Source organism: Shouchella oshimensis (genome assembly GCF_004375095.1).
Taxonomy (GTDB): Bacteria; Bacillota; Bacilli; order Bacillales; family Bacillaceae_D; genus Shouchella; species Shouchella oshimensis.
Map to the genome: position 1 here is coordinate 56,876 of NZ_SNUX01000004.1, position 57,671 is coordinate 114,546.

General features: G+C 40.0%; 53 protein-coding genes and 3 riboswitches (2 of these 56 running past the window's edge). Of the genes, 27 read left to right on the forward strand and 26 right to left on the reverse strand.

The genetic code is table 11. The annotated features are described in order from the left end of the window. Nucleotides 1-756, reverse strand: the 5' portion of a protein-coding gene (gene dppA / locus E2L03_RS15905; protein WP_038483149.1) for a D-aminopeptidase DppA. 63 nt of this gene lie to the left of the window's left edge; only the first 756 of its 819 coding nucleotides appear in the window; the start codon lies at nucleotides 754-756; its stop codon lies off the left edge, out of view. 279 nt (nucleotides 757-1,035) lie between these two features. Between dppA and rarD the strand changes: the two genes are divergently transcribed. Together rarD and E2L03_RS15915 are read left to right on the forward strand one after the other, a co-directional pair. Next, nucleotides 1,036-1,947 (forward strand): EamA family transporter RarD, encoded by a 912-nt coding sequence (rarD, locus tag E2L03_RS15910; protein ID WP_134259627.1) that lies wholly within the window; start codon nucleotides 1,036-1,038, stop codon nucleotides 1,945-1,947. A gap of 54 nt (nucleotides 1,948-2,001) precedes the next feature. Next, a complete protein-coding gene (locus tag E2L03_RS15915; protein WP_134259628.1) occupies nucleotides 2,002-3,057 on the forward strand; it encodes a lactonase family protein in 1,056 nt (351 codons plus the stop codon). A 105-nt stretch (nucleotides 3,058-3,162) separates the two neighbouring features. Here the strand turns inward: E2L03_RS15915 and ald are convergent, their stop codons facing one another. The 5 genes from ald to E2L03_RS15940 all read right to left on the reverse strand — a co-directional run bounded on the left by ald (nucleotide 3,163) and on the right by E2L03_RS15940 (nucleotide 8,983). Then, nucleotides 3,163-4,287, reverse strand: a complete 1,125-nt coding sequence (gene ald / locus E2L03_RS15920) for an alanine dehydrogenase (protein ID WP_095150680.1) — start codon at nucleotides 4,285-4,287, stop codon at nucleotides 3,163-3,165. A gap of 131 nt (nucleotides 4,288-4,418) precedes the next feature. After that, complete coding sequence (locus E2L03_RS15925; protein WP_166740342.1) at nucleotides 4,419-5,597, reverse strand: PucR family transcriptional regulator; 1,179 nt, start codon at nucleotides 5,595-5,597, stop codon at nucleotides 4,419-4,421. Nucleotides 5,598-5,636: 39 nt separating this feature from the next. Continuing rightward, nucleotides 5,637-7,058, reverse strand: coding sequence for a cryptochrome/photolyase family protein (locus E2L03_RS15930; protein WP_134259630.1), 1,422 nt, complete (start codon nucleotides 7,056-7,058; stop codon nucleotides 5,637-5,639). Nucleotides 7,059-7,120: 62 nt separating this feature from the next. Continuing rightward, nucleotides 7,121-7,948: a sulfurtransferase gene (locus E2L03_RS15935; RefSeq protein WP_055736882.1), complete on the reverse strand. Its 828-nt coding sequence runs from the start codon at nucleotides 7,946-7,948 to the stop codon at nucleotides 7,121-7,123. A 99-nt stretch (nucleotides 7,949-8,047) separates the two neighbouring features. Continuing rightward, complete coding sequence (locus E2L03_RS15940) at nucleotides 8,048-8,983, reverse strand: ABC transporter substrate-binding protein (protein WP_038483167.1); 936 nt, start codon at nucleotides 8,981-8,983, stop codon at nucleotides 8,048-8,050. A gap of 167 nt (nucleotides 8,984-9,150) precedes the next feature. Between E2L03_RS15940 and E2L03_RS15945 the strand changes: the two genes are divergently transcribed. From E2L03_RS15945 to E2L03_RS15955, 3 genes are all read left to right on the forward strand, one after another. Next, nucleotides 9,151-10,482 carry an APC family permease gene (locus E2L03_RS15945; RefSeq protein ID WP_038483170.1) on the forward strand — a complete coding sequence of 444 codons (1,332 nt, stop codon included), beginning with the start codon at nucleotides 9,151-9,153 and terminating at the stop codon, nucleotides 10,480-10,482. Between the two features lie 84 nt (nucleotides 10,483-10,566). Then, nucleotides 10,567-11,190: a M15 family metallopeptidase gene (locus E2L03_RS15950; RefSeq protein WP_038483173.1), complete on the forward strand. Its 624-nt coding sequence runs from the start codon at nucleotides 10,567-10,569 to the stop codon at nucleotides 11,188-11,190. 135 nt (nucleotides 11,191-11,325) lie between these two features. Then, nucleotides 11,326-12,585, forward strand: coding sequence for a helix-turn-helix domain-containing protein (locus E2L03_RS15955; RefSeq protein ID WP_038483177.1), 1,260 nt, complete (start codon nucleotides 11,326-11,328; stop codon nucleotides 12,583-12,585). 273 nt (nucleotides 12,586-12,858) lie between these two features. Here the strand turns inward: E2L03_RS15955 and E2L03_RS15960 are convergent, their stop codons facing one another. Further along, on the reverse strand, nucleotides 12,859-13,995 hold the full coding sequence (locus E2L03_RS15960; protein WP_078440037.1) for a S8 family peptidase: 1,137 nt from the start codon (nucleotides 13,993-13,995) through the stop codon (nucleotides 12,859-12,861). 194 nt (nucleotides 13,996-14,189) lie between these two features. Between E2L03_RS15960 and E2L03_RS20550 the strand changes: the two genes are divergently transcribed. Continuing rightward, nucleotides 14,190-14,339 (forward strand): hypothetical protein, encoded by a 150-nt coding sequence (locus E2L03_RS20550; protein WP_158318550.1) that lies wholly within the window; start codon nucleotides 14,190-14,192, stop codon nucleotides 14,337-14,339. A 109-nt stretch (nucleotides 14,340-14,448) separates the two neighbouring features. Here the strand turns inward: E2L03_RS20550 and hflX are convergent, their stop codons facing one another. Both hflX and E2L03_RS15970 read right to left on the reverse strand, forming a co-directional pair. Beyond that, entirely contained in the window at nucleotides 14,449-15,711 is a 1,263-nt protein-coding gene (gene hflX / locus E2L03_RS15965; protein WP_055736879.1) for a GTPase HflX, read from the reverse strand. Between the two features lie 226 nt (nucleotides 15,712-15,937). Further along, the gene (locus E2L03_RS15970; RefSeq protein ID WP_134259631.1) at nucleotides 15,938-16,831 is read right to left on the reverse strand and encodes an alpha/beta fold hydrolase; all 894 of its coding nucleotides are present in this window, start codon (nucleotides 16,829-16,831) and stop codon (nucleotides 15,938-15,940) included. Between the two features lie 133 nt (nucleotides 16,832-16,964). Beyond that, a riboswitch (yybP-ykoY riboswitch) is annotated at nucleotides 16,965-17,138 on the forward strand. 41 nt (nucleotides 17,139-17,179) lie between these two features. On the opposite strand from E2L03_RS15970, the gene E2L03_RS15975 reads away from it, so the two are divergent. The 3 genes from E2L03_RS15975 (at nucleotide 17,180) to E2L03_RS15985 (ending at nucleotide 19,548) form a co-directional block, all read left to right on the forward strand. After that, nucleotides 17,180-17,992: a MeeY/MeeF family manganese export membrane protein gene (locus tag E2L03_RS15975; protein WP_038483186.1), complete on the forward strand. Its 813-nt coding sequence runs from the start codon at nucleotides 17,180-17,182 to the stop codon at nucleotides 17,990-17,992. A gap of 120 nt (nucleotides 17,993-18,112) precedes the next feature. Then, nucleotides 18,113-18,212, forward strand: a riboswitch (TPP riboswitch). A 59-nt stretch (nucleotides 18,213-18,271) separates the two neighbouring features. Continuing rightward, the gene (gene tenA / locus E2L03_RS15980) at nucleotides 18,272-18,958 is read left to right on the forward strand and encodes a thiaminase II (RefSeq protein WP_134259632.1); all 687 of its coding nucleotides are present in this window, start codon (nucleotides 18,272-18,274) and stop codon (nucleotides 18,956-18,958) included. Continuing rightward, nucleotides 18,955-19,548, forward strand: coding sequence for a hypothetical protein (locus E2L03_RS15985; RefSeq protein ID WP_038483191.1), 594 nt, complete (start codon nucleotides 18,955-18,957; stop codon nucleotides 19,546-19,548). The genes tenA and E2L03_RS15985 overlap by 4 nt, the downstream gene beginning before the upstream one ends. Before the next feature lie 212 nt (nucleotides 19,549-19,760). Here E2L03_RS15985 and E2L03_RS15990 read toward each other — a convergent pair whose 3' ends face one another. Genes E2L03_RS15990 through E2L03_RS16000 form a run of 3 tightly spaced genes read right to left on the reverse strand, consistent with a single transcriptional unit; the run spans nucleotide 19,761 to nucleotide 23,457 of the window. Further along, complete coding sequence (locus E2L03_RS15990) at nucleotides 19,761-20,468, reverse strand: TasA family protein (protein WP_038483195.1); 708 nt, start codon at nucleotides 20,466-20,468, stop codon at nucleotides 19,761-19,763. Continuing rightward, entirely contained in the window at nucleotides 20,449-21,012 is a 564-nt protein-coding gene (locus E2L03_RS15995; RefSeq protein WP_124742574.1) for a signal peptidase I, read from the reverse strand. Before E2L03_RS15995 ends, E2L03_RS15990 begins: the two co-directional genes overlap by 20 nt. 54 nt (nucleotides 21,013-21,066) lie before the next feature. After that, nucleotides 21,067-23,457 carry a S8 family serine peptidase gene (locus E2L03_RS16000; RefSeq protein ID WP_051667629.1) on the reverse strand — a complete coding sequence of 797 codons (2,391 nt, stop codon included), beginning with the start codon at nucleotides 23,455-23,457 and terminating at the stop codon, nucleotides 21,067-21,069. Between the two features lie 418 nt (nucleotides 23,458-23,875). Between E2L03_RS16000 and E2L03_RS16005 the strand changes: the two genes are divergently transcribed. The 5 genes from E2L03_RS16005 (at nucleotide 23,876) to phnE (E2L03_RS16025) (ending at nucleotide 29,184) form a co-directional block, all read left to right on the forward strand. Then, a complete protein-coding gene (locus E2L03_RS16005) occupies nucleotides 23,876-25,387 on the forward strand; it encodes an AbgT family transporter (protein WP_051667765.1) in 1,512 nt (503 codons plus the stop codon). Nucleotides 25,388-25,819: 432 nt separating this feature from the next. Then, on the forward strand, nucleotides 25,820-26,716 hold the full coding sequence (locus E2L03_RS16010) for a phosphate/phosphite/phosphonate ABC transporter substrate-binding protein (protein WP_035394790.1): 897 nt from the start codon (nucleotides 25,820-25,822) through the stop codon (nucleotides 26,714-26,716). Nucleotides 26,717-26,826: 110 nt separating this feature from the next. Further along, the gene (gene phnC, locus E2L03_RS16015) at nucleotides 26,827-27,627 is read left to right on the forward strand and encodes a phosphonate ABC transporter ATP-binding protein (RefSeq protein ID WP_038483200.1); all 801 of its coding nucleotides are present in this window, start codon (nucleotides 26,827-26,829) and stop codon (nucleotides 27,625-27,627) included. Continuing rightward, entirely contained in the window at nucleotides 27,596-28,384 is a 789-nt protein-coding gene (gene phnE / locus E2L03_RS16020) for a phosphonate ABC transporter, permease protein PhnE (protein WP_035394744.1), read from the forward strand. The genes phnC and phnE (E2L03_RS16020) overlap by 32 nt, the downstream gene beginning before the upstream one ends. Beyond that, complete coding sequence (gene phnE, locus E2L03_RS16025; RefSeq protein ID WP_038483203.1) at nucleotides 28,381-29,184, forward strand: phosphonate ABC transporter, permease protein PhnE; 804 nt, start codon at nucleotides 28,381-28,383, stop codon at nucleotides 29,182-29,184. The genes phnE (E2L03_RS16020) and phnE (E2L03_RS16025) overlap by 4 nt, the downstream gene beginning before the upstream one ends. A gap of 52 nt (nucleotides 29,185-29,236) precedes the next feature. Here phnE (E2L03_RS16025) and E2L03_RS16030 read toward each other — a convergent pair whose 3' ends face one another. Further along, nucleotides 29,237-30,244, reverse strand: coding sequence for a zinc-binding alcohol dehydrogenase family protein (locus tag E2L03_RS16030; RefSeq protein ID WP_134259633.1), 1,008 nt, complete (start codon nucleotides 30,242-30,244; stop codon nucleotides 29,237-29,239). A gap of 130 nt (nucleotides 30,245-30,374) precedes the next feature. Between E2L03_RS16030 and E2L03_RS16035 the strand changes: the two genes are divergently transcribed. After that, on the forward strand, nucleotides 30,375-31,889 hold the full coding sequence (locus E2L03_RS16035) for a CocE/NonD family hydrolase (protein WP_134259634.1): 1,515 nt from the start codon (nucleotides 30,375-30,377) through the stop codon (nucleotides 31,887-31,889). Between the two features lie 32 nt (nucleotides 31,890-31,921). On the opposite strand, the gene E2L03_RS16040 is transcribed toward E2L03_RS16035, so the two are convergent. Together E2L03_RS16040 and E2L03_RS16045 are read right to left on the reverse strand one after the other, a co-directional pair. Next, on the reverse strand, nucleotides 31,922-32,569 hold the full coding sequence (locus tag E2L03_RS16040; protein WP_038483212.1) for a peptidylprolyl isomerase: 648 nt from the start codon (nucleotides 32,567-32,569) through the stop codon (nucleotides 31,922-31,924). Next, a complete protein-coding gene (locus tag E2L03_RS16045) occupies nucleotides 32,566-33,321 on the reverse strand; it encodes a hypothetical protein (protein ID WP_038483215.1) in 756 nt (251 codons plus the stop codon). Before E2L03_RS16045 ends, E2L03_RS16040 begins: the two co-directional genes overlap by 4 nt. A 168-nt stretch (nucleotides 33,322-33,489) precedes the next feature. Here E2L03_RS16045 and E2L03_RS16050 point away from each other — a divergent pair, with 168 nt between their 5' ends. Continuing rightward, nucleotides 33,490-34,548 carry a DUF3900 domain-containing protein gene (locus E2L03_RS16050; protein ID WP_055736867.1) on the forward strand — a complete coding sequence of 353 codons (1,059 nt, stop codon included), beginning with the start codon at nucleotides 33,490-33,492 and terminating at the stop codon, nucleotides 34,546-34,548. A gap of 140 nt (nucleotides 34,549-34,688) precedes the next feature. Here the strand turns inward: E2L03_RS16050 and E2L03_RS16055 are convergent, their stop codons facing one another. After that, nucleotides 34,689-35,141: a flavin reductase family protein gene (locus E2L03_RS16055; protein ID WP_038483221.1), complete on the reverse strand. Its 453-nt coding sequence runs from the start codon at nucleotides 35,139-35,141 to the stop codon at nucleotides 34,689-34,691. Between the two features lie 246 nt (nucleotides 35,142-35,387). Here E2L03_RS16055 and map point away from each other — a divergent pair, with 246 nt between their 5' ends. After that, a complete protein-coding gene (map, locus tag E2L03_RS16060; protein WP_095150688.1) occupies nucleotides 35,388-36,155 on the forward strand; it encodes a type I methionyl aminopeptidase in 768 nt (255 codons plus the stop codon). 354 nt (nucleotides 36,156-36,509) lie between these two features. After that, entirely contained in the window at nucleotides 36,510-37,607 is a 1,098-nt protein-coding gene (locus tag E2L03_RS16065; RefSeq protein ID WP_134259635.1) for a PstS family phosphate ABC transporter substrate-binding protein, read from the forward strand. A gap of 285 nt (nucleotides 37,608-37,892) precedes the next feature. On the opposite strand, the gene E2L03_RS16070 is transcribed toward E2L03_RS16065, so the two are convergent. Beyond that, nucleotides 37,893-39,182 (reverse strand): aspartate aminotransferase type Ic, encoded by a 1,290-nt coding sequence (locus E2L03_RS16070; RefSeq protein WP_243839541.1) that lies wholly within the window; start codon nucleotides 39,180-39,182, stop codon nucleotides 37,893-37,895. A 272-nt stretch (nucleotides 39,183-39,454) separates the two neighbouring features. Here E2L03_RS16070 and E2L03_RS16075 point away from each other — a divergent pair, with 272 nt between their 5' ends. Next, complete coding sequence (locus E2L03_RS16075; protein ID WP_124742581.1) at nucleotides 39,455-39,961, forward strand: GNAT family N-acetyltransferase; 507 nt, start codon at nucleotides 39,455-39,457, stop codon at nucleotides 39,959-39,961. 25 nt (nucleotides 39,962-39,986) lie between these two features. Here the strand turns inward: E2L03_RS16075 and E2L03_RS16080 are convergent, their stop codons facing one another. Next, nucleotides 39,987-40,343 carry a hypothetical protein gene (locus tag E2L03_RS16080; protein ID WP_038483232.1) on the reverse strand — a complete coding sequence of 119 codons (357 nt, stop codon included), beginning with the start codon at nucleotides 40,341-40,343 and terminating at the stop codon, nucleotides 39,987-39,989. A 254-nt stretch (nucleotides 40,344-40,597) separates the two neighbouring features. Here E2L03_RS16080 and E2L03_RS16085 point away from each other — a divergent pair, with 254 nt between their 5' ends. From E2L03_RS16085 to fni, 4 genes are all read left to right on the forward strand, one after another. Further along, nucleotides 40,598-40,987, forward strand: a complete 390-nt coding sequence (locus tag E2L03_RS16085; protein ID WP_051667766.1) for a MarR family winged helix-turn-helix transcriptional regulator — start codon at nucleotides 40,598-40,600, stop codon at nucleotides 40,985-40,987. Nucleotides 40,988-41,137: 150 nt separating this feature from the next. Beyond that, nucleotides 41,138-41,809 (forward strand): nitroreductase family protein, encoded by a 672-nt coding sequence (locus E2L03_RS16090; protein ID WP_166740344.1) that lies wholly within the window; start codon nucleotides 41,138-41,140, stop codon nucleotides 41,807-41,809. 83 nt (nucleotides 41,810-41,892) lie between these two features. Next, a riboswitch (M-box (ykoK) riboswitch) is annotated at nucleotides 41,893-42,060 on the forward strand. Nucleotides 42,061-42,255: 195 nt separating this feature from the next. Continuing rightward, nucleotides 42,256-43,626, forward strand: a complete 1,371-nt coding sequence (gene mgtE, locus E2L03_RS16095; protein ID WP_038483238.1) for a magnesium transporter — start codon at nucleotides 42,256-42,258, stop codon at nucleotides 43,624-43,626. Between the two features lie 146 nt (nucleotides 43,627-43,772). Further along, nucleotides 43,773-44,822, forward strand: a complete 1,050-nt coding sequence (fni, locus tag E2L03_RS16100) for a type 2 isopentenyl-diphosphate Delta-isomerase (RefSeq protein WP_095150691.1) — start codon at nucleotides 43,773-43,775, stop codon at nucleotides 44,820-44,822. Here the strand turns inward: fni and E2L03_RS16105 are convergent. Continuing rightward, on the reverse strand, nucleotides 44,819-46,444 hold the full coding sequence (locus E2L03_RS16105; protein WP_134259637.1) for a YndJ family protein: 1,626 nt from the start codon (nucleotides 46,442-46,444) through the stop codon (nucleotides 44,819-44,821). The genes fni and E2L03_RS16105 overlap by 4 nt on opposite strands. Beyond that, a complete protein-coding gene (locus E2L03_RS16110) occupies nucleotides 46,444-47,331 on the reverse strand; it encodes an AraC family transcriptional regulator (protein WP_038483245.1) in 888 nt (295 codons plus the stop codon). The genes E2L03_RS16105 and E2L03_RS16110 overlap by 1 nt, the downstream gene beginning before the upstream one ends. A 157-nt stretch (nucleotides 47,332-47,488) precedes the next feature. Between E2L03_RS16110 and E2L03_RS16115 the strand changes: the two genes are divergently transcribed. The 4 genes from E2L03_RS16115 to E2L03_RS16130 all read left to right on the forward strand — a co-directional run bounded on the left by E2L03_RS16115 (nucleotide 47,489) and on the right by E2L03_RS16130 (nucleotide 50,838). Next, nucleotides 47,489-48,790 (forward strand): alpha-glucosidase/alpha-galactosidase, encoded by a 1,302-nt coding sequence (locus E2L03_RS16115; protein ID WP_055736860.1) that lies wholly within the window; start codon nucleotides 47,489-47,491, stop codon nucleotides 48,788-48,790. Between the two features lie 201 nt (nucleotides 48,791-48,991). Further along, nucleotides 48,992-49,753, forward strand: coding sequence for an L-2-amino-thiazoline-4-carboxylic acid hydrolase (locus E2L03_RS16120; protein ID WP_241742031.1), 762 nt, complete (start codon nucleotides 48,992-48,994; stop codon nucleotides 49,751-49,753). A gap of 258 nt (nucleotides 49,754-50,011) precedes the next feature. Then, complete coding sequence (locus tag E2L03_RS16125; RefSeq protein ID WP_055736859.1) at nucleotides 50,012-50,590, forward strand: sigma-70 family RNA polymerase sigma factor; 579 nt, start codon at nucleotides 50,012-50,014, stop codon at nucleotides 50,588-50,590. After that, nucleotides 50,587-50,838: a hypothetical protein gene (locus tag E2L03_RS16130; protein ID WP_051667631.1), complete on the forward strand. Its 252-nt coding sequence runs from the start codon at nucleotides 50,587-50,589 to the stop codon at nucleotides 50,836-50,838. Before E2L03_RS16125 ends, E2L03_RS16130 begins: the two co-directional genes overlap by 4 nt. 40 nt (nucleotides 50,839-50,878) lie before the next feature. On the opposite strand, the gene E2L03_RS16135 is transcribed toward E2L03_RS16130, so the two are convergent. The 6 genes from E2L03_RS16135 to E2L03_RS16160 form a co-directional block, all read right to left on the reverse strand. Further along, nucleotides 50,879-51,760, reverse strand: a complete 882-nt coding sequence (locus E2L03_RS16135; RefSeq protein WP_035394770.1) for a carbohydrate ABC transporter permease — start codon at nucleotides 51,758-51,760, stop codon at nucleotides 50,879-50,881. 15 nt (nucleotides 51,761-51,775) lie between these two features. Then, entirely contained in the window at nucleotides 51,776-52,660 is an 885-nt protein-coding gene (locus tag E2L03_RS16140) for an ABC transporter permease (protein ID WP_095151181.1), read from the reverse strand. Between the two features lie 77 nt (nucleotides 52,661-52,737). Next, nucleotides 52,738-53,925 carry a response regulator gene (locus tag E2L03_RS16145; protein WP_134259638.1) on the reverse strand — a complete coding sequence of 396 codons (1,188 nt, stop codon included), beginning with the start codon at nucleotides 53,923-53,925 and terminating at the stop codon, nucleotides 52,738-52,740. Between the two features lie 4 nt (nucleotides 53,926-53,929). After that, nucleotides 53,930-55,651, reverse strand: a complete 1,722-nt coding sequence (locus tag E2L03_RS16150; protein WP_134259639.1) for a cache domain-containing sensor histidine kinase — start codon at nucleotides 55,649-55,651, stop codon at nucleotides 53,930-53,932. 100 nt (nucleotides 55,652-55,751) lie between these two features. Next, entirely contained in the window at nucleotides 55,752-57,422 is a 1,671-nt protein-coding gene (locus E2L03_RS16155; protein WP_243839542.1) for an extracellular solute-binding protein, read from the reverse strand. Nucleotides 57,423-57,596: 174 nt separating this feature from the next. After that, a protein-coding gene (locus tag E2L03_RS16160; protein WP_134259640.1) for a GNAT family N-acetyltransferase crosses the window boundary here: on the reverse strand, nucleotides 57,597-57,671 show its 3' portion. Its footprint extends 768 nt past the window's final position; 75 of the gene's 843 nt are visible here — the last part of the coding sequence; the start codon falls outside the window, past its right edge — the gene reads right to left on this strand; its stop codon occupies nucleotides 57,597-57,599.

Sequence of the window (57,671 nt, forward strand, 5' to 3'; positions counted from 1 at the left end):
GATGTCTTTTGCCTGAAATGCCACAGTCGTTCCTGATTCTATTGAAGCACCTGGCATCAATGCTGCCCATTCGGCTTGACCATAATTCGCAAATTCAATATGTAATAAAGGCGCACCTTTAAGCTTTAAAGGAGAATGATTTTTCTTCAAAAGAGCTTCTTCAGTCTTTAGTTGGAGTAGCTGTTTACTTTCTTCTAGCGATAAACATAAAGCTGAAGAACGGGATTGTGCGGTTTTTACAGGAGCGGTTACCACATTTGGAAGAAGCGCTTCTGCTTCTTTGCAAGCGCCTTCATCACCAGCTACAAGTGTAACGGGAACATCGTAGTAACCAGCAAGAAACGCATTAAGTCCTAATTCACCGATTAACTCGTTATTTAACCACATGTTTCGAACACCAAAAATCATCGTATGACTCATGACACCTGGCATTGAAGCTCTTGCATGGTACCCAATAAAGAATACCTGGTCAAACGATTCATCTACACCTTGCATCATTGAATAGGGCTTCACTTCACCAGAGATTAATTGCACACGATGATGAAGCTTTTCAATTAAAATATTATTCATTTTCCCATGTGAATCATTCGCAATGAAATTGGTACAGCCATGTGCAAAAGCAGCTTCTGCAACATGATTAACCTCATTCGTCATCAGCTCTTGACCACGTTGGTAAAATCGCTCTCCTGGAGTGACAAATTGTCGATCCACTAAGCCCGTTATCCCTTCCATATCTACTGAAGCAAACACGTTCATATGACTCAACACCTCTCTACAAACAGTTCTTGATGTATCCTTACTCTATTCGTAGTAAAAAGCTATTTTCCTGCTGATTTTGGAATTTATACTGAAAAAATTGTAAACTTTCCTTACATTCTGTCATTTTTTTTGAGACAAACACGATTGATGCCCGCCCGATTGATCAGCTTATACGTAATGGTCAGTCAACACTTCTTTTAGCAAAAGTCAAAATCATGTTATTTTTTCAAGAAATCAACTAGAATAAAGGGACTATTAAGAATGGGAGAATGATGTATGCAACAAGAACAAAATTTTCGAATGGGGGTAACCACGACCCTGTCCTCTTATTTCATTTGGGGGTTTTTACCACTTTACTGGGCATTGCTTTCTTTTATACCTGCTTTAGATGTGTTAATGTATCGGATTTCATTTGCGTTTTTTTTCATGGTTCTTTTGCTCTTTTTTGCGAGACGAAAAGCTCAATACATAAGTGAAATAAAAACCGTTTTTACCCAGTCTAAGCTACTTATGCAAATGATTTTTGCAGCCATCTTTATTAGCTTAAACTGGTTTTTATTTATTTTTGCGGTTAGCAGCAATATGGTATTAGAAGCGAGTTTAGCTTACTATATTAATCCTTTACTTAACGTAGTACTTGCAACTGTTATTATTAAAGAAACATTAAGTCGCGCCGAAATTTTTGCAGTCAGTGCAGCAGGGATTGGTGTCCTTATCTTAATTGTATTTAATGGAACGATTCCTTGGGCGGCATTTGGGATGGCGCTAAGCTTCTGCTTTTATGGCTTTATTAAACGTTCTGTTTCCATCTCTGCTACGGCTGGATTGTTTATCGAAACCGCATTAGTTACGCCTATAGCACTCCTATACTTACTCTTTTTCACAACGTATTCAGTCTTTTCTATGGATAACTCGACGATCTTATTACTTTCAGGTGCAGGTATCTTCACCGCCGTACCCCTTATCTTATTTTCGTTTGGGGCAAAGCACATTCCCTTTTCCCTTGTTGGGTTCTTTCAATATATTGCACCGACGACGATGCTTTTTCTAGGAATTTTCATTTTCAAAGAGCCTTTCTCTCTAGTGCAATTTATTGCGTTTTTCTTTATTTGGACTGGATTACTCACATTCACGTCATCAAAAATTTTAAACCGTAGGAAAGGAAAAGAACCTCTTACACATGAATGATCCATATTGTTCATGTATACTAGCAGTGATCGAAATGAAGAAAGGAAGGATACAATGACACAATACCGTGGCTATATTGGTACGTATTCAAAAGGAGATAGTAAAGGTGTATATACATTTACATTAGACACCGAAACAAATAAGATAAGCAATCAGCAGTTAGCTGCCGAACTAAAAGATCCTACTTATGTGACGATAACAAACGAGAACAAGTTATACGCTGTAATGAAAGAAGATACGAAAGGTGGCATTGCTGCATTTGAAATGAACCCTAAGAGCGGCTCATTGCAACCAATGAATCAGCAAATTACGGCAGATGGTGGTCCTTGTCATGTAACCGTCTCAAAAGACCAAACAAAAGGGTTATCTGCTAATTACCATAGTGGTACAATCCTTTCTTATGCTATTGAAGAAGATGGATCTATCGGCGACATTTTATCAAAAGTGACGCATGAAGGTAGTGGTCCTAATAAGGAAAGACAAGAAAAAGCTCATGCCCATTTCTCTGGCTTTACACCTGATGAGCACTACGCAGTGGCGGTTGACCTTGGGACAGATGAAGTAATTCTTTATAAAAACAATAACGGAGAGCTAGATAAACATTTCACCCTAAAGGTAACGCCAGGTGCAGGACCACGGCACATCGCCTTTCATCCACACGAGGCCTATGCTTACATTATGACCGAGCTCTCGAATGAAATTATTGTTTGCGCGTACAACGCAACAGTAGGTGAACTTCATGAAATCCAAACGATCTCTACATTGCCTGAAGGCTTTGTAGAAGAAAGCTTTGGCAGTGCTATTCACGTCTCTCAAGATGGTAAATTTGTATACGCAGCGAATCGAGGGCATAATTCAATCGCAAGCTTCGCCGTAAATGACCTCTCTGGAGAACTCACGCTTGTAGAAATTGTTTCTACAGAAGGCAATTGGCCTAGAGATTTTCACATTGACCCTTCAGGTGGATACCTACTCGCATCTAACCAAGAGTCGAGCAACTTGACTTTATACAGTCGTAATAAAGACACAGGCAAACTATCACTTCTTGAAAGTGAAATTCCAATGCCCTATCCAGTTTGTGTTGTGTTCGTTTCAGACTCCATTCAGTAAACAAAACCTGTTTATCTGTATACAAATAATAGAGGCTGTTTCGTTAGCATCAAGTCTGAACGAAACAGCCTCTTTCTTTTCTAAAAGCACTTTTCCATCGTACGATTAGTAGAGTAACGGAATGGCTTCATCTACTTTTTTATAATCAAATCCTAAATCTGTAGCCACTGCTTCATAGGTTACATATCCGGCAGCTGTATTTAACCCTTTTGCTAGCGATAGATTTGAACCCAATGCTTTAATAATGCCAAGGTCTGCAATCTGCTTTGCATATGGAATCGTAACATTGGTTAGAGCGATGGTTGACGTTCTCGGTACAGCGCCTGGCATATTGGCAACTGCATAGTGAATAATTCCATGTTTCACATATGTGGGCTGGTCGTGAGTTGTCACCCTATTTGCCGTTTCAACAATTCCGCCTTGATCTACCGCTACGTCTACTACTACACTCCCTTCCTTCATTGTTTTAATCATCTCTTCTGTAATCAGCCTTGGCGCTTTGGCCCCTGGTATTAGTACTGCACCAATAACCAAATCTGCTTCTTCCACCGCTACAGCAATGTTAAGAGGATTGGACATCATCGTTTGTATGTCATGTCCAAATAAGTCATCGAGCTGGCGTAGACGCTCTGCACTAACGTCAAGTAAAGTAACTTGAGCACCTAGTCCAATGGCCATTTTTGCAGCATTGGTTCCAACTACACCACCACCAACGATCGCTACCTTCGCTCGCTTAACCCCTGGTACACCTGATAATAATATACCTTTTCCTCCATTTGTCTTTTCAAGAAATCGTGCACCCATTTGGGTTGCCATTCGACCTGCGACTTCACTCATTGGTGTTAGAAGTGGTAAGGTTCGATTGTGTTCAACGGTTTCATATGCAACCGCAATAACTTCGTTCTTCACAAGGGCTTCTGTAAGCGCTGCTTCTGCTGCTAAGTGTAGGTAGGTAAATAGAATTAACCCCTTTCGGAAAAAGCTAAATTCGGATTCAAGAGGCTCTTTTACTTTTATAATCATATCTGCTTGAGCCCAAACGTCAGCTGCTTGCTGCATCATTTTCGCTCCGGCTTGCTTATACTCTTCATTCGTGAAGCCACTTCCATCCCCTGCTCCAGATTCAATCAGAACCGTATGCCCGCTTGTCGTTAGCGTGACGACACCGGCTGGCGTCATTGCTACGCGATTTTCAAAACTTTTCACTTCTTTAGGCACTCCAATAATCACAACAATCACCTTCCTTTGGCGCATCTTAATTGTAGTATATCCACGAAAGCAACTTTTCTCTTCATGAGTTGGGGCTAAAATTCTCCCTTCCCATTTGTGTGAAAAACACAAATGATCAGACTATTGAACAGTTAATGTTCACCTCGCAAATCTAAATATAAACCCGTCCGTTCATTTGGATCTTTTAAACGTATGTTAGTAATTTCCGTTATTCGTTTTATACGATACTGTAAAGAGTTAGTGTGAATATGCAACGCTTTTGCTGTGGTGACTAGGTGACTATCATTTTTTAAATACTCATCTAAGGTTTTCAATAAATTGGTTTGATTTTGCTGATCGTAACGCTTTAATTGTTCAATAGCCGGATGCTTACTACTTACATAGGCTTTTTCCTCGTAAGGTCCGACGTAGCGCATCGCTCCAGCCTGATAATAAAATAACAGACTGTTTAATTCTTCTTTAAAGCGATTTTTTAATGAAAGCATTTCTTTTGCTTGCTCATATGACTTTGCCATACCTTCTAGAGAACGATCAGGGTTTCCACAAGCTATTGAAAGGTTTGAAGGCATTGCGGTTTGAATGGTTTTAAGAGGATCGGCTATAGAAGCATGCGCTACCAAAGCAATAAAGTATCGTCCATCAAACATATAGAGTGGTGCAAGCGGTTGTAAAAGTTGCTCGACTTTCATTAGATGCTCCGTTTTACGATGTAAATCAATCATTAGCATACATTTTTCATTTGTTTGGTCCATTAGAGACGCTGGTAAGTCGGTAGGGCTGTACGTGTTCGTCATTACTTTCCAAAGCTTTTCTTCTTTAGTAGGGGCTAGCTGCTCACGATCGTACATAGAAAAATAAGTGCTTACTTTAACCGCTACTTTTTTTAACCATTGTTGTTCGAATACCGTTAGTGTTCGGGTTGTTTCTGATATCCAAATGTAGCCAATTACTCCATTTGAACCATCTCTAATTGAAAGAGCAACACGCTTTCCTAGTCCGAACTCTTCTATTCCAGCAATTAATAATGGCTCCGCTGATTGATTGAGTGCAGTCATCACACCATCTTTCCAAAATCGATGAATCAGATTATCAGGAACTTTTCGACCAATAATGGTTGAAATTCTTGCCGAATCTGTTCCCTCACCGTGTTCAGAATAAGCAAGCAAGTGATGGTGCTTGTTCTCAATGGTAATGGGGCAAGCAAGCAATTTACCTAAACTTTCGACGAACGCATCTAAATGTGTATAGGTTTTGGTTAAAAATAGTTTGTATGCATCTGTCACGACAAACCCTACTTTCTCTTCATTCACTCATCTAAGTATAGCAAATTCTTGCTTGCATTTCTGTATTTAATCGTTGTTGCCAAAGGCTTGAAGCGCTCGTTTTCTCGCCGACTGATGATCAACAATTGGCTTCTCGTAAGCAGTGCAACCATACTCTTCCCGTTCCTCTTCACTCAAATCATGAGGCATATGAATTGCTTTGGTCGGCACATCCCTTAATTCTTTGACATACGAACGAATAAAGCGTCCATACGGGTCAAACCGCTCTGACTGACGATACGGATTAAAGATTCTAAAGTATGGCACCGCATCGGTACCTGTTGATGCTGCCCATTGCCAACCGCCAATATTTGAAGCTGGATCATAATCTATCAGGCGTTCAGCAAAATAGCGCTCTCCTAAACGCCAGTCAATCAACAAATGCTTCGTTAGAAAAGAAGCAACCACCATTCGTAGTCGATTGTGCATCCAGCCGGTTTCGTTCAATTGCCGCATTGCTGCATCAACGAGAGGATAGCCGGTTTTACCCTCCTTCCAAGCCTGCAGTTGCTCTTCATCTGAGCGCCAGTCGAGCCCTTGATAGGCTGATTTAATTTCCAAGTTATCACTTTTCGGGTAATGGGCATAAATCATATTATAGAAATCGCGCCATGCTAATTCCTGGATGAACGTTTCAACACCTGAATCGTCTTTAAGTTGTGCTCTTTTTTCTTCCGCCATTTGATAAACTGTTCGAATAGATAAAGCACCTGTCCTTAAAAATTTTGATAAGCGACTTGTCCCTTCTATTTCTGGGTAGTCACGATCTCTCTTATAAGATTCGATAGTATCGTCAATAAAGGATTGGAGATATTCTCGCGCATATTGCTCTCCAGCCTCCTGCTTCCATTTGCCTGTTTTTTGCTGCATAATTTGTTTATACGCATCCTCACCAGCTTCATGCTTCGGCTTTTTAGAAAGACTTTTTTGCTGTAAAAGAGATTCGTCTATGCAGACTGGATCTGGTTTATGAAGCTGTCGCCATTTTTTATAATAAGGCGAGAATACTTTGTAGTGAGTATCATCTTCTTTTAAACTGTCATAGGCCCCATGCAAATGGTGATCTATAAAGGATTTTGTTTTTATTTGCGCAGACTTTGCCCATTTCTCAAAAGCTTGATCTCGCTTCTTGCCAAAGCCGACTTCATCTCGATTGTAATAAATGGTGTGGATGGGATCCGTTTTTGCCTTTAATTCATCAAAACTCGCTTCTAGTTCACCATACAAAAATAAAATAGGGAATGACAATTCGTTTGCATGATCATTAAATGCCTTTAACGTTTCATAGAAGTAATCGTGACGAACAGTAAAGGATTCTGTTAGTTTTGGGTGAATATGAAAGATACCCATTATTGAATCATCTTTTGAACAAGCTGCGAGCGCTGTGGCAAGTGCTTGATGGTCTTGTAATCGCAAATCTCTCCGAAACCAAACAATGTGGACAGCCATTTCGTTTTCTCCTTTTCATTCAATTGTAAAAAGACGCATTGCAAAAGCAACACGCCTTACTTCTATTCCCCTTTTTCAATTGGGTAATCATGTGTAATCCAGTCACTCCAAGATCCTGGATACAGTTTTACGTTTGTAAAGCCAGCTTGTTCCAATCCTAAATAAAGTGGACAAGCAGAAATGCCTGATCCGCAATAAACAATCACTTCTTTGTTTTTGTCTCCTAATAGCTGAAATTCTTGCTCAAGCTGTTCTTTATTCTTCCACGTACCATCTTCATTTAGCACTTGCTTCCAAAATAGGCTCGTAGCCCCTGGTATATGACCAGACTTTGCATCATGCTCTTCCTGTTCTCCAAGAAATCGTTCGTAGGCCCGTGCATCTAATAAATGCGTAGCTTTTGACCGCTTGGCAACATCATAATGGGCTACTTTTCTTTCTGTTCGAATCGTTGCAGAGAAAGACGATCGTGTAGGGATGCTTCGTTCATCTGTTGTTTGATACCCTCTTGATGTCCATTCATTAAAGCCACCATCTAAAATGTACACAGATGCATGCCCGATATACGACAGCATCCACCAAGCTCTCCCAGCAGCCATTCCACCACTACCTTCATCATAAATCACAACTGGAGTAGCCTCATCAATTCCTTTACGCTCAGCCATCTCAATCATTGCCTCATCAGAAGGCATTGGGTAACGTCCACCTTCTAGTAAGGTTCGATCTGCCATCTCCTCTACCATATCAATAAAAATTGCACCAGGGATATGAGCATTGTTGTACAGACGTTTCCCTTTTTGTTCATCTTTTAAGTCATGTCTTGCATCTAACAAACTAAACGTTTTGCCTTGTTTCATCCATTGCTGGAGTGTATCGACTGAAAGAATCATTTCTATACCTCCTGTTTCTTTTCAACTTTACCGAGCAACCAATTGAAAATCAATAAAAAAGCCTGTCAGCATAAAATATAGCCAACAAGCATTCATGAGTTACTGATTTAGTAAAAACTCGGTGATTTCATTTAGATGTTGTTCAACTGAGATAGGATCATTGAAATAATAACCAATTGGGTCCATTTCAAACACACGATCATTCTCTACAGCTTCAAGCCCTTCCCAAATAGAGCTTTCGTAGAGAAAGTTCCCGTCCATATTCACAGTCCATGGAGCCGTTAAAATATAATCACCTGCGTAATCAGGAACTACCTCTAAAGACAAGTTATTATAGCCATCGTTTTCTACAGCTTCAACAGCGGCTTCAGGCATCATTAAATCCAATTCCTCATACATAATTTCGCCTCCGCGACCCCAACCGCTTCCATACAGGTAAACATCGCTATCTGTCGGCTGTAAAATGGAAATGGTCCCATCACCTACTGCAGCTTGTACATCAGGCTTAAGCCCCTCTACTTGAGCGTCCCATTCGTCAATCCAGCTTTGAGCTGCTTCTTCCCGACCAAACATCTCTCCAAATTCCATCAGTTGATCTTTATAGCCTAATGAGGCGTAATCAACAGCAACTGTTGTTGTAATACTTTCAAGCTGATCTAAAATTTCGGATGAACCATAAGCAATAATTAAATCTGGATCTAACTCAAGGACTTGTTCAACTGATACAGTGTTTGCATCACCTAAATTCTCAACACCTTCTGTATAGTCTTCTAAAAATGGGCTTTCAAACACGTAATCAGTTGTGGCAGCAACGTCAATCCCTAGTTCTTGTAAGTAGCCAAAATAAACATCGGCTAAAAGTACGACTCTCTCGGGATTTGCAGGTATCTCTTGCATACCATTCATCGCTTCGTATGGAATCGTCTCTGTTGTTGACCCACTATCATTTTGCTCATCCGCTCCGTTTCCACAAGCTGCTAACACCAGTGCACTAAGGGCAAACGTTCCAAAAGACCATTTATGGATTTGTTTCATGTATATGTACCTCGATTCTATTGATAAAGATTTTCATTTTCAATTAAAAGTATAATATGAAACCAACTAACGTGCAAATATTATCTATAAATGAATATTTTTTTCATCTTTTTATACGTACATATTGCGACAGTCTTCGGAAGACATTAAAATAAACGGTAGATTTTATGGGGGTGGTTCACTTGGAGAAAGAACACGAAACAAAATTGAAACGTACGCTTACGCTGGTACCGCTTCTCGTTATTGGCTTAGCTTATATGGATCCGCTAGTCGTTTTTGATACGTACGGTATCGTTGCACAACTTACGGAAGGACACGTCGCAACGGCTTACTTGTTTACAATCGCAGCGCTTCTTTTAACGGCCTATAGCTACGGAAGGATGGTACAAGCTTTCCCTAAAGCGGGTTCAGCGTATACGTATGCGCAAAAAAGCATTCATCCAAATGTTGGGTTTGCAGCTGGATGGACGCTCCTACTCGACTATTTATTTCTTCCAATGGTCAACTTCGCCATTGGCATGGTGTATTTGCAAGCCGCTTTCCCACAAATACCTGCTTTTATTTGGGTTGTTCTATTAGCAACCGTCATAACGACAATTAATATTCTAGGCATTCGCCTTACCGCAAATGTTACTGGCTTATTTGTCACTTTTCAAATTCTTGTGGCAGCCATCTTTATCTTTTTTGTTATAAAGGGGTTAGCGAATGGGTTTGGAACTGGTGAGCTCTTGTCCATGATGCCTTTTTACAGTACATCACTTGAGATGACAACGGTTTTTACTGGGGCAGCCATACTCTGCTTTTCATTCTTAGGCTTTGATGCCATTTCAACCCTTTCAGAAGAAACAAAAAACCCAAAAAGAACCGTGCCCTTGGCCATTATGTTAGTTGTTCTTATCGGTGGTGGGTTGTTTGTTGGTGTATCCTATTTACTACAACTCGTATACCCACAGTACGATTCGTTTGTTTCAGCAGAAGCAGCTTCTTTAGAAATTGCTCAATATGTCGGTGGTGCTTTTCTTTACTCACTATTCTTAGGAGGCACAATGGTCGCAGTTGTATCGTCATCTATGTCTTCTCATGCCAGTGCCTCACGTCTTTTATTTGCAATGGGTAGGGATAGTACGTTGCCTAAACGCTACTTTGGGTATTTACATCCTAAATTCAAAACACCGGTTTTTAACATTGTCTTAATTGGCGTACTCTCACTGACCGCCATCTTTGGAGAACTTGAAATTATCTATTCCTTTATAAGTTTCGGCGCCTTAATCGGTTTCACAAGTGTAAATGCTTCTGTTATTGCGCACTATTATATACGACAAAAGCAACGCTCTTTGAAAGGAACTATACTCAATCTGATTATTCCTTTATTAGGAGCTACTTTCTGCTTATCTCTTTTGTATTCAATTGAAACAAACGCATTAATTATTGGTTTAAGCTGGATGTTCTTAGGGCTCTTGTACTTTATTTATCGTAGGAAAAAATTTGCATCTGAATAAAAATTGATTTATTGATTATGAGCAAGTAAGATTAAGGGTGATGCAAAAGGAGCATATATTGGTCCAACTGCTTAGGGGGTATATGTGCGACAGTTTAAACGATCACTTTTATTCATTTTTGCTTGCCTCATGACGATTTCTTTCCTCGTGTTTTACCTTTACACATCGGAAAATAGTCGTTTTTCCATCGACCATCTGGAAGAAACTCTTGGTACAATGATGCGAGGAGACCATCCAGATGTTCCTATAGAAGAAATTATTTATGCTGACGAGCTCCATCCGATTGTAGCAGAAAAAACCGAGCAATTAATTGAACAAGCGTCGCAAATCGGCATTGCCATTATCATTACTGATGGGTTTCGGACTATTGAAGAGCAGGACGCTCTTTACCAGCAAGGTCGTTCAACAAATGGTAGCATTGTTACACATGTTGCCGGTGGCGAATCCCTCCACAATTACGGTCTAGCTGTCGATTATGCATTACTAAATGAAAATGGACAACCTATTTGGGACTTAGAGTATGATGGAAATCACAACGGTGAAAGTGACTGGATTGAAGTTGCAGACATTGCAAAAGACCTAGGATTTAAATGGGGTGGCGATTGGAAGCATTTCGTTGATTATCCTCACTTAGAAATGACGTTCGGCTATTCTATGAGCGATATTCAACGAGCATTAAACGATTCTACTTCATCTACCGATTCATAAAGGAGTGACCGTTATGTAATAAGGATAAGGTCACTTCTTTTTATACTTTTAGCAGGAAAACTAAGAAAAAGCGAGAACTATTTTAAAGGAAGAAATCTTTATGATCGATATATTAAAAGAAGTGGGTTGATAACCGTGGAACTAGGTAGAACAATTAAGTACTACCGGATAAAACATAACATGACACAAGCTGAACTCGCTGATGGTATATGTTCTATTCCACATTTAAGCAAAATTGAAAATTCAATATATAATGCCAATTTCGGGACTGCAGCACTACTTTTAGAACGACTCGGAATTAATATTGAAGAAGAATATGCCCAGCATTCAGAAATCAAACATACGCTTGATGCGTTTATAGAAGCTATTCAATTCGCTGATGAAGAGAAAGCAACTGAATACTATGAATTGCTTCTCGATAAAGAAACCGTTATACCGCGAACCAACTACCGCAATATGTACCATTTGTACATGATGCGCTATCATTTAATGAACGGTCATTTAACACTCGCTTTTAAAGATTGGAGTATTGTCGACAAAAACAGGAGTAACCTTGATCCTGTTGAAGAACTTTCCGCCGAATTGTTTTATGGTATTTATCTAGTAGAACTCGGACGACTGAAAGAAGCTAAACAACTACTGCTAAGTATTAAAAATGCAGAACATTCATCACATTATCTTTTCACTCGAGAAATTGCATTTATTTTATCCCATTGTTATACCGAATTAAACCAGCCTGAGAAAGCCATTATTTATGCAAAAGAAGCACTTTACCTATTTAAACAAGAAGATAACTATATACGCACTGCTCAATCACAAATGCTGTTAGGCATTAATTATACACAGTTAAATATGCTGGAAGAATCACAACGGGTGTTTAAAGTCCTCTTGCGCAATTCGCGATTATTTGGTCAACAATCGCTTTATTTTCAAGCAACATACAATTATGGCATCTTATTAAAGAAAAATGGTGAGTACGAAGCCAGTCACGATTGTTTCTTGCAGTGCACACAATTTTATGAACCTTCTAGCAAAAACTATCTCTATGCTCGTTTAGCTGATGTAGAAGTGTTGTTCCTATTAAATGCCGATAAAACGCGTATTCGCGACATATTGATTGAAATTATTGAGCAAAGCGTTTCCCAGTCCCACGAACGGTTAGAGCTTCAAGCGAGGTATTATATGTATCGCCTTGAATCGTCTGAACAACTTTATCATTTTATTGAAACTGAATTGTTGCCCCACTTGGAGCGACTTGAAAGCCATGCGGAATTATTGCCTTATGCCCGCGAGCTAGCTCTTTGGTACCAACAGAATGGTCACTACGAAAAAGCCAATGAGTATTTACAGAAATACTCTTCTATTACGACAATAAAAGATTTATCCATGGTCTAATCTAGTCAAAATTAAAAGCTTATGTAACCGCATATATGCGCTTCATAAGCTTTTTTTCATTTAACAGGTTCTTTAAATGAAGGAGAATCAGTTGCTTCACATAAAAAAACAACAAAAAAGCGCACGACCGTGCTTTCACCGCATCAACCATTGCCTGAAAATCGAGAATCATTTTCTCAAAAAGGCTAAAGTGATGCTAGCGAAAGCGGCAGTCCGTAACGCTTTTTTACTAGATTACTAGTTCGAGTAGGTCTCTTTTGCAGGAAAGACTAATTAACGTGTTGCCGCTTCTGCGTTAACAAGACCACTTCCGAATTGAGTCGTATTTCCTAAGTTTGTTGCCGTATTTTTAAGGTGGTTACGAATTTGAACATTTGACCAAGAAGGATTCTTTTGCTTCACTAACGCAGCAACACCAGCAACGTGCGGTGTAGCCATAGATGTACCATTGAAGCTTGCGTATCCATTGCCAGGAACCGTACTTTGTACACCTACACCTGGTGCGACAATGTCAAGACCTGCTCCGTACTGAGAAAAGCTAGCGCGGTTGTTGTTTTGATCTGTTGCACCAACAGCCATCGCATTTGCATAGCGTGCTGGGAATCCAACATTTCCTGCACCTGAGTTACCAGAAGCTGCGACTACAAGAACGCCACTTGCTGTTGCTTGGTTAACAGCTTGTTCCATTGTAGCAGATCCAGCACTACTTCCTAAACTCATGTTAGCAATATGCATGCCATTATTTGCAGCCCATTGTAAACCTTGTGCAATACCACTGATTGACCCAGAGCCACTTGCTCCTAGCACTTTAACCCCATATAAATCAACGTTAGGTGCTACGCCAAGTACACCGATTGAATTGTTTAACGCTGCAATTGTACCAGCAACGTGGGTACCATGACCGTTTCCATCACTAATGTTCGGCTCTCCTGGTACAAAACTCGCACCGCCACGAATTCTTAAATCAGCGTGATTTGAGATCCCTGTGTCTAAGACAGCAACACGAACTCCAGTACCTGTGAATCCTCTGCTTTGGGCAATCGGAGCTTGTACACGGTTAATGCCCCATGGAACAGTTTGCATTGTCGTTACCTCAGCATCTTCCTCAATATAGGCGATTGCTGGATCAAGCTCTAAAGCATCGACATCTTCTGGATCAAGTTCAACGGATAAAACAGGAATAAAATCAAATTCATGAAGGAGATCAATTTCAACATCTTCCGCTTGAGAAGAAATAGAATACTCATCGCCATCAATTTGGTCAACAAATTGAGACATAACTTCTTGTTCTTTAAAGCCAATGAGGTATTTTTCCTTTGCTTCCTCGGCTGCTTGTGCGATCGATGAACTAAATGCTACTGATATAATTAGTGCTGTTCCGGCAACAATTTTCCCCATTTTCTTATTCAATTCGTTATACCTCCTCAAAATGTTCCAACCTGCGCAGCTGGTAATCTAAAATTAACAAAATTTTAACTCTTTTGGTATTGGGAAACCTTTTTAGCTATTGGGAAATATACGTAAATTAATAGTTAACTTTTTTGTTAGCGGATGATTAAAAAAGCATGTTATTGCTCATAATGGTAAAAAAAGGAGGAGAATAGATGGAACTACTTCACCGTGTAAATCATGAGGATAAATCGATCAAACTCCCTACAAATAAACGCTTATCCCGCCACATTCTCACATATAGTCATTGGTACGATCAATCAACGATCGAAAAAGCCAAAGCAGATTTAAAACAATTGCTGTAACACTTCTATTTTCCATCATCAAGAAAAGAGACCGGTTTCCCGGTCTCTTGCTTTGTCGAACGAATGAAAAAAGACTCGTTCTTTTGCTCTCTATCATTCTACTTTATTCTCATTTTTCATACTGTGTTACCAAAGAAGCATGCTTTTCATGCATCATTGTTTCCACATACCAGCCTGTGTCTTCTTCTAGCTGTTCTAAAATATGCGTATGTTCATTTACATAAGCAAACGCTTTGCTGTCTTCATATGGAATATGCAACGCTTTTTTAATGTAATGAGTGAATACGTTAGCCTGTATGCTTTCAACGAGACGATCCAACCCTTCTCCTGTTTTTGCCGATAGAAAAATCTCGTCTTTTTCAGTTGACCATTCCCTTGCCTCAACCCGATCCATTTTGTTATAAACCGATAAAAGAGGTTGGTCTATTTCCAATTCCTTTAACGTGTTTTCTGTTGTACGCATCATTTCTTTATAATAACTACTGGAGTAATCTACAACATGAAGCAGTAGATCTGCTTCGCGAGCCTCTTCTAGTGTTGAACGAAAGGCTTTTACTAAATGAGTTGGTAATTTTGATACAAACCCGACTGTATCCGCAAGAAGAAAAGGCATATTCTTTTGCATTTCAACACGTCTAACCGACGTATCTAGCGTCGCAAACAGCATGTCTTTTTCAAATACTTTTTTCTCCTGCTTTTCAGTGACAAACGCATTAAGTAACGATGACTTCCCTGCATTCGTATACCCAACTAACGCTACAACTGGGATACCTTCTGTTTTTCTTTTTTGCCTTTGAGTTTGACGGCGCTCGACCACGACCTCAAGCTCTTTTTCTAATGCACTAATTCGACTTTCAATTTTTCTTCGGTCCAGCTCAAGCTTCGTCTCACCTGCACCTCGGTTCGCAAGACCAGATCCACTTCCGCCTTGCCTACTAAGCGAAGCCCGCATTCCAACAAGACGTGGTAGTAAGTATTTTAACCTCGCAATTTCAACTTGGAGCTGCGCTTCGTTCGTCTTTGCGCGCTCTCCAAAGATATCTAAGATGAGCATCGTTCGATCATAAACCGTTACTTCAAGTTCTTTCTCCAAGTTTCGGATTTGCGACGGCGTTAGCTCATCGTTGAAAATAACTAAATCAACGTCAAAGGAAGCAATTAATCGGGATAGTTCAGTCACTTTGCCACTCCCAAGATAAGTTGCTTGATTGGGTGTTTGAAGCTTTTGTGTGAGTGAAGCAACCGGATTTAAGTCAAGTGCTCTAGTTAAATTTTCTAATTCTTCCATCCCGTAATCAAAGTAGGTGTCTCCTTGTCGTTCAACACCTACCACAATACTATCTTTAATGGTTCTTGTTACTGTTTCATGCATGTATTTAAAAACCTCCATCTCTTTTGTTGTTACACAAAAATGACACACGACTCAGCCTATGTGTAAACGAAGGTTAGTTCATGCCATCGTCAACAGGTGATGCTGCGCATCATTCCATTCCACTGCGCTTTGTAACGGTTAAATCGATCACGATGACGATTCCTCCTTTAAGCTTCTAGCTTTAGAGTACCATTTGTTCGATAGACGTGTAAATTAGGCTGTGTAACTATTTAAGTGAACGCGGTTTTTCATGCTTTGTCTTCTTTAAACTTTTTAGAATTAAATGATTCACAATCTCAGGATATTCATGATGAACCCAGTGTGTGGCGTCATCGATAAAAATAAGTTCTCCATTTGAGCAACGTTTCAAACTTTCTTTTGCCAATGTTTTCGACAAAAACGGGTCGTTCCATCCCCAAAGAATTGTTGTTGGTACAAGAATGTTTTGTCCAAACGACTTAGGACCATTCCGAAAATCCAACCGAATAGCTCGATACCAGTTTAACATCGCTGTCAGTGCACCAGGCTTTAACCAGGCATTTCGATAATGCTCTAAGTCCTCTTTTGCAAATGCGCCCTCTCGTCCTGTCATTTGTAAGCCTTTTGCCATATATTTAAATTTCTTTGTTTGCATAATTTTTTCTGGTAAAAAAGGGATTTGAAAAAAGGCTATATACGAACTACGGACAAGCTGCGTTGGATTTTTCACCATTCCTTTAGGCATATCTGCTGGATGAGGGATATTAATTGGAATAAACGTTTTAACTCTTTCTGGTCTAGTTGATGCTAAATGCCACCCTACCGCTCCTCCCCAATCATGTCCGATAACAATAGCTTGTTCTCGCTGGAAAGCATCCATAAGCGCAACACAATCATCCCTTAATGCATCAAGACTATAAGCCTCTATTTCTTGTGGTTTGTCACTTTCATTATACCCACGCTGATCTGGCACTACGACGTAATAGCCTTGGGTAGCTAACGCGGTTAATTGATGCCGGAATCCATACCAAAACTCAGGGAACCCATGTAACATAAGAATAAGTTCGCCTTCTTTTGGACCAGCACAAACCACGTGAAAGGTATGCTCGTTCGCTTCAATTAATCGATGTTCAAACCTCATTATTCTCACACCTTTCTTTTCGGTAGTCTTCTCTACCCGTATTCTTTCGCCTTTATGCCAGTACTTTCCTGTTACCGATATTATGTCTTGACGTGCATGAAGACTTCGCATATACTAATTTTACAATCACATACATTCCTTCAAAGGGGAGTAGCTGCAAGTGATTTTTACTTGAACCAAAGTCGTCATTACGTGGATTATTTCCACCGGCTTTGTTTGGCATGATACATAAATGTCTAGCAAGACCTTTGCCTCGTTCGTACACAAGGCAGGGGTCTTTTTTGTATTCATAAAGATCCCTCATTTTGTCGAACCTAAGGGGTGCAAAAAAAGAGAGGCGTGTTGTTTATGGATGCAGCTTTATTACTTGAATACAGCTGGGTATTACTTGTTTTAATTGCTTTAGAAGGAATTCTTGCCGCTGATAATGCTTTAGTCTTAGCCATTATGGTGAAGCATTTGCCAGAAAAAGAGCGAAAAAAAGCCTTGTTTTATGGCCTTGCCGGAGCATTCGTTTTTCGTCTTGCTTCTCTATTTGTTATTTCGTTCCTCGTAGACGTTTGGCAAGTACAAGCGCTTGGAGCCGCTTATTTATTATTTATTGCTCTAAACCATTTATTTCGAAAGCATGTTGTTAAAAAGCAAGAACAAGCTGCCGGTATAACAAAAGTGAAAAAAGGTAGCGGCTTTTGGACCACGGTCTTTAAAGTCGAAATTGCCGATATCGCGTTCGCTGTAGATTCTATTCTCGCTGCAGTTGCCTTAGCAACTGCTTTAACACCAACAGGCTTAGGAACAGTCGGAAGTATGGATGTTGGTCAGTTTGTTGTCGTCTTCTTAGGTGGTTTTATTGGACTGCTCATAATGCGATTCGCAGCATCTAAGTTTGTTATTCTGCTACAGAAACGGCCTGGATTGGAAACCGCGGCGTTTGTAATCGTTGGTTGGGTAGGTGTTAAATTAGCTGTTCAAGTTCTTGCTCATGATGCCATTGCCGTTATCCCGCATGAATTCCCACATTCCACTGGGTGGAAATTATTCTTCTATACCGTACTTGTACTCATTGTTCTTGCGGGTTGGTTCTTATCAAAACAACCGAGTGATGGAAACGAATCAAAAACGGAATTGGAAAAACGAGCGGAAAACAAAGTTGAAGGGTAATGAATCGAAACAGAAAAAGCTTGCGCATTTTTGCGCAAGCTTTTTCTAATCAACTTAAGTAGAATTCCCCTTTTATTATCGTAAGGATTGAATATTCTGCACATCTATGTTTCACTTAAATAGAACCACTAGGGGCGTCTTTTGACTGAGAAAAGCGTAGCTTTGACCCTTTGAACCTGATCTGGTTTATACCAGCGTAGGGAAGTGGAGATGCTAGTTATTGATTGAATAGCTCTCCGTGAGGGTCCTCCCTTTGTGTAAAAAAAGGAGGTTATTGTTATGAGTTTTAGCAACGAATTACGTGAACACGCCAACCCCGTATTTGAAGCCATTTTACAACATCCGTTTGTTCAAGGTATCGGAAAAGGACAACTCCCACCTGAAGCATTAATCCATTATGTTAAGCAAGATTTCGAATATCTAAATACGTTTATGCAAATTTACGGATTAGCCATCAATAAAAGTACGACAAGAGAAGACATTGCGCTATTTAATGAACAAATATCCTTTATTCTTCATAGTGAAATTCACCCACATAATAATTTCTGTCAAGTGGCAGGGGTTTCTTACGATGAACTTCATTATGAGCCACTCGCACCAACCGCTCATCACTATACAAGACATATGCTTGATGTAGCTCAGAAGGGCTCATTAGCAGAGATTTTAGCCGTGCTCCTTCCTTGCCCTTGGACGTATCAAGTTATTGGTGATTACCTTTATGAAACGTTTAATCCAACAAAGGAACATCCTTTTTATGACTGGATTTCTTTTTATCGTTCGAATGGTGAAATGAACGTCACTGCTTTATTTTGCCAGCGTTTAGACGAGCTTGCTAAAGACGAGACCCCTGTTCAAAAACAACAGATGTTGGATCACTTCGTAAAAAGCTGCCAATTAGAATTAGCGTTCTGGGAAATGGCGTACACAAACGAAACATGGCCTGTTTCATTAGAGCCTGTTACATGAAGTATGTATGGTATGCAAGCTACGGATCAAACTTGTTAGAGGAGCGTTTTCTTTGCTACATTCGAGGTGGTCAACCCTTTGGGTCAACAGAAAGCGAACCAGGAGCACGTGATCCGTCCCTTCCACTTCGATCTATTCAGTTCCTCATGCCTTATACGCTTTATTTTGCAAAAGATCGAACAAAATGGGGTGAAGGTGGCGTTGCTTTTATTCGCAATAAGCAGGATAAGCAAGCACACACATTATCAAGAGCCTATCTTATTACTCTCGAACAATTCATTGATGTTGTGCGACAGGAGAACCGAGTAGAAACGATCGCCATCGATTTTAAGGCATTGTTTAAAGAAGGGTCAGTTGAATTAACGGAGGGCTGGTACAATAAATTACTTGTTGCAGGCTATCAAGATGACCTTCCCGTTTTAACGTTTACGTCCCATCAAGATTGGCCTATAGAAGAGGAAAAAGCTCCTTCTTTTTCATATGAAGAAACATTGCTCAATGGATTAGCCGAACTAGGGTTAACGAAACCAGAAGCGAAGCACTATCTAACATCTCATTATCCTGACGGAGATAGCTCAAGAAGTGACTAACAGGTACACAAACCAAAAAAGCACACTAGACGGTGCCCTCGACTCATAGCCAAAGAGTTGCCTATGGCTAGTTGACACGGTAACTGCGATTTGCATCATGCGGTTACCGATGTCACACACAAGCCTATAGAGTAAGCATCCGTCAGGTGCGCTTCTATAAAGAACCATTCTTCTTACGTCATTCGCTACTTGAAAACCTCCCTACTATATTCTTAGTAGTTAGAACCATTATCCGTTTGTTTAGCTAACACTTCTAGAACTGCTTGATATACCGCACCTTGATACTCATTTCCAGCGTTTTCATCAAGCTTTACACCGAAGTTAAGATCAATATATTGACCTTCATCTAGCTGCCAGAATTCGTTATCTCGACCTGTTTGCGATCCATCCCCTAAGAAAAGTTCGCCAGTATTTTGATCGTATTCACTTTCATCGACAATGGCTACAAGCACTTCTACATCATCCGATCCAGCGGTAGATGCCGCCGAAAACGTTTGTACTTCGTTTGTAACACCATTAAATAGTTGATCTAAACGATACTGAGCATCTTCATATACATCTCTTCCAGGAGCTACTGTGTATTTCAATGCGATATAGCCAACTTTATACGCATCAATCGGTACTTCAAGATCAACTTGATGTCGATAAGTAGCCTGTAAATGTGTATCAAGTGTTCCTGTATTTTCAACTGACAACCAGTCCCCAAAAATAAGTTGGGATGGTGCAAAGTTAGATGCTTGTACAATTGAACCATCAATGTCCTGTCCATTGTTCAATTCCAACGTACCACCTTGAATTTCCCCAGTCGCTTCTACAGAGTCCGTAAACCATGCAAATGAACCAGTTGAAGTGGCTGTAAACACCAATGCACCTGCAAAGGCTGTGCCGAGTAATGACAGTTTAAGGGCTTTCTTTTTCATAAAGTTGCTCCTCCTTCGGTTTGTTCCGTTTTTTTTGTATCATTTCAACAATCGTTAGGATAAAAAAAAGCATTAAAGGAATAAATACGACATAACGCATATCGATATTTTTTTGTATAGTTTCTGCGACAAGGCCTACTTTTGGAATCGTAAAACGGTGTACCCCTACAATTTGTTCGCTTACGATAGGAAGACGATCTTCAATCGAGTTATTATCCCCTTTCGTAATATAGGATTTGCTCCCCTGTTCGATCGATTCGTTTACAATACGGTGCGTGAACAAGCGTCGTTCTGGTGTCATATACGTCACAACATCGCCTACCTCTGCATTTTCTACTTGTTCAATAATAATGACATCACCAGCAGAAAATGTTGGCTCCATACTATTGGAGAGTACGGTAAAGGACGTATAACCAAACAATTCTAAACCGCTATTTTCTTCTTCTCCATTCAGTTGTAAAAAAAGCAATAAGACAACAAAGAATAGGAAAGAAAACAGCGTCATGACCACTAAACGTATGCCTGTCCATACTTTTTTCGCCATTTGTTACACCCTTATTTTAGTAAGAAGGGGAGTTCACCTCCCCTCTTGGTCGTTTTATGATGCAGGAGTTCCTGCAATAACCGGCTGACCGATTGGCAAATCTGCAATAGCCTGCTCCGATACATACGTTCCAAACGGAACACGGTAGACTTCAGAAGAGTCATCCTTATTAGTGAAAATCATGTAGCCGCCATATAGCCCTTGTAAAGCTGTTTTTGGTGCGACTAGAAAACTATTGCTTGTAATGGTTTCTCCTGCTGGAACAGAAATAGAAGCATTCGTCTGCAACGTCATGCCGCTTGCACCAGCTGGTAATGTCCCATTAACTGCTTGAAAACTTGTTTGCACATTAAACGATTTTGCTTCGTCACTAGCATTTGTCACTCGTAAGCTCTGAAGTTCACGAATATTGCCAGTAGCTGTACTAACTGGTCCGAAGCTAATTGCACCAGTACGATCAGGAATAAGCGTCAATAGACTGTCTTCAACATGAAGGCCGTCCATAGTTGATTGAAACATCATCGTAGTATCGATGGCTGCTTGTGGATTCACTCGTCCTGCGCCTACTTCAAAAACATTGTAATCGTTTGTCATTGGCACTGCTGTATTCATTAACTTTGTTTTTATATCAGCAGGAGTAAGCTCCGGATTCGCTTGAAGCATCAGTGCAGCAATTCCTGCCACATGAGGAGATGCCATTGACGTACCAGAAGAACGACCATAGGAGTACTCGTACTCTCCAATGTATTCTGGTCCTGCCATGTAGCTCGGAATAGTCGAAAATACGTCTACTCCTGGTGCAACTACTTCTGGTTTAATCGCTGCCGTGTAATTAACTGGTCCACGTGAACTAAAGTCTGCAAGCGTATCACCTATTGTCGTAATTGCGCTCATATCACCAAACGTAATCGTTGACTCTTCATCCAAAAGATCGGCAATAACTTGTCCTTGCTCATACGTTAAAGAGAACGACGGAATGTAGGAATGACTTGCACCTACATAGACTGGATTATGTCCGGCACCTGCTATATTGTTGTAGATAACAATTCCAGCAGCACCTGCATCCTTAGCATTAGCAATTTTGTCTACAAAGGCAATCTCTCCACGAGCAACAAACGCCACTTTGTCTTTGACATCAACGTTTTCAAAATCCTGCACTCTACCTAAGCTTGCAGATACAACTGGTAACGTCTCTCCAGTCAAACTTGCAAGATCTGTTTCAAATGATTCTGCAATGACACGTAAGTCGCCAGCTAATGTCTCACCACCAACAGCGTATTCACTTGTGAATTCAGGAACTTCAATTGGTACATTACTCGCTCCTACAGAGATCGGTAATGCCGCTGAGCCAGGTGCACCAATGGTGTAAAGTCCATTTCTCCCGCTATTCCCAGCAGATGTAACCACTGTAACCCCTGCTAAAGCTGCGTTATTTGTTGCTATACCGGTTGGAGCAATAGGATTATTTGTTGCGCTTCCTAGAGATAGGTTTATGACATCCATACCATCTTCAACAGAACGTTCAATACCAGCAATAACACCAGACGTAGCACCAGACCCATAAGGACCAAGCACGCGATACGCATACAATTCTGCATCAGGCGCCACACCAGTGACCGCATATTCTGATTCATTTTCTCCTGTTCCATTCGTTGTACCACTTACATGTGTACCATGACTTGTATAATAAGAACGGTTACCTGAATCGAACTCAGGTAGTCCAGATGCTAACCAGTCTTCATATGTCGCTTCCATTGGATCATCATCGTTGTCAACGAAGTCATATCCACCTTTATAAACACCTTTTAAATCTGGATGGTTGTAATCGACTCCTGTATCTAGTACACCAATTTTTATGCCTTCTCCAGTTAAACCATCAATATGTAAATCACTTATTCCTAAGAAGGGGATGCTATCCACCATGGTTGCATCAACAGGCTCGTCGTAGCCCTTTTCATCAACAGGGTGAATTAATTCAACTTCTTCATCGTTATAAATGGCTTTAACTTCTTCATATTGAAGTAAATCCTCTACTTTATTTGCTGGTAATGTAAGAGCTACTCCGTTAAATATAGTTGTATACGTAAAATTTACAGTGTAATCCACTTCTTTTTCAGGTGATTGAGCGAAGACATCGTCTAAAATGTCTTCAAACACTTCTTGTGATTCGGTAACAGTCGCTTGTGCCTCCGCTTCCGTTAATACATTCCCCTCTTCTTCAGCTAACGCCAAAGCTACTTGTTCTGGTAGCTCATCAAGCTCTACAATAATGGAAATCTCTTCATCACTACTAAGATTAATAGAATTCGGTAAGAGAAGTTTTGTATCCGTTTGCTCCTCCGCTTTTACGTACTGCACAGAAGTAAAAGAACTAGCCACCATACAAAATGATAGCGCGACGACAGATAGTGATTTCGTACAGTTAAGATTTGTCGTTTTTTTCAAATGCATTCACCCTTTCAGTCGAAATATGACGTGCTTATAGGGATTATACCGAAAATACAGAAAACAAAAAGTATTATTTTCTATTGTTTTACTTTTTTACCAACTATACTTCATATGCGACCAAAGTCTGAATTTAATGAAATTCAGACAGTTAAATTACATATTATTTCAACTTTTTTTGAATTCCTCAAAAAATAGAACGACTTCTTGACGAAAAAAAAACGATTCTATATACTCACTTTTTGTAGAACGAAATTCCCTACAATTTTGGAAGGAAAAGTAAGGTCTTTAGTCATACTTACTTATCTAAACAATCGGGTATTGTAACCTTTGTTGATTATGATAGACTTGTTCATTTAGATTACTTGAAAAGAGGGAGATCGTGGCACAACAACAAAAGACAGGGTTCTTCTCACGCATGTTTAATCGCTTGTTAAACCGTGTTGAGTGGCTAGGCAATAAACTACCTCACCCCATAACGCTATTCGCTATTCTAGCAGTACTCGTTATTATCGCTTCGGCGATTCTTTCAGCTTTTAACATTTCGGTAGAAGACCCTACTCAAGCAGGAGAAACTCTTGAAGTTCAAAATTTATTAAGTGCTGAAGGCATTCAGTATTTATTTACGAGCATGGTTGACAATTTTATAAACTTTGCACCCCTTGGCGTTGTTCTCGCTACCATGATTGGAATTGGCGTAGCTGAGCGAAGTGGACTTATTGGTGCAGCGCTTCGAGGCATTGTTACCTCTGTTCCTAAACAACTTGTCACTGCTGCACTCATCTTTGCAGGTGTTCTTTCTAGCATGGCTGTTGATGCAGGCTATGTTATTCTACCGCCACTCGGCGCATTAATCTTTTTATCCTTAGGTCGGCATCCGTTAGCTGGGCTTGCTGCAGCTTTCGCAGGTGTGTCAGCTGGATTCGGGGCAAATCTTTTTGTAACCTCTCTTGATCCCATGCTAGGTGCACTGACGATAGAAGCTGCTGCCACATTAGATCCTGAGTATGCTGAAGGCTTAAACTACTTAATGAACTATTACATTATGGCAGTGTCCGTTCTGCTATTAACTGTAGTGGGTACCATTGTAACGGAAAAAATCGTAGAACCAAGACTTGGGAGCTTTAAAGGAGAAACAGATAAAAAAGATCAGATTACGTATCTTTCTGAAGTAGAAAAAAAAGGACTAATCTACGCTGGACTAACCATTGTCGGATTAATCGTACTTGCTCTGCTACTTGTTGTTCCCGAATGGGGACCATTGCGAGGCGAAGGAGATAGCCCGATTTTGAATTCACCATTTATGGATTCATTAGTTGCCATTCTCTTATTTGTTTTCCTTATACCAGGACTTGTTTATGGAATTGTGACAAAAGAAATTCGCAATGACAAAGATGCAGCACAACAAATGTCAGACACAATGGCTTCTATGGGCATGTTTATTGTCCTTGCCTTTACAGCTGGACAATTTGTTGCTTATTTCGCTGAAACGAATATTGGTACAGTCATCGGTGCATTCGGTGCTGAGCTACTTGAAACCCTCCAAATTGGTGGAATACCATTATTACTAGGGTTTATGATCGTATGTGCCATTATTAATCTCTTTATTGGGAGCGCATCTGCAAAATGGGCAATTATGGCTCCTGTCTTTGTTCCATTAATGATGGAATTTGGTTTTTCACCTGCTTTAACACAAGCTGCCTATCGAATTGCAGACTCTACAACAAACATTATTACACCAACGATGACGTACTTTGCCATGGTTATTGCTTTTGCACAAAAGTACGATAAGAAGATCGGTATTGGTACACTCATTTCCATGATGCTACCGTATACAATTTTCTTCTCTATTGCGTGGACGGCGATGCTCATTATTTGGATGCTCCTCGGCATTGATTTAGGGCCAGGTTCACCAATTTATTATGAATAAACGATGAAAAGGGTAGAAATCAGTTGATTTCTACCTTTTTTCAACTCAAAGTTAAAAACAGTCTTGTTTATTCCTATTTAACTAGCTATACGTTGTAAGAAAATATACCATTCTTTTTTGAAATTCACTTTAAAAAATTATTTTCTTCATACACGGTTTACAAAAATCAATTATACTAGACTTGTTTCTTTCGTAAATTGTCGAAATAGCATCGTTTAACACATTCTTTTGGCAAAAAATTAGCACAGCTAAAAAGAGATGGAATTCGTCAAATTCATTGATAGTGATACGTTTTTCGCTTCATTCGTGCAAAGCGCTAAACAGAAGCAATAAAAACGGTTATTGACGGTTTTACAAACTATATCTACAATTATCGAGGAAGCTACATTTTTAACCAACTTTTAGGGGGATCTACAATTGAAAAAAAAGGTGATGGGTTCAACGCTTGTAGCAGCAACAGCGCTTATGTTAGCAGCATGTGGAGACGGGGGAGACGAGGCTTTTGAGCCAACTGACAAATTACGAGTTCAGTTCGTTCCATCTCAAAATGCAGAGACACTAGATGTCATTGCTCAGCCGCTTGAAGACTTACTTTCAGAAGAATTAGACGGTATTGAAGTAGAAGTGTCCGTGTCAACGGATTATCCATCTGTAATTACAGCACTTGGTTCAGGATCAGTGGATGTTGGGTTCTTACCTCCTAGTGCATACGTAACGGCTAAAGAAGAAGGCTTTGCAGAGGTTATTCTTCAGTCATTACGCTACGGTGTAAACGAAGAAGATGGTACACCAACAGATGAGCTTGTAGAAGGCTACAAATCACAATTCCTTGTTCGCGCAGACTCTGATATTGAAACACTTGAAGATGTTGAAGGTAAAACAGTTGCATTCCAAGGTCGCTCATCATCTGCCGGGTATGTATGGCCAGCAGCTAGCTTACTCGATATTGGAATTGATCCTGAAACAGATGTTAATGCAGTTGAACGTCAAGGACATGACCAAGCTATTTTAAGTTTACTTGATGAATCTGTCGATGTAGCCGTGACTTTCCAAGACGCTCGTAATACTGTTGCAAATGATTTCCCTGACGTATGGGAAACAACACGGGTTATTGCGACAACAGAAATGATTCCAAATGACACAATCTCAGTTCGATCAGATATGTCAGAAGAATGGCAAGAAAAATTACAAACTGCCTTTATTAACATTGGTAAAAGTGAAGTAGGTCGCCAAATTATCTTTGATGTGTATTCACATGAAGGCTATATGGAATCAGAAGATAGCAACTTTGATATCGTTCGTCAATATGAGGAAGAAATCGGAGAATAAATTTTAGTTATTTACGACTATACGCTCTTTGAGCCCGTTCATCTTACATGTACGGGCTCTACTACTCTTAATACTGTTAGATTATGATTTATGTAGAAAGTTGGGACGTAATGATCGAAATTAAGAATGTGTCTAAAGTTTATCCAAACGGCACAAAAGGATTACAGAACATTAATTTAACGATTGAACAAGGTGAATTCGTCGTCATTGTTGGTTTATCAGGCGCTGGAAAGTCAACTTTGCTTCGTTCTATTAACCGATTAAATGAGATTACTGAAGGCGAAATTTTAATTAATGATCAATCTATAACCACAGCAAAAGGTCGCACCTTACGCAAAATACGTCAACAGACGTCTATGATTTTCCAAAGCTTTAACTTAGTAAAACGTTCATCTGTTTTGCGAAATGTCTTGTCTGGTCGAGTTGGTTACCATGGTACATTACGAACGACCCTTAATCTATTTCCAAAGTATGACGTAGAACTAGCGCTACAAGCATTAGATCGAGTCAATATTGTTGAGAAAGCCTATGCAAAAGCAAGCGATCTTTCTGGTGGGCAGCAACAACGTGTGGCCATCGCCCGCGCTCTTGCTCAGCAGCCAAGCGTTATATTAGCCGATGAACCGACTGCTTCTCTTGATCCATTAACAACAAAGCAAGTAATGGATGATTTGAAACGCATTAATAAAGAAGATAAGATTACGACCATCGTTAATCTGCATTTTATAGATTTAGCACGTGAATATGCGACACGCATTATTGGATTACGCGCAGGTGAAGTTGTATTTGATGGACCTGTTTCTGAAGCGACTGATGAGAAATTCGCAGAAATTTATGGTCGACCGATTCAAGAGGATGAGCTTTTAGGGGAGGATTTACATGAGCCAGCCACTCCACCAACAACTAACTAAGCCACCTAAAACAAAGCTTTACACTACGCTCGCCTTAATAGCAGCAGTTATTTTAGCAAGTGCTTGGTACATCGATGCCAATCCTCTCACGTTGATTGAGCGCGGTGATCGGGCATTTGATATTATTGGTCGTATGTTCCCTCCTGATATGAGCTTTTTTATTAGTGCAACGCCTGCGATGCTTGAAACCATTCGTATGGCATTAATCGGGACTACTTTCGGTGCCATTCTCGCAATCCCGATTCTATTCTTTTGTGCTGCAAACGTTGCAACACCAGTTTGGATACATCAACCTGCAAGAATCGCCTTAAATGCATTGCGTACGGTTCCTGATATTCTACTAGCGGCTATTTTTGCTGCCATTTTAGGGTTTAATACATTAGCCGGGATTGTTGCTTTAAGTATTTTTTCCATTGGTGTTATTGGAAAACTTTCCTATGAAGCCGTTGAAAACATTGATAAAGGTCCACTTGAATCAATGACTTCAGTAGGTGCAAACAAGATCCAGTGGATTGTTTTTGGTGTTGTCCCTCAAGTGCTGCCACAGTTTACTTCCTTTGTACTATATACATTAGAGATTAATGTACGAGCAGCAGCTATCTTAGGAATTGTTGGAGCCGGTGGGATCGGGCGCCTTTATACCAATTCACTAGCATCCTATTCATTCGACCAAGTATTTGCATTAATTTTGTACACACTTGTTGTCGTGCTTATTATTGATTTTATTAGTTTAAAAATTCGGGAGCGCCTAATATGAGTGATTTAAGAAGTAAGGTTCAGAAACCGAAAAAGAATCGTATTAAAAACGCATTCATTATTCTCATACTCATCCTTTTGTACGTGTGGGGCTTTGCAGGCATTAACTTTTCAGGGATTTCTCCAAATGCTGGAACCGTTACATCTGCTATTCTTGATGGGTTTCTCAACCCAGAATGGGATTACATCTATCGTCCTGGTCAAGAGGATTTAATTCAAAACTTGCTTGAGACATTCGCCATTGCCCTCGTTGGGATTACTTTATCCATCGTGCTTTCGTTTCCGATTGCTTTCTGGGCTGCTCGCAACTTAAGCGTAAAACGCATCATTTCTGGTTCTGGAAAATCATTTTTAAGCTTCTTCCGTACATTCCCAGACATCGTCATGGCATTAATCTTTATTGCAATTGTCGGTCCTAGTCCTTACGCTGGGATGCTCGCCCTTGGTGTTAGTGCAATGGGGATGCTCGGTAAACTCTACGCAGAAGAAATTGAAGCAATCGATCCTGGACCGTCTGAAGCACTTGTTGCCGCTGGTGCAAATAAACTGCAAGTACTATTATTTGCAGTCGTTCCTCAAGTGTTACCAGGCTTTATCTCCGCTACGCTTTATCGCTTTGAAATTAACTTACGTTCTGCCGCCACTCTTGGAATCGTTGGGGCTGGTGGGATCGGAGCACCACTTATCTTTGCAATCAATGGACGTAGCTGGGATCGAGTAGCGATTATTTTAATTGGCCTTGTCGTTTTTGTCCTTGTTATTGATTTAATTTCTAGTGCGTTACGTAAGAAAGTGATTTAATCAACAAAGGAGCGCTACCGGTATTAAACCAGTAGCGCTTTTTTATGTTCATTTAGTTCTGTTCTATGACAAGCTTTCCAATCATTTTCCCATCTTCTAGCTGTTGATGGGCTTGCTTGAGCGTCTCTGCAGTTAACGGTGATAGAACACTCGTCATCGTATGGCGAAGCTTCCCTTCATCGAATAGTTCGCTCATTTTCGTTAACATATGGTGTTGTTCAATTTGATCTTCTGCTTGGAACATCGAGCGAGTAAACATAAATTCCCATGCAAATGTCACGCTTTTTGCGCGAATTTTTTGCATATCTAAACTATCTTTATTCTCTACGATGGCACAAATCGTTCCTTGGGGCTTAATGCAGGCAGCCATACCGTCCCAATGTTGATTTGTATCAGCCAAACATAAAATATAATCAACGCCTTCTAATTGATTCGCTTGTAGCTGTGTGTATAAATCTTCGTAATGATTCACAACAATGTCTGCTCCGAGTGATTGACACCACTCTGTTGTTTCTTGTCTTGACGCCGTTGCGATAACCGTTAATCCTTGCAAAGAAGCAAGCTGAATGGCAATGGAACCAACACCGCCTGCGCCTCCAATAATAAGGATTGACTTTCCTCTGTCTTTTTCCGTTATCTTCATACGGTCGTATAGGGATTCCCATGCTGTAATAGCTGTTAACGGCATCGCGGCAGCTTCAGCAAACGATAGATGTTTCGGTTTCTTTCCTACAAGCCGTTCGTCAACAAGCTGATATTCAGCATTTGATCCATTTCGAGTTACATCTCCCGCATAATAGACCTCATCACCAATTTGAAACAGTGTACATTTGTCACCGACGGCTTTTACAATACCAGCTCCGTCAAAACCGAGAATACGGAATGCTTCTTCATTTGGCTTGTTCGCTTTTCGTTGCTTCGTATCCACAGGATTGACAGATACAGCATTCACTTCAATAAGCAAATCGTACCCATTTGCTATAGGTGTTTCGACTTCTCGTTCCACTAAACTATGTTGATCTTCAATTGGTAAGGCTTTGTAAAATCCAATCGCTTTCATTTTCTTCCTCCCTCTACATCCTTTCCTTAAGAGTAATCAATTTTGCACTTCCCTGTCTACTCTGTTGCAATTACGAGTTAAAATTAGTACCTTTAAGATAGACATACTATAGAAAAGCAGGTTATAACCGATGGCGAATACCATACTTATTGAAAAGAATGTCCCCTGTTTGATGCGTGATGGGGTTACACTATACGCTACTATTTATCGCCCACAGGATGAAAAGCGTTATCCAGTGCTTTTAACACGAATCGTAGACGGGAAGGACAGACATACTTTTCGTCCAACGAACATTTTTCAGTTTGTTCAAGAAGGATACGTTGTCATTGTTCAAGATGTGCGTGGGCGATATGCATCTGAAGGTGTTTTTGAGCCTTTCGTTCATGAAGAAGAAGACGGCTTTGATACGATTCATTGGATTAACGACTTACCGTATACGAACCAAAAAATTGCGATGTTTGGGGATCAATACAGTGCGTATACACAGTTTGCAGCTGCTAAAACCGCTTCTACGTTTCTTTCAGCACTATTCCCCATCCATTTGTTTGATTCTATGCATGCCTTTTCTTATCGAGAAGGACTACTAAAAAGTAAAACCTTACTTGATACAACATTAGCCTACGCCGAGAATATTATTGAAAAGCGAAACATACGTGCAGAAGATAAAAAAGATCAACAGTTTCACCTAGAGGCTTACCGAGAGCGTAAAGATCAGCTTTACCGCTTCAAATCAATGACCAACCTTCCTGTTTTTAAAATGCTCGGCGTCCAATCATTGTTTCAATCATTTCTAGAGGCAGAGATACCTTCTGAATCCAATGACCTAGAGAGCTGGCCCGCCTCTCATTTCGTAACAGGTTGGTTTGATGAACATGCCGCCCACACATTAGCCGCTTTTCAAACAGCACGACAGCAAGATGAAGAAAAGCATCTCCTCCTCATTGGACCTTGGAAAAATGGCACATTCTCTATGCCTACTTTGCCGCATCCATTTGGGTATACTGCGAACAATGAGTCGCTCGCAAACGGAGGCAGCTTGACCGATTTTCATTTACGTTGGTTCGACTATTGGTTAAAGAACGAACAAAATGGCGTAAATAAAGATGCACCTGTCTTACTGTTTGTAATGGGGATTAACAAATGGCGTAAAGAGCGCTCATGGCCGCTAGAAGAGGAAGATGTTCGCCATACTTCGTTTACATTTTCTGCTTCTGAACAAGATGCAGCGTATACTTTCTTTCTTCAGGAGGAAGGTTCATCTATGATGACCTTTACCCATGAACCTTTTACCGAGGTTCACGAACTAATTGGTTCTCCTACTTTACGGATTCTTACTACTGAACGAACAAGTCTCTATGTACGTCTCTCTGTCTTAAATGAAAACGGCGAGGCGTTTCTGCTATCAGATGGACTCGTAAATCGTTTGGATGCGGATAACGAAGGAGTCACCATTACCCTTTCACCTGTTGCGTATCATTTTAAAAAAGGAGAACGAATTTCCATTGAATATTCGACTGTTCCTTTAGACACGTATCGTAGTCCTACTAACGGGTTTGAAGAAGAGAGTCTATCCGCTATGCTCCCATTCCTGTTGAATCAAGCAACTCAGCTTACATTGCCATTTGCTAAACAACCTTTACGTTAAAAAACCAGCCTCTAGTAGGGGCCGGTTTTCTTTTATCGTTCAATTGTTATGGATTGAATCACTTGTTCTTGACCTGCTACTGGGCTCTCACCTTGCTTTTCCACAGTGGCGATTTCATCCACAATGTCCATACCGTCTATTACTTTACCGAAAGCAGCGTAGTCTCCGTCGAGGTGAGTCGCATCACCATGGACAATAAAAAACTGTGAGCCGGCCGTATCCATCCCTTGTGATCTCGCCATTGAAAGAACACCTGGCTCATGACTAAGGTCATTTTCAACACCATTGCGTTCAAATTCACCTTTAATGCTGTATCCAGGTCCGCCAGTACCATTTCCATTTGGGTCTCCACCTTGAATCATAAAACCTTCAATGATACGGTGAAAACGTAATCCGTCATAAAAGCCGTCTTCTGCAAGAGCAACAAAATTATTAACGGAAATTGGAGCGATATCGGGATATAGTTCGACAACTATCTCTCCACCAGCCTCCATTTCAAATGTCGCAATAGGTGTATCGCCAGCTTCTACAGGCACTTCCGGTACCCCTTCAGCAGCTGTTTCATTTGGCACCTCTGGCGACTGTGCACCACCGTCAATGTCCCCACCTTCACTAGAGCCACATGCTGAAAAGACTAGTAAACTAAAAACAATCAAAAACCCATATTTCAATGCTTTCACTCCTCGTTCGCTGTCTCTAGATCTCCATTCTCTTCTTCAACGCTCTTCTCTGCTATTCCTTCGTTTTCTTCTTCATGAATAATAACGCGAGCAGTATCCGACTGAGCTGGAATCCCTTCTGTTACTTTACTCCGAGGAATGACTTCCACGACTAACCCAAGTGTTAAATCACCATTAAAGCGCTCGTATTCTTGATTTTCATTCATAAGCAATACTTCAGTAGCCGGGTCATAATTAAAACGCGTGCCTGATTCATAATGACCGTCTTCACCAGACACAAAGAAAGTCTGTTCTTCTTCGTTTACGTTTGAAATTTTGCCCGTAATGGACATATCTTTAGATTGAATAACAATTTTTGTCGCGACGGTTTCATCGCTACCTTCGTCATTTAATTCTTCATATACTGTGACATCAATATCATTTTTTAAATAAGACTGGTTCACTCGTAAGTAAGACGACAAGTGTTTAATATACACTTCTGTTCGATTACTTAAATGAACCGATTTCTGAGGATCGCCATTCACGTCAAACGATTCAATGCTCGGTAATTCTTCCACATCTTCAGTTGATATGTGAGCGTTTAAGCCGGCTACCGCATGCTCGTTCCCTTCGTACTCTATATTAGTGATCGTACCATCAGTAGCAACCATATCGTCGTCCGTTATAACGTTTTGTTGTTCACTACAAGCTGCTAAGATGGCGAATAATCCCGTCGCTACAGCAAAAAAAAGGGCTTGTTTCAATGAATCCACACCTCTCTTGCTCCTTTTTACCTAGTATAACCCAAATTAAATCATTACGCTTTCCTAACAAGTGCATTTCAATAATATCACACAACCCGTTTGACAAATGTCCATACTTTTAAAAAAATGTGTGCTATACTCCTCATAGAAAAAATGGAGCGGAGAAAGGATTTGTTTATGGAGTTTTCGATTTCTTATTTATCTTTTTACGTCATTGAGATTGATCAGCAAAAAGACCAACGAACCTACAGCCATTATCAAACATTGGATGAAGCAACGTTTGATAATAGTGCTCTTTCCCAGTTTTTAGAAGGGGAATTAAAAAGAGTGGTAAAACGGAAAGCACAGTCCCACCCCAACCATGCACAAGCACCAACGAAACTAGGGGAATTTGTAACGGAAGGCAGCCATCCTTTGGAGTCAAATCCAAATTATGCGCTTTTTCAACGAGCTCTCCATGCACAAACGAGTGCTGATTTTAAAAAAGAAAGTGAAGCATTTGTTGAAACGTATGTTCAAACGAGTGCCGTACGAGGAGGCGTTTTTCTCGTTTGCCAAGCAAAACCAAAAAAATACTTTGATGACTTGTTTCTCTTTCTATTAAAATGTGATTTTCAGGATGATGTTGCCGTCCTTAGCGATGCCAATACATTAGTTAAAAAAGTGGAAAGAGCCATCACGACGAAAAATATGAAATCCATACAATATCCTTATATGATTGAAGAAGGCATGCTCGAATACAATAAAGTAAAAATTCATCAGTCTTCTCATGCACGATACTTTGAAGATTTCCTTCCATTCGTTACATACGGAGATCCTATGCCAGAAGTAATCAAATCCCAAGTACAAACAATGGTTCAAGATCATGTCAATGAAACCTTTTCTTCTGAGAGTTCAGAAAGACAAGAAATGGAGGAACGCTTAGAGTCTTGGTCGGCTAGTGAGACGAGGGAATTGCAAGAACAGTTAAATCATCATCAAGTCGTAGAAGCAACAGCAGCTATTACGGCTCATATTCCTGATTCAAAGACAACGATTAAACTAGGGGAAGTTGTTGTTAAATTTCCGCTAGATGCATACGGGGATAACGTTCACCTTGCAAAATTTAATGATCGCTATGTGCTTGTTGTTGATGCCGAACAGGTTACGTTTGATAAGAATGCTTCACCTATCGAGTTTTTAAAACCTGACCACCTAGAAGCTGTTATTCAACGAATGCAAGCTGGTGACGAGTAAGTGCATGCGGTTGTCAACCTTTTTACCATAGCCATAAAGGGTACTGTTGATGCATCCGACTCCACTAGAAAAAGCGCTAATAACGACCATTTCTCGAGTAAACGGTGTTGTCGTTAGCGCTTTTTTTAGACTAGTCTATACTAGATCTTTTTGTAACTACCTTGATAATAAACGAGTGGGCTTTGATCTGTTACAGCTACATCCTTTACCCTTCCAATAAAAAGCGTATGATCTCCTTGCAAACTTGTATCGTGGAGATCACAAACAATTGTAGCGATTGCGCCATCAACAGTTGGTACACCAGCAAAAGTGGTTAATGCTAAATCTTCCTTTTCTTTTTGGCGAGCAAAGTGCATAGAGACATCTTCATGGCCTTCTGCTAAAATACTGATGGCAAATGACCCCGACTGCTCGATAACAGCTTTCATTCTTGCTTTATTATCTATAGAGACTAAAATTAGTTTAGGATCAAGTGAAACTGACATAAACGCATTTGCTGTCATTCCGTGAACCTCATTTTCCCATTCTGTTGTCACGACCGTTACACCTGTTGTAAATTTACTCATTGCGGTTTTAAACAAACGATCATCCATTGCTTCCCCTCCTCTTTCTTATTTATTATCCATATGTGTGCACTCAGTTAAAATAATACCTACATTCAAATCACGTTGCAACAAGTTGAACTTGCAACAATTAGCGTTTACATTCGTATGCTACTATCGTAGGATCTGTTGACATTCTTGACTTTGTTTACACGGAATACTACATTTAATTCAATCCCCCTTTATTTTGTTCAACACTGATCGACTCTGCTTATTTATAGAAAGAAGGCGGTTTAGGTGATTACATTCAAATCAAAACGAGAACAGCAAATGATGCATAAAGCAGGACAACTGCTTGCAGCTTGTCATAAGGAAATTGCTAAACGAATAAAACCAGGCGTAACGACAGACGATATTGATCGTTTTGTAGAAGGTTATTTAAAAGAACATGGTGCAACACCAGAACAAAAAGGATACAACGGCTATCAATACGCAACATGCGCGTCTCTCAACGACGAAATATGCCATGGCTTTCCAAGAAAAACTCCTTTGAAAGATGGAGACATCATTACCATTGACTCCGTCTTTAACGTAAATGGAGCGTTAGCAGATTCTGCTTGGACGTATGCAGTTGGACGCCCCTCTCCTGAAGCGGAAGCGCTAATGAACGTAACGCATCAGGCTTTATACGAAGGGATAAAGCAAGCTAAGGTCGGAAATCGTCTTGGGGATATTGGTCACGCCATTCAGTCTTTTGTTGAGCCTAAAGGATACTCCGTTGTGCGAGACTTTACTGGACACGGCATCGGCCCGACTCTTCATGAACCTCCTCAAATCCTGCATTACGGCTCACCAGGTAAAGGAATTCGCTTAAAAGAAGGAATGGTGATTACCATTGAGCCGATGGTGAACATAGGTGCTTATCAGAGTAAACTAGACTCCAACGGTTGGACAGCTCGGACTGTAGACGGCTCATTGTCTGCTCAATACGAGCACACTCTTGTTATTACTGCTAATGGCCCCCTTATTTTAACCGATCAAGGGGACGCTGACACTTACCTATAAAATGAGTTTTTCTCTGACTCTATTCCATTAGTGCGAGGCTAGGACAAAAGTAGATAGACAGACTAAAATGACGAACATTCCTGAAAATAGGAACGTTCGTCGCTTGTTTTATATGAAAATGAGCGGAAGGAGAATCCGAAGACTCCTGGGGGATCAGCACGTGTCTGAAGACTCTGGAGTGGCGGTTTTCCACGGAGGAGGCTGAGGCCGTGTCCCCGGAAAGCGAAGGATTCTCCTGTAGCGGTGCTACTCAGCATATTTTAGACTACTCGTTTTTTCAAATACTACTTTTCGTTATGTCCCAGCCTCTTTTTTTCTATGAAATAAAAGCGTTTTATTTAGGGAAATAGGGAAATGGAACATGTAGGAGGTGGTTCGTTGTTTGTAACAAAGATGATTCGAATCATTGTTTTATCTGCCATTGTTATGTTTGGATTAGCAACTGTTCTCATTTGCGCTTTTTTAGGTGTATCCATTTTCTACTTATGGTTTCTTTCAGCTGCAACGATTTGCATCGTCATTTATGTAACATTAATGTTTTATCAATGGCATTTACCTGGGTTTCGACGCATGTTTTTTCTTAGTATGGTTATTGTTGGATTGGTCAGTATTTATACATACGAGCAACGAAACCATGCTTTAGAAACACTTGAAGAGCCATACGTGTCATTAACGTTATGGGAACCATTCCATCCTAATCGTCCAATTGAAATCGAGAGAGCAGAAACTGCCTTATCACTTGATTCAATCAAAGTTACCGGCCAGAGCTTCTTATATCCACTTTATAGTTCATTTGTTGAAGCTACCTTTTCAAGTGTCGATCCTTCTTATGCTCGCCAAGTGCTAGATACCGCATCCCGTCCATTAGACTCTTTAGGTAATGACATGATTGGGTTCGTTCCAGAATACCTCCTTCCGCTTAACCATTCAATTGATGCCGTTCCCATTGCGAAAGATGCGCTTGTGTTTTTCACGCATCAAGAACAGGAAGTAAAAGCCATTAGCCGGGATCAAGTTCAATCTATTTACACCGGTTCGCTATCTAATTGGTCACAGATCGGTGGAGCAACTCAAGCGATTCGTCAGTATCAACGAGAAGAAGAAGATAGTCAAGAGGCGTTTGAGTGGTTTATGGAAGATACGAGCCAATTAGAATCAACAACTCCCTATGAAAATATAGAAAATGCTATTGGGTTTACGTTTTATAGTAATTATCAATTCGTTGAAAACACAAATCAAACCAAACTGTTAGCAATTGATAACGTAGCACCATCTCAACAGACACTTGAGTCACAGGAGTATCCAATTCCTGTAACCATTTACGCTGTAACAACTACGACACCAAATGAGGATGTAACCGAATTTATGGAATGGATACAATCAGAGGAGGCACAAACTATTATCGAATCAGTCGGGTTTTCGCCTATTCAAGAAGATGAGCGTGTACACTAAAAAAGAGGCTGGGACAAAAGTAGATAGACAGACTAAAATGACGAACATCCCTGAAAATAGGAACGTTCGTCGTTTGTTTTATATGAACATTAGCGGAAGGAGAATCCGAAGACTCCTGGGGGATCAGCACGTGTCTGAAGACTCTGGAGTCGCGGTTTTCCACAGAGGAGGCTGAGGCCGTGTCCCCGGAAAGCGGAGGATTCTCCTGTAGCGGTGCTACTCAACATACTTTTGACTACTCGTTTTTTCAAATACTACTTTTCGTTATGTCCCAGCCTTTTTTTTTTACGCCTTGCTCTTCTCAACTTTGCCTTCAATTGCAGCAAGTTCTACACAATCACAAAAAACATTCATGGCTTTATGTAATTCCTCTAAAGTCGGGAAAGATGGAGCAATGCGAATATTACGATCAAGTGGGTCCTTTCCATACGGATAGGTTGCTCCTGCGCCAGTTAGTGTTAACCCAACTTCTTTACATAGCGCTACCACTCGTGCTGCACATCCATTTTCTGTATTGACACTAATAAAATACCCACCATTCGGTTCCGTCCATGTGGCAATGTTTTTGTTTCCTAATTTCTGTTGTAGCGTGTCAATAACTAAATCAAATTTCGGTTTAATAATCGCAGCATGTTTCTTCATTAGCTCTTCCACACCACCAATTTTTTCAAAGAAACGAATATGTCTTAATTGGTTAATTTTATCAGCACCAATGGTTTGAAAACTAAGCTGCTTTTTTGTAAACGCGATATTATCAGGAGAAGAAACAAACGCAGAAATGCCTGCTCCTGGGAACGTTACTTTCGATGTTGATGCAAAGACGTATGGGCGGTTTGGATAGCCAGCTTTTTTTGCTTCTTCAAGAATAGATACGAGTGAATCGGGTGTATCTGTTAAATGGTGAATCACATAGGCATTGTCCCAGAAAATGCGAAAATCAGTCGCTTTTGTCTTCATAGATGCAAGTCTTTTTACTACTGCTTCAGAATACGTCACACCTTCAGGATTGCTATATTTCGGCACACACCAAATTCCTTTAATCGTTTCATCTTCTAGAACAAGGGCTTCCACTTGATCCATATTAGGACCTTCATTCGTCATGTCGACTGGAATCATGTCGATCCCAAGAAATTCACAAATGGCAAAGTGCCGGTCGTATCCAGGAGACGGACATAAAAATTTAATAGATGGATAGGAAGACCATGGTTTAGCTTCTTCCTCTACCCCCTTTAGCAACCCACGTGCAACCGTGTCGTGCATTGTGGATAAACTAGAGTTTCCCCCAACAATGACTTGACTAGGCGCTACTTCAAGAATGGAAGCAAACCAAGATTTCGCTTCAGGGATACCATCTAACTGACCATAATTTCGCGTATCTAAGCCGTCGTCAGTAATAAGCTCGTCAGCCGTTAATAAAGCTAGCATTTCTTCTGAGAGGCTAAGTTGATCGGGACTCGGCTTACCTCGAGACATATCTAACGTCATATTTTCACGCTTGTAACGTTCCAATTGCGCTTTTAGCTGCTCATATCGTTGATAAAGCTGTTCTTCTGTTAATTCATTTACATTGGACACTGTTGATCTCTCCCTTAGAAGATTAAGAAGATCCATACTTCCTTCTCATTCATTTCACCTCTCTAGTTTAAGCTAGATGATAGGGTGCGAGCAAGTATCCACTTATGACCTACAGTCAGCAATTGTAAAAATTCATGTGCTTCTCTTTCTTTTCTGACTACAAGCATCTTTCTTGCATTCCGCCTAAAAGATATGCTAAAAAATGAAGGTGTTTTTTATTGTATAAGGCAACATAACGAAAAAGAAATTTCGTTCTTGGAGGGATAATTCGTATGATTCGCAAGGCAATGAAGCAGGATTTAGTTAAAATAGAGGAAATGGCAATTCGAGCGACTAAGAAAATGAATGCTGAAGGAAGTGACCAGTGGGACAAGCACTACCCTACTATTGCCCATTTTACAAAAGATCTTCAGTTAGGAACATTATTCGTGTATGAACAAGACGGGATCGTAGTCGGTTCTATTACAATTGATCAATCATTCGCACCAGAGTATGCAAATGCGTCACTACGATGGTCAGAACAACAGCAGTTTGCAGGAACATTTCATCGCCTTTTAGTAGACCCTAATGCAAGAAAAGCAGGCATTGCTGGAGCACTTATTGCTTTTGCAGAAAACCTTTCTCATCATAAAGGGTTAACAGCCATGCAAGTAGATACGTACTCGTTAAATGAAAAAGCCCAACAGCTTTTTCAAAAATACGGCTATGAAAAAGTCGGTACACTTCAATTTCCTGAGAAAGAAGCCATCTTTTTTGGCTTTGAAAAGCAGCTCATATAAAAAAAGAGGGGGATCCCCCTCTTTTTTAATGTTGATTATCTACGCGACTCATATCCAATTCGTAATCGCCATCTTCTTTCTTCACTGCAGTTGGCTTAGTTCCAAAAATACTGTTGCGATTAATATTTAATTTCTCAGCGGCACGATCAGCGTAAGGATCCGCTAATTGGCTATCTTCGTTTAATACAAATTCTAATGCATTGATTTGAGTACGTAACCGCTGCATCGTACGATCAAGATAAATATAAACTTGCTGCTCATGCTGATCCATTTGTTTAAATGACTCTTCATTCACTTTCATTTCTTTTACCTTATTAATACACTTGCCTAATTCTTCACGAAGTATGTTACGTTGTTCTTTAACAATCGATACGTCTCTCATTCCATGTCATCCTTTCAATTCTAAAGAAGATTTATACTAATCTATTTACCTCTTTTCTAGTATAAAGGTTTCAGTTGAAAATATCAGCAAATTCCAATGAATTCACAAAATTAATCACGGCACTCCTTTGATTGACAGTCTAAGGGACTATCTTTTATAATTAATTCAAATTCGAGATAAATGATTTCGAGGTGTTCACATTGAAGGAAACAGATCAAGATTCATTAAAGCTATTTACTGTGTTATCAAGAGCCATGCAAACTGTTAAATCCCACGTTGAAACAGATATACGCAAACATGGGTTTAACCCTACAGAATTTGCGGTACTTGAATTGCTTTATTCAAAGGGCGATCAAACCGTACAAAAAATTGGTCAAAAAGTGCTTATTGCTAGTAGTAGCATCACCTATGTCGTTGATAAACTTGAAAAAAAAGAAATGATTGTTCGAAAACCAAGTCCAACCGATCGTCGTGTTACTTATGTTTCTATTACATCAAAAGGAATAGACTGGATGGATGCGGTCTTCCCCCAACACGCTAGCGCGCTTAGCTCCATTTTCTCCCCACTAAATGACCAAGAAAAAAAAGAAATGATTACGTATTTAAAACGTGTCGGTTTGCAAGAGAACCGCTTATCCGACTAATCCTAACCACAATCGTCCTTATGTTTCAAACAAGGATCTAAGGGAATAGTAGCTCTACCTAATGGAACATCACTAAACATTGTCTAATCGAATCCTAGCGTTCTTATCACGTCAATCTATTACAATACAAGAAAGGAGTCACTCATCTTCGTGAAAAAATTTTCTCGTTTATTTCATAAAGAATCTCAACCTGTTAGAAAAGAGAATCCTGTTCCTCCTGCTGTTCAAAAATTTGGAGCGAATAAAGATGATGATGAATTTTACCAGTCGATTGAAAATAGACGCTCTATATACGTTTTAAGTAAGGATACGGTTGAAGATGATTCAGAAATTCTACGTTTAATGGAGCTCACCATTCGCTCCATGCCAACCAGTGCACATGCTCCTTCTGCCCGAATCGTACTATTGCTCCATGATGAGCATGATGCCTTCTGGCAGTTAACCCGTGAAAAAATGAAAAGCATTATGGATTATGCTGATTTTACTGACACCCAAGCAAGGTTAGAAATGTTTGAACATGCTTATGGCACTATTTTGTTTTTTGATGACCAAGAGACATTTTCTCCTACTCATACAAAGTCTATTGCCGGACAATACAATGGGATGCTTCAATATTTAATTTGGGTTTCCCTTGAAGCAAAAGGTTTTGGTGCTTCTTTACAACATTATAATCCTATGGTTAATGAAGTAGTAAAAAAACGATGGGATCTTCCGAGTAACTGGGATCTTGTTGCGCAAATGCCGTTTGGTAGGCCCCATGAATATCCAAACCCAAAAGAAATAAAACCACTTAAAGATCGTGTGGTAGTGAAAGATTCGTAAGGAAGCGAGTCTTTTTCTTTACAACAAAAATTAAGGTTTGACAAGTTGTCTTATGCATTGTAAAGTGAAATTTGCAAGAAATTATATGCCCTCGTTAGGTGAGGCTCCTGTGCTGGAGATACGCTGCTACCCAAAAATGTCCAAAGACGCCAATGGGTCAACAGAAACCATCGACATAAGGTGGTTTTTAACGTAGCTGGATATGTATTCCTATGCCGCACAGTGCTAAAGCTCTACGAATGGAGGAGAGTTTACTGATACGATATGTTTCTTTAGTATGCGTTCAAACCGCCTCCCATTTGCTGAGGCGGTTTTTTATTTTTCTAAAAGGTGGTGGTGTGGGATGGATAGTTTACCCAAACCGAGGATAGGCTTTAACAGTATAAGAAGGGGGCCATTCCACACGTTTTGTTTGGTTCTCTTCTAGGAAGTAGGAGGAGAGCATGATGGATAAATTAAAGACCGACCGGAAACGGAATGAATATAAAAACGAAATTGTAAAGCATCTTGTTTCAAGGAATTTAAAGGCTTTTAGAGAAACTTTTTTAGAGCTTCACCCAACGGACCAGGTGGAATTATTTCATGAAATTGAACGTCCTCTTCAAAAGCAAGTGTTGTTATTTCTTAGCCCTGCTGAATTTGCAGACCTATTCGAGGGGTTAGATTTAGAAGATCAGCTTATTGTCTTTGAAGGATTAAGCTATCAATATGCCGTATCCATGTTTAACACCATGTCAGCCGATGATGTTGCTGACTTTTTAGCAGAAATTAATACAGAACGTGCCGACGATATTTTAAGCTCAATGGATTTGGAAGAAGCGAAGCGCGTAGAAGAATTAATGGCTTATGCACCAAAAACTGCCGGTGCGATTATGACAAAAGAATTTGTTCGCTTATCAGTTGAGTCTTCTGCTAAAGAGGTTATTGCTGAACTACGAGAAAGCGCCCCTGATGCAGAAACGATTTACTATTTGTATGTCGTTGATCAACAGCAGAAACTTGCTGGTGTCGTTTCGCTTCGTGACCTTATTATTGCTACACCCGAAATGACGGTTGAAGACATTATGAGCACACAAGTGGTATCTGTAAGTGAACATGAAGATCAAGAAGATGTTGCTCGCTTAATTAAAGAGTATGACTTTCTTGCAGTACCTGTTGTAACACCTGAAAAGCGACTTGTCGGAATCATTACCGTCGATGACGTCATTGATGTATTAGAAGAAGAAACAACAGAGGATTTCGATGAATTTGCTGCAACACGAGGAGCGACGGATTTATCATTAACTGCCGTAACTGCTGCAAGGAAGCGTGCACCTTGGCTCATTTTACTCATGTTTTTTGGTTTGATTACTGCAAATATTATTGGTCAATTTGAATCGACTTTGGAACAAGTGGTACTGCTTGCTGCATTTATGCCGCTCATTATGGGGACAGCAGGGAATACTGGCACCCAATCACTAGCAGTTGCAGTACGGGGTATTGCAACTGGCTCATTTGACCGTGGTGGTGTATGGAAAACCGTAAAAAGAGAACTTGGGACAGGGATTATCCTCGGTATTGTTTGTATGGTTGTGTTGATGGGTATTATTTATCTATTTTACAACGGCGATTTTATTTTGGCATTTACTGTTGGATTCTCACTTTTTGCAGCATTAAGTGTGGCGGCAGTCATTGGAGCAACTGTTCCTGTCGCTATTAATAAGTTAAAAATTGATCCAGCGGTGGCCTCAGGACCTTTTATTACAACACTAAACGATATTATTAGTTTAATGATTTATTTTACAATCGCAACAACACTTCTTGACCAGCTATTATAAAGAAAGAAAGCTTATCGATATTCATGTCGATAAGCTTTTTTTATCTAGTTCTTGTCTTCCTTGCGAAACCTGCGTGCTGTATGGTTAAATTCAAGTAAACCGGGTATAGAAAATAAGAGAATGAACTAGTAGAAAGGAGCACGTCTTTGTCTAGAGAACAACGTAAACATGACCATATTCAACAAGCTATTCAGCAGGAACAAACGCGCTCCCCTTTTGAGGACATCCAATTTATCCATCAAACGCTCGCTACCTCGTCCTTTCATCGCTGCCAGCTTGAAACCACTTTTCTTCATAAATTCATATCCTCGCCACTGCTCATAAACGCAATGACAGGCGGTGGAGGTAAGCAAACAGCCCGTATTAATCAGCAGCTTGCAGAAGTGGCGCAACACTTCTCTATTCCAATGGCCGTTGGGTCGCAAATGGCAGCGATAAAAGATCAAGAGCAAATACATACGTATCAAATTATTCGTGATACAGCACCAGACATTGTTTGCTTAGCTAATTTAGGAGCCGAAGCAACACCATCGGACGCCTTGCGTGCGATTGATATGATTGAAGCGGATGGTCTGCAAATTCATTTTAATCATATTCAAGAGCTAGCTATGCCAGAAGGTGATCGGGACTTTTCTATGCGTCTACGCAATTTGGAAGCAATTGTGGCAAAAAGCCCTGTACCCGTTATTGCGAAAGAAGTTGGTTTTGGTATGACAAAAGAAGCAGTGAAACGCCTATATGAAGCTGGCGTTCATGCCGTTGATGTGAGTGGCACCGGTGGAACCAATTTCTCACAAATTGAAAACGCCCGCCGGCAACTCTCACTGGGCTTTTTTAATTCGTGGGGGGTTCCTACACCCATTGCATTACTCGAAGCCCGTTCATTAGAACTCCCCCTCCCATTCATTGCTTCAGGAGGGATAACATCAAGCGTTGATATAGCTAAAGCTCTTTCATTAGGCGCCTCCCTAGTAGGCATGTCAGGTTTCTTCATTAAGACATTGCAGAATGAAGGCATTGATGCCGTTATTGCTTCTGTTACGCGCATGCAGGAAGAGCTACGCTACATGATGACTGCCTTGAATGTTCACACTGTAGAGGAGTTAAAAAACGTCCCCCTTATTATAAAAGGAGAGACGCATCATTGGTTGAATGAAAGAGGTATTGATACAAAAGCATATGCTTCACGTTCTTAAAGGCCAGACTGCGGTGACTTGTCTTCATTCATCACATATTTAATGGTAATCATCTCTTTACGAAAAAAGGAAATGGCGTGCTTCGCATGAAGAGTGCCTTCCTTTTCAACTAAATGAAACGTTTCTCGTAGCGGTGTTTTCCATGTCCACTTCCAAAAAGACAAATAAACACCTGTGAAAGGATCTGTTTGATCTCCCATTAAATAAAGACCGTCCCCTTCATCATTCAATGGTAATAATAAACCTGTTAATACACCAAACGGTAACGGTAACTGAATAAAGTTGTACCGTTTGCTTCCTAACCAGTTTGAATAATACGCGGTAAAAATCGGCTCTTTCGTTTGTGCATGTTTGCGAACCCAAACCGTTGTATGCTGTTGATCAGTTGAAACTAGAGTATATGTATCCCCCTCCATTGGTATCTCGCCAGCTGGCAGATAAAGTTGTTTTAATTGTTTTGTTACAAACAATAGGATGGGCAACAGCCATCGGAATGGAGGTTGCCACTTAATGGTTGCTTCTAACGAGTAACGACTAGTCTGTTCGTGAAACTGTAAAACGTTTGGATTTACTTTTTCAATGTGAAACTGCTCATGCTCATATTCACGCCACTTTTTTATAAGTGCGTTCGTTGGCTTGAGCTCTACATGATTAAACAGCTGATCTTGTATGTACTTCTTCCCTCTCATAGGCTGAAGTGGCATTCTAAATGTATGATCCGCGCTTGGTCTAACGACAATCCAAACCATTAGTACAAGCAATGCATAACCAAATGCATTCGCCATGCCATGAAAACGAACCATATCAGGAATGGTTAATCGCTGAGGGGCCCAAGCAAGCCCTGCACTATACACATAAGACAACACCATGGTCATGAATAAAACGACATGTGCAAGAAGTAAGAACCATCGTAACCAACCCCTTAGTACAAAGCTAAAACGAATGGCAATAAGAGCAAGCCAAAAAACAAAGAAAATATAAATGAGCACAAGAACAGGCTCTAGAGGCGGTCCAAATTCAATTCCAAGTGCTACAAGAATAGGACCTACAAGAATACCTGCTGCTAAATAAGCAAACCCAGTTAATGGAATAGATTGACGCTTCAACCAACGTCCTAGCATACCGCTGGCAATAGGTAGTACAAAGGCAGAGTAATGAAAATGAATCGCCGTTAAATCGATAATCGTTTGACTATAGGACAGAAAAGTTGTTGCTTGTACTGCCGATAAAACAAACCAACCACCACCGATAGCAAGATAGATACACCCAACATTTATGAGTACTTCCTCCGCATCTCGAAATCCTTGTAAACTTAAACGAAAAAAACCATAACAGGCAATAACCAAGGTTGCTCCTAACCATACGATTGAAAACAACGTCCCTACCCATACAATCTCAACCGTTATCGATGCTAAACCAGCTATTGAAAAAAGGTACATCCACCTCTGTAGCCACGTCATAATAAGTATGTACGGTGTATCTTTATTTGTCTTCGTAATAAGAACTGTCGCTAACGGAACAATGACCATAACAGCGAAACCAAGACCGAGATCAATACCAGTCGGCTTAAAGAACAACGCCCATAGTAGAAAGACGGCGCTATATACTAAGTAAACGTGCATTATTCCCACTCCGTTATAATGTAGTCAATAAGATGAACATCTTCATTCTTTCGAAACTTACTAGCCGACACACCGACTGTCTTTTTAAATAGCTTCGTAAAATAATTCGCATCGTCTATACCGACTTGATGAGCCACCTCCGCCACTGTTAAATCGGTTTTAGAAAGCAAATAAGCGGCTTTTTTAATGCGTAGAATGGAAACATACTGCATTGGTGTAATGTTCAATTCATGTTTAAACTGTTTAATAAAATAATATTTAGACAGACCGACATGATGAGCAACTGTTGCCAAGTCAAACTGGTCACTCATATGATCTTTCATATAAGTGATCGCTTGTGTAATTGGTTCTTTCAGTTTTTTCTTCGGTGGAACCGCAAGAAAGTGAAACAACGTCATCAGAAATTCATATGCGCGCTGCGAGCCACTATAAGAGTTCGTAATTTCTCCTGACGCGGTTTCCGATAATATGCGTAAAAGCAAACGGATAGGTTCTGCCTCTTTCTCAATAACAAGTATGGGTCCATACTTCTCTACCATATGATCGTGTATCGATAATGCTTCTTTTCCTTCTAATGTAATATAAATAAATTCCCAATCAGTAGTAGCCTCTTTTGGGTAAAAATAATGATGATTACTTGGGATAGAGACAAAAAAAGCTTGTCCCTTGCCTAATGAATAAGTCTTTTCTTCATACACTAAAGCACCTTGACCAGCTAGCGTGTATTGAAACACAATTTTTTCTCTATCCATTCGGGTTTGCCCGTTCCATGAATACGTAGGGCTCTTGACAACTTCCCAACCTATATTCCAAAGATTCACTTGAAATGGATACGGATGTTCTTGAAAGCGAAATCCATATGAACCTTTAAGCCCTTGTTCTTTCATGATTCTCTCCCCCTTGACCCACAGTATAACGTAGAATGCTTGTTGCGCCTAGACTCTCTTGAAAGCGCAATAATTTCCATAAAGTAAACAGCAATTTTCTACTACTTTTAAAGTAACAATTACTATACTGTGAATAACAATAGTAGGGGGTTACACTATGAAGAAATTAACATTTATTGGCGCAGGTAGTACCATCTTTGCAAAGAACGTTCTTGGAGACTGTATGCATGTTGAATCTTTACAAGGATTTGAATTTGCTTTATTTGATATTAACCCAGATCGTTTGCAAGAATCCTATTCTCTTCTCACTCAATTAAAAGAAAATTTATCGTCTACTGTAACCATTAAAAAATATGACAACCGCAAAGAAGCCTTACGCGGTGCTAGCTATATTATTAACGCTATACAAGTTGGTGGCTATAAACCGAGTACCGTTATCGACTTTGACATTCCTAAGAAATATGGGCTTCGTCAAACCATTGGCGACACGATTGGCATCGGCGGTTTATTTCGTTCTTTACGAACGATTCCAGTCATGCTTGATATCGCAAAAGATATTGAGGAAGTCGCACCTGACGCATGGTTTCTAAATTATACCAACCCTATGGCTGCGCTTACTGGAACGTTGTCACGCTTTACAAATGTTCAAAATGTCGGTCTATGCCATAGCGTTCAAGTATGTACACGCGACTTATTTAAGCATCTAGACATGGACCATACAGGAATTCAAGAAAAAATTGCCGGTATTAATCACGTGGCTTGGTTACTTGAAGTCACAAAAGACGGTGTTGATCTTTATCCAGAAATTAAAAGACGAGCAAAGGAAAAAAGCAAGGAAAAACATCACGATATGGTGCGTTTTGAACTGATGCAGCGTTTTGGCTATTATGTAACGGAATCATCAGAGCACAATGCTGAATACCATCCATATTTTATAAAATCAGCTTATCCAGAGCTCATTGATCGCTTTAACATTCCTCTAGACGAATATCCAAGACGTTGTGTAAACCAAATCGAAGGCTGGGAGAAGATGAAGCAGTCATTGATGAATGACGGGGATATTACACACAAACGTTCAATTGAATATGGCTCTCGTATTATTGAAGCTATGGAAACAGGTGAAGCATTCTTATTTGGAGGCAATGTTCTAAATAAAGGTGGTCTTATTTCAAACTTGCCCACAAACGCTTGTGTAGAAGTTCAGTGCATAGCCGACCGTTCAGGCGTAACACCGACATTTGTTGGTGATTTACCAGAGCAACTTGCTGCCGTTAACCGTACAAATATTAATACACAGTTACTTACTATTGAAGCAGCGATCACTAAAAAGAAAGACCACATTTATCATGCGGCGATGCTCGACCCACACACATCAGCAGAATTATCTATTGATGATATCGTGGCCCTTTGTGATGATTTAATAGCGGCACATGGAGACTACCTGCCAACGTATTCGTAAGCTCAAAGAAGCTTTTCACGCCATTCGTTATGAACAGGCGTAAAAGCTTCTTTTTTATTTGTTCAAGCTATGGCTCCCTCCTTCTAATAGGACTCACTTTACTGAACAACGATACGAAGTATGATAAACTAGCTGAATAATCACCATCTGTTAAGGTCCATTTTTCAGCTAAAAGACGGAATAAGAAAGGATGAAGCTCTTATGACCTTGAGAAACGATGTACCTGATGTTCCAGTAACAATGGATCAGATCACGTCAAAGTTATATGCTTCACTCGTAAAGGCGGTCCATGAACAATTTGGAGATGAAGGATTAAAAGAAGTCGAGCAAGGGGTTCAAGCCTTACTTGATGAACAATTGAATGATTTAAATCAACGATCTGATCTTTCCTATAAGCAGCTTGACGAACGTGCACGTTATTCTATTCCACATTTAGCCAATGCTTCAGAAGTCAAAGAAACTCAGCGTGCTTATGAACACATTCAAAAAGAGGCAGGAATTGAACCCTATACGATTTACGCTATGATGGCAAAGCTTTTTGCCCATATCGCGAAAGCCGTTGTTGATCGTTTTGGTGAAAGTGGTAGAAAAGCAATTAAAGAAGGCGTTCGACAATTTGGTGAAGCCCGTGGTCGAGATATCGCCAGACGAGCAGCAGCAAAAGGATTGCCCAACACAGCTGAAAACTATTTAACAAATTATGATATGGGTCGTAGTGATTTGTTCGAATTTGAGACCACCTATCATCCCAAAGAAATCGAGCAAACCTTTACTGTTTGCGCCTTCGGAAACCAATGGAAAAAGGACGGAACAGGTGAACACGGCATTCTCTACTGTCAAATGATCGATCCTTCTATTGCAAAGGGCTATAACCCAAACTTCGATGTTGTTCATGATCGCTATGTGTTAAAAGAAGGCGACTGCCATTTTCGCTTTCAAATGAAAGAGGATGAATCCGATTAGTCTATATGAACAAAAGCTACTTCAAATAAATTTTTTTATAAAATGAACGACTTAAAGGTCCTTCTTTTTCGCTACTTCTAGTCATTTGAAGTAGTCTTTTTTTTGCCTTCTTTCAATCTCTATCATATTTCCCAATGTACAAGCTCTTGATTAGCGAACAATTGTTCTGTATACTTTTTTTATACGAAAATATGTTCGTGTTTTTATTTTTTCTACGAACGTTCTCTATTATAAAAAGAGGTCAAGGAGGTCATTTATGTGGATGTAGCCCATACAAAGAGAAAACAGTCCGTCCGATTAATGATTGAATTATTCCTAAAAGAGCGTGAGCATCAGCAGCTTTTTTTAACTGCTCAACAATATCCTACTCCAATGAATCAGCTTGCACTTGATGATGCGTTTCGTCGTTTTTTCACACGTATTAAAACGGTTCAATACATTAGTAAACTTATTAAAGGGTATTCAGTTGATTTTGATAAGCGTGTACGAAATCAGCCTTTAACTGTTTCTATAGACGAGAAACAAACGGAAGATGGCTATTCTACTTTTATTGGAATGATTCGCGCTGGTGATGTTCTAGGTGATCTTGAACAGGCATTGGATGAAGAAGGTTCTACTACTGAATTATTTGCAGATAAGCATATTTCTCAAGCATTTTCACAGCTTAATTCCATGCAACAAACCATTTTAATCTATTCTTATTTTTATGGCTATCAAAACAAAGAAATTGCCCTTTTCCTAGATGCATCGGAACAACGAATTTCTTACAACAAGAAACGCGCACTTGAACGGTTAAAAGCAAGCGTTCCAAATAACAACGAGGTGACTATACAATGAGTTTTCAATATGAAAAGATTTTAGAAGATTTTCAACCGAAAATTAAAAAAAGCCTTTACCAAACCGCTCCAGCAAACAGAGAGGATTTGGAACAGGAAATAAAGATGAAAATCTATGAGAAGATGGATGTTATTCAGAATATCGATGCGCCAGGGTTTTACGAGTTTGTTAGCGGTCATGAAGAAGTAGCGGAAACCATTGGTTTATATTTACAACGTCACGAAAAGAAAAAGAAAGAATATAAGTAGAATCGCTCTATTTCAAAAGAACAGCGATTCTACTAAGTCATTATTCTTTAACAGAACCTAACACAATCCCTTTTACAAAGTACTTTTGAAGAAAAGGGTAAACGAGAATAATTGGTAATGCACCAATAAAGATTTGAGCGGAGCGGACCGTTCGTTCTGATAATGCCCGAACTTCGTCAGGGTTCACATTCATTTGCGAATAATCATTTTGTACAATAATTGTTTGCAAAAACGTAGATAAAGGGTATTTAGACGAGTCGGTTAAATAAATAAGCCCATCAAACCATGAATTCCATTGGCCTACCATTGTAAATAGACCTACTGTTGCAAGTGCTGGTAAGGAAATCGGTAGGTAAATACGAAAAAGGATTTTAAAATGACCGGCACCGTCTATTAAAGCCGCCTCTTCTAACGATTTAGGCACTCCTGTTCGAAAGAAATTCAACAGTAAAATCATATTAAACACATTTACTGCTCCTGGTAGAACAAGTGCCCAAATCGTATTAATCATTCCGAGATTTTGAATTAAAATATACGTTGGAATTAATCCACCGTTAAACAACATAATAAAAATAAGTGTATATACATACCACTTTCGACCGCGGAATTCATGATCTTCTTTTGACAATGCATAGGCCGCCAGTGTCACAACCGTTAAGCTAATTAGCGTTCCAAGAACCGTTCGAAAAACACCATTCCAAAGGGCTCTTAAGAAATTTTCATTTCCAAGAGTTTGCTCCCAAGCAGCAAATGTAAAGTCAATCGGAAAGAAACGAACCAAATTTGCATTTGCCGGGGCTGAAGCGCTAAACGATACAGCTAAAATATGAATAAGCGGCAAGATACATAGAATTCCAAGAACAAGAAGAAAGATATTATTACATAATGAAAACAGTTTATACGAACGACTTCGATGATGCATAGCTCCTCCTCCTTTTTAAAAGATGCGATAGTTTGCGTACTTGTAAGCTAAGCGATAACCGGTCACGATCAAAATAAAGGCAATAACCGATTTAAATACACCGACTGCTGTTGCGTAACTGAAATTCCCGCCAAGTAGGCCTTGTCGGTAGACATAGGTGTCAATGATGTCGCCTTTATCGTAAACAAGAGGGTTATATAAATTAAAGATTTGATCGAATCCTGCATTTAAGATATTTCCTAGTGCGAGGGTTGCGACAACAATGGTAATAGGTAGTAAACTTGGGAGCGTAATGTGCAAAACTTGTTGCAAGCGATTCGCTCCATCAACGATTGCAGCCTCATACAAACTGGGATTAATCCCTGCTAATGCTGCTAGAAAAATAATTGCTGAAAACCCGAAGTCTTTCCATACATCTGATACGATAACGGTTACACGAAACCAATCACTATCTCCTAAAAAGAAAATTGGATTTATACCGAAGAAGCCAATAAATTGATTAATTAAGCCACCATCCACCGATAACAGATCAAGTAAAATACCGCCTAAAATAACCCATGACAAAAAATGGGGCAAGTAGACTAACGTTTGGATAGAGCGCTTGTAAGCAATAATTCGAACTTCATTCAATAGTAAAGCAAACACGATCGGCACAATAAGCTGAAAGATTATTTTAAAGGTGGAAATGACAAGTGTATTCCAAATCACTTGCCTACCTTCTTGAAATTCAAAAATGCGGATAAACTGATCAAACCCAACCCATTCTGATCCTAGAAAGCCTTCCCATGGCTTAAAGTTTTGAAAGGCCATTATAATACCTGCTAAAGGAATATAGTTAAATACAAGTGCAAAAAGAATCGCTGGTAGTACAAGCACGTGTAGTGGCCAATTACGCTTCATATTCCAAGGCTGCTTTTTCTTTTTCACAAGAAGCTGTATCGTCTCGTTTTTTAGTTGAGCCACGCTTCTTTCCCTCCTTAGCGCTGTCTAAATTCATGGGGCGTCTGCTTAAATTCTTTTTTGAATACGCGTATAAAATAAGATGCATGCTGGTACCCTAATTCTTCTGATATTAGACTCACCTTCATATTCGTTTCTGTTAATAACGTAACTGCGCGATTCATGCGCAAGCGGTGAGTATAATCTGTTACTGTTTCCCCGGTTTCTTCTTTAAAGCGCTTTGATACATAGGATGGATTTAAATACAAGTTCGTTGCTATGTCCTGTAACGACGGCTGCTTCATAAACGAAGCATCAATAAATTCCTTCACTCTCTTTGCTAACGAATCTTGTTGGATTTCTTTGTTGGTTGAATCCATTAGTGGTTTATGAAGATACCGTTTTGCCTGTTTCCAAAAGATTAATGGCTCTCCCACTTTAATGGTCACTCCATAAAAAAGATCTTTTTTTAATGCTTTTCGCAATCGAATGGCACGATCGTGAACATCTTTTTCTACTACTAGCGGATCGTTATGATGTACAGGATAAAGAAGATACGAGACCGTATTTAAAGAGATATGCTTTTCGAGTAGCACATAAGCTTCTGCAAGTTCTTCATCAACCATTAGCTTCCATCCATGGCTTACATTCTTACTATCATCAACACGAACAGTAATCGGAATGGTACGAATATCACGATGGTGAGCAATGCCGTAATGCAGAAGCTCTGCTTTCAGCGTTTCCTCCCCCTTTTCTCCCCTAATCCATGGTTGAAAGACAGAGTCCGCTAAAAAACTTACGTTCTTTTTTATTGCAGCAACTGTTTGCTCTTGCATATACCGTTCCTTTTTCTCTTCACTCTTTTTAACTAATGCTCGTTCAACTGCATGAAGTAGCTCTTCATCCCTAACTGGTTTTACTAAATAGTCCACTGCTTGGGCCTTTATGGCAGCTTGCGCGTAGGTAAAATCTGAATAGCCAGAAAGCAGAATACATTTAGGTTGTATAGAAAAATCGGTTACATCCTGTAATAACTCAAGACCTGACCTGCCTGGCATACGGATATCAGTTACCATAACGTCTATAGGAAACGCCTTTAAGATTTCATGGGCTTTTCGAACGGAGTGTGCACAGTGAACCTGGCTAATCATAAGTTGATGCCATGGTAAGCTTGCTAATCCTTGTAAGGTCGCGTCTTCATCATCCACAACTAATAGCTGGTACATACCATCACTCCCCTTTTTGATCAGCTTTGTCCCCTTTACATAAAAGAGTAACGTTTAAACCTCCAAGCTTAGAATAGTTAACAACTACGCCTGATTTTGCACCAAAACGATTGCGCATACGTTGATGGACATTTCGTAATCCATAATGATTGGTTGCCTCTTCTTGCGATTCTAGTAGCTTATGGATTCTCGTTACTGTTTCGGCTGAAACAGCTTGGCCATTATCTTTAACGCTTATTTGCCAGCCCTCTTCTAAAACCACTCCATCTATTCGAATCTCTGCCCTTTCTTCTACGTCAGCTATCCCATGAACGATGGCATTCTCCACAATAGGTTGAATAAGTAGTCGCGGAATAGGCTGCTTTAAAAGTTCGTCTGGTAGATTCATTGAATAGCTTAAATCACGCTTTCGCAAAGAATGAATAGCTAAAAAATTGTTTACTAACTTCAATTCTTCTTCCACCGTCGTTTCTTCCTTTTCTACCTCTGTTCGATAGCGGAAATAGTCACCTAAATGAAGAGCCATTGCTTCGACAGCATCTGTATTGTTAATTTTCGCCATGTTCTTAATATAGAAGAGGCAATTATATAAAAAGTGTGGATCGATTTGCGCTTGCAGCAATTTTAATGTTGCTTGCTGAGAACGAATTTTCTCTTCATACACTTCTTCTATTAACGTTTGAATTTGATCTGCCATATCATTAAACCCACTCATTGCAATAGCAAATTCCTTTTGGTCTGGAACCGCCATCCGCGTATAGTAGTGCCCTCTTTTAAAATGGAGAATGGCATCCTTTAATGTTCCAATAGGCTGCAATAGCTGCGTATTTAATAACCAAGCTGCAGCAACACCTAGAAGAAGTAACACAAGTCCAGTTGCATAAAACCATGTTCGTGTTGTCGCAATAGGACTTAACACATCTTCTAGTGGAACCAAATCGACGAGAACCCAATCTAAACTCGTAGAGGAAATATAAGATAATGTGTAATCATCTTGACCTAATGTAAACCGTTCCGTTCCTCTCTCTTCGTTATTTAATTGGAGTGAAAAATTGTAATCCAGTGGAAACTCATGATTGGTGCCTACTGGTTTAATTAATTCGTGATGTGGATGATACAAAAAAGAATAGCCATCATTTGCTAGAGCTAAATCATTTAAATGGTGTTGGAAAGCTTCAATGTAAATCCTTGCCTCAACAATAACAGCTTGATTCTCATTATGATGCGTGATCGAGTCTTTTACGTGCTGAACAAAATAAGGTCGATCCGAATCATTTCCTTTTCCGTCTGCAATATAAGTCCAAGAAGGAGATAAAGTCTCTGGTCGTTCTGGGGATTTCATCATGGTGGATAATTGTCTTTCTCCATCTGGAAAGAAGATCGTCACATCCACTAAAAAGGTACTAAGCTGCTGGTAAAGCAATAGCTTCTCCTGAATGTCCCCCTGAAGCTCTATTGAATCGTACGGACTAAGTAGATCAATATTTCTGAGCCGATTTGTATCTGAATCAATGCTCAACGCTACAAGAAATTGCGACACTTGCCAAAGATCCGCTTCCAGTCGATTCATTGAGACATCAAGTCGATTCATATTACGCGTATCAATTTCTTCCCGGACGACTCTTTCACTAACTATGTTTGAATACGTATAGACAATGACAACAGGTACAAGCAATAACATAATGCTTACGACCATCTTGTAAAATAAACTTTTTTGTTTGAACATAACGCTCCCCCCTAAGCGTTATTGTAAAGTATAAATAACGAGCTGGTACGATGGTTCAGAGAAAAAGACAGCGTTTTCTTTTCACGCTGCCCTTTTTTGCTCATTCACTGGCATTTACAACGTCAAACCACTCATTTACTTCTTTCATAACATCGTCGCCGCCTTGACTTTTCCATTGATCAACAAGATGATCAAATTCATCAATTGGCATTTCATCATAAATTATTTTATTAAAGCCTTCGCTTAATAGCGTATCAAGTGCATCACCCCGGCTAACCATTGTTTCTGTCGGTCGACCTGTAAACATACTTGGAATTTGCGCATCCGCACTATCAACAACAATGCGTGCACCCTCCCATGCTTGTTCCGGGTATTGAAGGTAAACTTTGCGCTCAAACGGGGTTTGTGGCTCTTCTCCTCTTGCGAAATCCGCAAGCGCGTTAATATAAAGACTTGGGATTCGTGCACCATCAAATGTAAGTGTATATTTTACCGGATCGATCCTCCCACCTGGAATGTCATCTTCCCCATACTTCACATCATTACCTTCGAAGACATAGTCGTATCCTTCAGCAAAACCATATTCAAACTCGCTTCCTTCGTCTGGATTGGCGAAGTTCTCAAATAAATAGTTTTGATAGACAAAAAATGCTTGAATCTCATCTTCTGTCGCATTTTCATTAAACATCACCGCCCCATTTTGCGATGTAATTCCTGTTGAACGGCCTTTTTGTCCATTTGGTCCAGTTGGAATATCATACGCTTTATACTCCGCACCTTCTACATTTTCCAACACTTCCGCTAATGGCCAATCTGGCATCCAATGTGGACCTGCAATGATTCCAGCACGACCAGCCGTAAACAACTCTGCAGCCTTACCTTCATCCCATAAACCAGACTCTGGATGAAGGTAGCCTTTATCCATCCACTGTTTTAGCGTCTCTAAACCATCTTTTATTTCTGGCTGGATATCTCCGTTTACGAGGCTGCCATCTTCAGCAAGATTGTACTGATTTGGCATACCACCATGTGCACCAAAAACCCAGTCTACCGTTGACATCCACGTGTTTAATTGGTTGGTAAAGCCTGCAGCAAGCCCGTATACTTTTTCCCCGGTTCCAGTAGGGTCACCATTCACAAATGCATCCATGATTGCTTCGATGTCCTCCAACGTTTCAGGAGCGTCAAGACCTAGATTGTCCATCCAATCTTGTCGAATGAACAGAACGGTATCACCATTCATTTCATAATCTAATATGGGAATGGCAAATCGCCCTTCTTCTCGCGTGTAGGGGTCCCATGCATGTGGATCAGCTGCCATTGCTTCTTTCCACGTATCGGATGCATATTTATCAAACAATTCTCCGACCTCTTTTACCCGTCCAGAATCAATTAAATCCTGTGTCAGAGGACTTCTTAACGCTAAAATAGACGGTAATGGTTGATTTGAAGACATCTCTAGTTGAAGCTTCGTTTCAAATGTCTCACCAGGTCCACTAGTAGTCCACATATAGTTTAAATCAATGTTAAACGTGTCTTTTACCCATTCTGTATGAACATTATTTTCAATTGTTTCACCGTCTCGAAAAAATATATCACCTGAGACATGTTTAATTAAGTCTAACCTTACAGGCTCTTCAAATCGCTCTGGCAATTCATCAGCAGATGCTACAGCTTCCACCGTGCTCTCTCGGTCGTTAGACGTATTGCTACAAGCTGCAAGCGCTATCACAGCAACACTGGTCATTAAAATTGATCCATATCTTTTCACTTCTTGCTCCCCCTTACCTTTTTGTGTAATTAGGCTTCTTCCTACCTCTTTTTGAAAGCCCTTTCATTTCACTATATCGCTTCTATTACACTTTTAAAATAATACTTCTTTTAGATTTATAACACTCTGTTGTCATCCTTTACAGCAACTTTTGTTCACAACAAAAAAAGGCCATTAATCGACCTTTTTCACTTCCATTACAATGGAATCACTAACTGGCTCAAACCCAATTTCTTGGTAAATATGATT

Bases quoted from the DNA above. Each gene is read 5' to 3' on its own strand.
- E2L03_RS16110 (WP_038483245.1), bottom strand. From the start codon at position 47,331: ATGAAAGAACAAGGGCTTAAAGGTTCATATGGATTTCGCTTTCAAGAA.
- E2L03_RS16050 (WP_055736867.1), top strand. From the start codon at position 33,490: ATGGAGTTTTCGATTTCTTATTTATCTTTTTACGTCATTGAGATTGAT.
- E2L03_RS16150 (WP_134259639.1), bottom strand. From the start codon at position 55,651: ATGTTCAAACAAAAAAGTTTATTTTACAAGATGGTCGTAAGCATTATG.
- mgtE (WP_038483238.1), top strand. From the start codon at position 42,256: ATGGATAAATTAAAGACCGACCGGAAACGGAATGAATATAAAAACGAA.
- E2L03_RS15940 (WP_038483167.1), bottom strand. From the start codon at position 8,983: ATGAAACAAATCCATAAATGGTCTTTTGGAACGTTTGCCCTTAGTGCA.
- E2L03_RS15995 (WP_124742574.1), bottom strand. From the start codon at position 21,012: ATGGCGAAAAAAGTATGGACAGGCATACGTTTAGTGGTCATGACGCTG.
- hflX (WP_055736879.1), bottom strand. From the start codon at position 15,711: ATGCATGAAACAGTAACAAGAACCATTAAAGATAGTATTGTGGTAGGT.
- phnC (WP_038483200.1), top strand. From the start codon at position 26,827: ATGATCGAAATTAAGAATGTGTCTAAAGTTTATCCAAACGGCACAAAA.
- E2L03_RS16140 (WP_095151181.1), bottom strand. From the start codon at position 52,660: ATGAAGCGTAATTGGCCACTACACGTGCTTGTACTACCAGCGATTCTT.
- phnE (WP_038483203.1), top strand. From the start codon at position 28,381: ATGAGTGATTTAAGAAGTAAGGTTCAGAAACCGAAAAAGAATCGTATT.
- E2L03_RS16075 (WP_124742581.1), top strand. From the start codon at position 39,455: ATGATTCGCAAGGCAATGAAGCAGGATTTAGTTAAAATAGAGGAAATG.
- E2L03_RS16120 (WP_241742031.1), top strand. From the start codon at position 48,992: ATGACCTTGAGAAACGATGTACCTGATGTTCCAGTAACAATGGATCAG.
- E2L03_RS16005 (WP_051667765.1), top strand. From the start codon at position 23,876: ATGTTTAATCGCTTGTTAAACCGTGTTGAGTGGCTAGGCAATAAACTA.
- E2L03_RS16135 (WP_035394770.1), bottom strand. From the start codon at position 51,760: ATGCATCATCGAAGTCGTTCGTATAAACTGTTTTCATTATGTAATAAT.
- E2L03_RS15985 (WP_038483191.1), top strand. From the start codon at position 18,955: ATGAAGTATGTATGGTATGCAAGCTACGGATCAAACTTGTTAGAGGAG.
- E2L03_RS16030 (WP_134259633.1), bottom strand. From the start codon at position 30,244: ATGAAAGCGATTGGATTTTACAAAGCCTTACCAATTGAAGATCAACAT.
- E2L03_RS16035 (WP_134259634.1), top strand. From the start codon at position 30,375: ATGGCGAATACCATACTTATTGAAAAGAATGTCCCCTGTTTGATGCGT.
- E2L03_RS16105 (WP_134259637.1), bottom strand. From the start codon at position 46,444: ATGCACGTTTACTTAGTATATAGCGCCGTCTTTCTACTATGGGCGTTG.
- E2L03_RS15930 (WP_134259630.1), bottom strand. From the start codon at position 7,058: ATGGCTGTCCACATTGTTTGGTTTCGGAGAGATTTGCGATTACAAGAC.
- phnE (WP_035394744.1), top strand. From the start codon at position 27,596: ATGAGCCAGCCACTCCACCAACAACTAACTAAGCCACCTAAAACAAAG.
- E2L03_RS20550 (WP_158318550.1), top strand. From the start codon at position 14,190: ATGGAACTACTTCACCGTGTAAATCATGAGGATAAATCGATCAAACTC.
- E2L03_RS16085 (WP_051667766.1), top strand. From the start codon at position 40,598: ATGCAAACTGTTAAATCCCACGTTGAAACAGATATACGCAAACATGGG.
- E2L03_RS16130 (WP_051667631.1), top strand. From the start codon at position 50,587: ATGAGTTTTCAATATGAAAAGATTTTAGAAGATTTTCAACCGAAAATT.
- E2L03_RS15975 (WP_038483186.1), top strand. From the start codon at position 17,180: ATGGATGCAGCTTTATTACTTGAATACAGCTGGGTATTACTTGTTTTA.
- E2L03_RS15945 (WP_038483170.1), top strand. From the start codon at position 9,151: ATGGGGGTGGTTCACTTGGAGAAAGAACACGAAACAAAATTGAAACGT.
- E2L03_RS16080 (WP_038483232.1), bottom strand. From the start codon at position 40,343: ATGAGAGACGTATCGATTGTTAAAGAACAACGTAACATACTTCGTGAA.
- E2L03_RS16055 (WP_038483221.1), bottom strand. From the start codon at position 35,141: ATGGATGATCGTTTGTTTAAAACCGCAATGAGTAAATTTACAACAGGT.
- E2L03_RS15970 (WP_134259631.1), bottom strand. From the start codon at position 16,831: ATGAGGTTTGAACATCGATTAATTGAAGCGAACGAGCATACCTTTCAC.
- E2L03_RS16145 (WP_134259638.1), bottom strand. From the start codon at position 53,925: ATGTACCAGCTATTAGTTGTGGATGATGAAGACGCGACCTTACAAGGA.
- E2L03_RS15915 (WP_134259628.1), top strand. From the start codon at position 2,002: ATGACACAATACCGTGGCTATATTGGTACGTATTCAAAAGGAGATAGT.
- E2L03_RS16115 (WP_055736860.1), top strand. From the start codon at position 47,489: ATGAAGAAATTAACATTTATTGGCGCAGGTAGTACCATCTTTGCAAAG.
- E2L03_RS16065 (WP_134259635.1), top strand. From the start codon at position 36,510: ATGGAACATGTAGGAGGTGGTTCGTTGTTTGTAACAAAGATGATTCGA.
- E2L03_RS15935 (WP_055736882.1), bottom strand. From the start codon at position 7,948: ATGATTCTTTCAGTCGATACACTCCAGCAATGGATGAAACAAGGCAAA.
- rarD (WP_134259627.1), top strand. From the start codon at position 1,036: ATGCAACAAGAACAAAATTTTCGAATGGGGGTAACCACGACCCTGTCC.
- tenA (WP_134259632.1), top strand. From the start codon at position 18,272: ATGAGTTTTAGCAACGAATTACGTGAACACGCCAACCCCGTATTTGAA.
- E2L03_RS15990 (WP_038483195.1), bottom strand. From the start codon at position 20,468: ATGAAAAAGAAAGCCCTTAAACTGTCATTACTCGGCACAGCCTTTGCA.
- E2L03_RS16010 (WP_035394790.1), top strand. From the start codon at position 25,820: ATGGGTTCAACGCTTGTAGCAGCAACAGCGCTTATGTTAGCAGCATGT.